General features: G+C 30.2%; 62 protein-coding genes (2 of these 62 only partly in view). 1 reads left to right on the top strand and 61 read right to left on the bottom strand.

Annotated elements, in window-relative coordinates; genetic code table 11:
• From MUN68_RS09210 to MUN68_RS08950, 53 genes are all read right to left on the bottom strand, one after another.
• Positions 1–1,002, bottom strand: partial view of a TlpA family protein disulfide reductase gene (locus MUN68_RS09210; protein WP_249997334.1) — the 5' portion only. It extends 105 nt beyond the left edge of the window; 1,002 of the gene's 1,107 nt are visible here — the first part of the coding sequence; the start codon lies at positions 1,000–1,002; the stop codon falls past the left edge of the window.
• Positions 1,003–1,155: 153 nt separating this feature from the next.
• Positions 1,156–1,935: a hypothetical protein gene (locus MUN68_RS09205; protein ID WP_249997335.1), complete on the bottom strand. Its 780-nt coding sequence runs from the start codon at positions 1,933–1,935 to the stop codon at positions 1,156–1,158.
• A gap of 706 nt (positions 1,936–2,641) precedes the next feature.
• Positions 2,642–3,085 (bottom strand): hypothetical protein, encoded by a 444-nt coding sequence (locus MUN68_RS09200; RefSeq protein WP_249997336.1) that lies wholly within the window; start codon positions 3,083–3,085, stop codon positions 2,642–2,644.
• A gap of 166 nt (positions 3,086–3,251) precedes the next feature.
• Complete coding sequence (locus MUN68_RS09195) at positions 3,252–3,770, bottom strand: hypothetical protein (RefSeq protein ID WP_249997337.1); 519 nt, start codon at positions 3,768–3,770, stop codon at positions 3,252–3,254.
• Positions 3,771–3,925: 155 nt separating this feature from the next.
• Positions 3,926–4,243: a type II toxin-antitoxin system RelE/ParE family toxin gene (locus tag MUN68_RS09190; protein WP_249997338.1), complete on the bottom strand. Its 318-nt coding sequence runs from the start codon at positions 4,241–4,243 to the stop codon at positions 3,926–3,928.
• Complete coding sequence (locus tag MUN68_RS09185) at positions 4,234–4,476, bottom strand: hypothetical protein (protein ID WP_249997339.1); 243 nt, start codon at positions 4,474–4,476, stop codon at positions 4,234–4,236. Before MUN68_RS09185 ends, MUN68_RS09190 begins: the two co-directional genes overlap by 10 nt.
• Before the next feature lie 225 nt (positions 4,477–4,701).
• Positions 4,702–5,148 carry a hypothetical protein gene (locus tag MUN68_RS09180; protein ID WP_272792356.1) on the bottom strand — a complete coding sequence of 149 codons (447 nt, stop codon included), beginning with the start codon at positions 5,146–5,148 and terminating at the stop codon, positions 4,702–4,704.
• A gap of 200 nt (positions 5,149–5,348) precedes the next feature.
• Positions 5,349–5,801, bottom strand: a complete 453-nt coding sequence (locus MUN68_RS09175; RefSeq protein WP_249997340.1) for a hypothetical protein — start codon at positions 5,799–5,801, stop codon at positions 5,349–5,351.
• A 157-nt stretch (positions 5,802–5,958) separates the two neighbouring features.
• Positions 5,959–6,360 (bottom strand): hypothetical protein, encoded by a 402-nt coding sequence (locus tag MUN68_RS09170; RefSeq protein ID WP_249997341.1) that lies wholly within the window; start codon positions 6,358–6,360, stop codon positions 5,959–5,961.
• 81 nt (positions 6,361–6,441) lie between these two features.
• A complete protein-coding gene (locus tag MUN68_RS09165) occupies positions 6,442–7,092 on the bottom strand; it encodes a hypothetical protein (protein ID WP_249997342.1) in 651 nt (216 codons plus the stop codon).
• Positions 7,093–7,208: 116 nt separating this feature from the next.
• Complete coding sequence (locus tag MUN68_RS09160; protein ID WP_249997590.1) at positions 7,209–8,057, bottom strand: IS3 family transposase; 849 nt, start codon at positions 8,055–8,057, stop codon at positions 7,209–7,211.
• A complete protein-coding gene (locus MUN68_RS09155) occupies positions 8,003–8,461 on the bottom strand; it encodes a helix-turn-helix domain-containing protein (protein WP_249997589.1) in 459 nt (152 codons plus the stop codon). The genes MUN68_RS09160 and MUN68_RS09155 overlap by 55 nt, the downstream gene beginning before the upstream one ends.
• A gap of 209 nt (positions 8,462–8,670) precedes the next feature.
• Positions 8,671–9,588: a hypothetical protein gene (locus tag MUN68_RS09150; protein WP_249997544.1), complete on the bottom strand. Its 918-nt coding sequence runs from the start codon at positions 9,586–9,588 to the stop codon at positions 8,671–8,673.
• A gap of 146 nt (positions 9,589–9,734) precedes the next feature.
• Positions 9,735–10,232 (bottom strand): endonuclease V, encoded by a 498-nt coding sequence (locus MUN68_RS09145; protein WP_249997546.1) that lies wholly within the window; start codon positions 10,230–10,232, stop codon positions 9,735–9,737.
• A 13-nt stretch (positions 10,233–10,245) separates the two neighbouring features.
• Complete coding sequence (locus tag MUN68_RS09140) at positions 10,246–11,052, bottom strand: hypothetical protein (RefSeq protein WP_249997548.1); 807 nt, start codon at positions 11,050–11,052, stop codon at positions 10,246–10,248.
• A gap of 1,936 nt (positions 11,053–12,988) precedes the next feature.
• Positions 12,989–13,492, bottom strand: a complete 504-nt coding sequence (locus MUN68_RS09135) for a hypothetical protein (protein ID WP_249997489.1) — start codon at positions 13,490–13,492, stop codon at positions 12,989–12,991.
• 259 nt (positions 13,493–13,751) lie between these two features.
• Positions 13,752–14,366, bottom strand: coding sequence for a tetratricopeptide repeat protein (locus MUN68_RS09130; RefSeq protein WP_249997491.1), 615 nt, complete (start codon positions 14,364–14,366; stop codon positions 13,752–13,754).
• Positions 14,367–14,531: 165 nt separating this feature from the next.
• Complete coding sequence (locus tag MUN68_RS09125; RefSeq protein WP_249997494.1) at positions 14,532–15,068, bottom strand: hypothetical protein; 537 nt, start codon at positions 15,066–15,068, stop codon at positions 14,532–14,534.
• 150 nt (positions 15,069–15,218) lie between these two features.
• Positions 15,219–16,100, bottom strand: a complete 882-nt coding sequence (locus tag MUN68_RS09120) for an energy transducer TonB (RefSeq protein WP_249997495.1) — start codon at positions 16,098–16,100, stop codon at positions 15,219–15,221.
• 195 nt (positions 16,101–16,295) lie between these two features.
• Positions 16,296–16,895, bottom strand: a complete 600-nt coding sequence (locus MUN68_RS09115; RefSeq protein WP_249997497.1) for an outer membrane beta-barrel protein — start codon at positions 16,893–16,895, stop codon at positions 16,296–16,298.
• Positions 16,896–18,221: 1,326 nt separating this feature from the next.
• Entirely contained in the window at positions 18,222–18,689 is a 468-nt protein-coding gene (locus tag MUN68_RS09110) for an RDD family protein (protein ID WP_249997568.1), read from the bottom strand.
• A 146-nt stretch (positions 18,690–18,835) separates the two neighbouring features.
• Positions 18,836–19,681 (bottom strand): hypothetical protein, encoded by an 846-nt coding sequence (locus MUN68_RS09105; RefSeq protein ID WP_249997570.1) that lies wholly within the window; start codon positions 19,679–19,681, stop codon positions 18,836–18,838.
• 752 nt (positions 19,682–20,433) lie between these two features.
• On the bottom strand, positions 20,434–20,805 hold the full coding sequence (locus MUN68_RS09100; protein WP_249997536.1) for a hypothetical protein: 372 nt from the start codon (positions 20,803–20,805) through the stop codon (positions 20,434–20,436).
• Positions 20,806–20,833: 28 nt separating this feature from the next.
• Positions 20,834–21,271, bottom strand: a complete 438-nt coding sequence (locus tag MUN68_RS09095) for an OmpA family protein (RefSeq protein ID WP_249997533.1) — start codon at positions 21,269–21,271, stop codon at positions 20,834–20,836.
• Between the two features lie 144 nt (positions 21,272–21,415).
• Entirely contained in the window at positions 21,416–21,730 is a 315-nt protein-coding gene (locus MUN68_RS09090; protein ID WP_249997530.1) for a type II toxin-antitoxin system RelE/ParE family toxin, read from the bottom strand.
• Complete coding sequence (locus tag MUN68_RS09085; RefSeq protein WP_249997528.1) at positions 21,712–21,954, bottom strand: hypothetical protein; 243 nt, start codon at positions 21,952–21,954, stop codon at positions 21,712–21,714. Before MUN68_RS09085 ends, MUN68_RS09090 begins: the two co-directional genes overlap by 19 nt.
• Before the next feature lie 735 nt (positions 21,955–22,689).
• On the bottom strand, positions 22,690–23,070 hold the full coding sequence (locus tag MUN68_RS09080) for a hypothetical protein (RefSeq protein ID WP_249997526.1): 381 nt from the start codon (positions 23,068–23,070) through the stop codon (positions 22,690–22,692).
• Entirely contained in the window at positions 23,057–23,416 is a 360-nt protein-coding gene (locus tag MUN68_RS09075; protein WP_249997524.1) for an FYVE zinc finger domain-containing protein, read from the bottom strand. Before MUN68_RS09075 ends, MUN68_RS09080 begins: the two co-directional genes overlap by 14 nt.
• 129 nt (positions 23,417–23,545) lie before the next feature.
• Positions 23,546–24,451: a hypothetical protein gene (locus MUN68_RS09070; protein WP_272792355.1), complete on the bottom strand. Its 906-nt coding sequence runs from the start codon at positions 24,449–24,451 to the stop codon at positions 23,546–23,548.
• Positions 24,452–24,590: 139 nt separating this feature from the next.
• Positions 24,591–25,109 carry a hypothetical protein gene (locus MUN68_RS09065; RefSeq protein WP_272792354.1) on the bottom strand — a complete coding sequence of 173 codons (519 nt, stop codon included), beginning with the start codon at positions 25,107–25,109 and terminating at the stop codon, positions 24,591–24,593.
• Positions 25,110–25,869: 760 nt separating this feature from the next.
• Positions 25,870–26,700 carry a DUF4435 domain-containing protein gene (locus MUN68_RS09060; protein WP_249997314.1) on the bottom strand — a complete coding sequence of 277 codons (831 nt, stop codon included), beginning with the start codon at positions 26,698–26,700 and terminating at the stop codon, positions 25,870–25,872.
• The gene (locus tag MUN68_RS09055) at positions 26,693–27,976 is read right to left on the bottom strand and encodes an AAA family ATPase (RefSeq protein ID WP_249997315.1); all 1,284 of its coding nucleotides are present in this window, start codon (positions 27,974–27,976) and stop codon (positions 26,693–26,695) included. The genes MUN68_RS09060 and MUN68_RS09055 overlap by 8 nt, the downstream gene beginning before the upstream one ends.
• Before the next feature lie 156 nt (positions 27,977–28,132).
• On the bottom strand, positions 28,133–29,113 hold the full coding sequence (locus MUN68_RS09050; protein WP_249997316.1) for a toll/interleukin-1 receptor domain-containing protein: 981 nt from the start codon (positions 29,111–29,113) through the stop codon (positions 28,133–28,135).
• A 159-nt stretch (positions 29,114–29,272) separates the two neighbouring features.
• Entirely contained in the window at positions 29,273–30,757 is a 1,485-nt protein-coding gene (locus MUN68_RS09045; RefSeq protein WP_249997317.1) for a T9SS type A sorting domain-containing protein, read from the bottom strand.
• 200 nt (positions 30,758–30,957) lie between these two features.
• Positions 30,958–31,905 (bottom strand): Kelch repeat-containing protein, encoded by a 948-nt coding sequence (locus tag MUN68_RS09040; protein ID WP_249997318.1) that lies wholly within the window; start codon positions 31,903–31,905, stop codon positions 30,958–30,960.
• 245 nt (positions 31,906–32,150) lie between these two features.
• On the bottom strand, positions 32,151–32,714 hold the full coding sequence (locus MUN68_RS09035) for a hypothetical protein (RefSeq protein ID WP_249997319.1): 564 nt from the start codon (positions 32,712–32,714) through the stop codon (positions 32,151–32,153).
• 808 nt (positions 32,715–33,522) lie between these two features.
• Positions 33,523–34,131 carry a hypothetical protein gene (locus MUN68_RS09030; RefSeq protein WP_272792460.1) on the bottom strand — a complete coding sequence of 203 codons (609 nt, stop codon included), beginning with the start codon at positions 34,129–34,131 and terminating at the stop codon, positions 33,523–33,525.
• Between the two features lie 292 nt (positions 34,132–34,423).
• A complete protein-coding gene (locus tag MUN68_RS09025) occupies positions 34,424–34,729 on the bottom strand; it encodes a hypothetical protein (RefSeq protein WP_249997321.1) in 306 nt (101 codons plus the stop codon).
• Between the two features lie 245 nt (positions 34,730–34,974).
• Positions 34,975–35,613, bottom strand: coding sequence for a hypothetical protein (locus MUN68_RS09020; protein ID WP_249997322.1), 639 nt, complete (start codon positions 35,611–35,613; stop codon positions 34,975–34,977).
• A 152-nt stretch (positions 35,614–35,765) separates the two neighbouring features.
• Positions 35,766–36,677 (bottom strand): hypothetical protein, encoded by a 912-nt coding sequence (locus MUN68_RS09015; RefSeq protein WP_249997323.1) that lies wholly within the window; start codon positions 36,675–36,677, stop codon positions 35,766–35,768.
• Between the two features lie 232 nt (positions 36,678–36,909).
• Positions 36,910–38,043, bottom strand: coding sequence for an alpha-L-fucosidase (locus tag MUN68_RS09010; RefSeq protein ID WP_249997324.1), 1,134 nt, complete (start codon positions 38,041–38,043; stop codon positions 36,910–36,912).
• Between the two features lie 211 nt (positions 38,044–38,254).
• Positions 38,255–38,824, bottom strand: coding sequence for a hypothetical protein (locus MUN68_RS09005; protein WP_249997325.1), 570 nt, complete (start codon positions 38,822–38,824; stop codon positions 38,255–38,257).
• Positions 38,825–38,975: 151 nt separating this feature from the next.
• Positions 38,976–39,530 (bottom strand): CPCC family cysteine-rich protein, encoded by a 555-nt coding sequence (locus MUN68_RS09000; protein WP_249997326.1) that lies wholly within the window; start codon positions 39,528–39,530, stop codon positions 38,976–38,978.
• 205 nt (positions 39,531–39,735) lie between these two features.
• Entirely contained in the window at positions 39,736–40,395 is a 660-nt protein-coding gene (locus MUN68_RS08995; protein WP_249997327.1) for a hypothetical protein, read from the bottom strand.
• Between the two features lie 754 nt (positions 40,396–41,149).
• The gene (locus tag MUN68_RS08990) at positions 41,150–41,731 is read right to left on the bottom strand and encodes a pentapeptide repeat-containing protein (protein WP_272792458.1); all 582 of its coding nucleotides are present in this window, start codon (positions 41,729–41,731) and stop codon (positions 41,150–41,152) included.
• A gap of 1,894 nt (positions 41,732–43,625) precedes the next feature.
• Entirely contained in the window at positions 43,626–44,279 is a 654-nt protein-coding gene (locus MUN68_RS08985) for a hypothetical protein (protein ID WP_249997367.1), read from the bottom strand.
• Positions 44,280–44,432: 153 nt separating this feature from the next.
• Positions 44,433–45,521: a hypothetical protein gene (locus MUN68_RS08980; RefSeq protein ID WP_249997368.1), complete on the bottom strand. Its 1,089-nt coding sequence runs from the start codon at positions 45,519–45,521 to the stop codon at positions 44,433–44,435.
• Between the two features lie 154 nt (positions 45,522–45,675).
• Entirely contained in the window at positions 45,676–45,978 is a 303-nt protein-coding gene (locus MUN68_RS08975) for a type II toxin-antitoxin system RelE/ParE family toxin (RefSeq protein ID WP_249997369.1), read from the bottom strand.
• On the bottom strand, positions 45,975–46,217 hold the full coding sequence (locus tag MUN68_RS08970) for a type II toxin-antitoxin system ParD family antitoxin (protein ID WP_249997370.1): 243 nt from the start codon (positions 46,215–46,217) through the stop codon (positions 45,975–45,977). The genes MUN68_RS08975 and MUN68_RS08970 overlap by 4 nt, the downstream gene beginning before the upstream one ends.
• A gap of 200 nt (positions 46,218–46,417) precedes the next feature.
• On the bottom strand, positions 46,418–46,828 hold the full coding sequence (locus MUN68_RS08965) for a lysozyme inhibitor LprI family protein (RefSeq protein WP_249997371.1): 411 nt from the start codon (positions 46,826–46,828) through the stop codon (positions 46,418–46,420).
• A 162-nt stretch (positions 46,829–46,990) separates the two neighbouring features.
• Complete coding sequence (locus tag MUN68_RS08960; protein WP_249997372.1) at positions 46,991–47,488, bottom strand: hypothetical protein; 498 nt, start codon at positions 47,486–47,488, stop codon at positions 46,991–46,993.
• Between the two features lie 287 nt (positions 47,489–47,775).
• Complete coding sequence (locus tag MUN68_RS08955) at positions 47,776–48,189, bottom strand: hypothetical protein (RefSeq protein WP_249997373.1); 414 nt, start codon at positions 48,187–48,189, stop codon at positions 47,776–47,778.
• Between the two features lie 825 nt (positions 48,190–49,014).
• A complete protein-coding gene (locus MUN68_RS08950) occupies positions 49,015–49,818 on the bottom strand; it encodes a hypothetical protein (protein WP_249997374.1) in 804 nt (267 codons plus the stop codon).
• 205 nt (positions 49,819–50,023) lie between these two features.
• On the opposite strand from MUN68_RS08950, the gene MUN68_RS08945 reads away from it, so the two are divergent.
• Positions 50,024–51,046 carry a YaaC family protein gene (locus MUN68_RS08945; protein ID WP_249997375.1) on the top strand — a complete coding sequence of 341 codons (1,023 nt, stop codon included), beginning with the start codon at positions 50,024–50,026 and terminating at the stop codon, positions 51,044–51,046.
• 48 nt (positions 51,047–51,094) lie between these two features.
• On the opposite strand, the gene MUN68_RS08940 is transcribed toward MUN68_RS08945, so the two are convergent.
• The 8 genes from MUN68_RS08940 to MUN68_RS08905 all read right to left on the bottom strand — a co-directional run.
• On the bottom strand, positions 51,095–52,069 hold the full coding sequence (locus tag MUN68_RS08940) for an HNH endonuclease signature motif containing protein (protein WP_249997376.1): 975 nt from the start codon (positions 52,067–52,069) through the stop codon (positions 51,095–51,097).
• A gap of 171 nt (positions 52,070–52,240) precedes the next feature.
• Positions 52,241–52,675 (bottom strand): hypothetical protein, encoded by a 435-nt coding sequence (locus tag MUN68_RS08935; RefSeq protein ID WP_249997377.1) that lies wholly within the window; start codon positions 52,673–52,675, stop codon positions 52,241–52,243.
• Positions 52,672–53,247 (bottom strand): hypothetical protein, encoded by a 576-nt coding sequence (locus MUN68_RS08930; protein WP_249997378.1) that lies wholly within the window; start codon positions 53,245–53,247, stop codon positions 52,672–52,674. The genes MUN68_RS08935 and MUN68_RS08930 overlap by 4 nt, the downstream gene beginning before the upstream one ends.
• Positions 53,248–53,400: 153 nt before the next feature.
• A complete protein-coding gene (locus tag MUN68_RS08925; protein WP_272792450.1) occupies positions 53,401–53,958 on the bottom strand; it encodes a hypothetical protein in 558 nt (185 codons plus the stop codon).
• 185 nt (positions 53,959–54,143) lie between these two features.
• Positions 54,144–55,151 carry a DUF6438 domain-containing protein gene (locus MUN68_RS08920; protein WP_249997587.1) on the bottom strand — a complete coding sequence of 336 codons (1,008 nt, stop codon included), beginning with the start codon at positions 55,149–55,151 and terminating at the stop codon, positions 54,144–54,146.
• Positions 55,152–55,981: 830 nt separating this feature from the next.
• Positions 55,982–56,701: a hypothetical protein gene (locus MUN68_RS08915; RefSeq protein WP_249997414.1), complete on the bottom strand. Its 720-nt coding sequence runs from the start codon at positions 56,699–56,701 to the stop codon at positions 55,982–55,984.
• A gap of 161 nt (positions 56,702–56,862) precedes the next feature.
• Entirely contained in the window at positions 56,863–57,504 is a 642-nt protein-coding gene (locus MUN68_RS08910; protein ID WP_249997416.1) for a Shedu anti-phage system protein SduA domain-containing protein, read from the bottom strand.
• A gap of 3 nt (positions 57,505–57,507) precedes the next feature.
• A protein-coding gene (locus MUN68_RS08905) for a hypothetical protein (RefSeq protein ID WP_249997419.1) crosses the window boundary here: on the bottom strand, positions 57,508–57,671 show its end. 175 nt of this gene lie beyond the right edge of the window; the window shows 164 of its 339 coding nt (coding positions 176–339); its start codon lies beyond the right edge, outside the window — the gene reads right to left on this strand; the stop codon is at positions 57,508–57,510.

Raw genomic sequence — 57,671 nt, 5'->3', positions numbered from 1 at the left:
ACTATTTACACTAAAGGTTTGATTTAGTTCTTTGTTCCCAATTAAATTTAAAAAAGTAGTCTCTTTTTTCTCTACTAATTTTCTTGCATTTTCGATATCCTGTGAAACAATTCCGATTACATTTAAATCGTTTTCATATTTGTTTTTAATTTCCTCTACCTTTGGAAATGACTTGATACACCAACCACACCAAACTTCCCAAAAATCAATTAGCGTTAATTTATCGGTCTCAATATTTACTTTGTTTTTCTCATCAAATAAGTCGGTTAATATGAATTTTGGTAATGATTTTTTTAATAGAGGATTTGGTTTAGGTTCTTTCTCTATTATTTGTTCATATTCATTTAATTCCTCAATGTACGAATTAACACTTTTATCAATGTTTTCATTTATTTTGAAATTATCAAATATAAATTCAACAGTTTGCTTATTTCCGAAATCAGGTTGAAGTGAATTAACCACTTTTTTAGGTAAGAAGTTGTTTTTACTTAATTCAATAGTTTTAGTTTTATCTGTGATTTTGTTTTTTAAATCATCTTCAAATGTATATGTGAGAAGATAAGTGCTGTCTGTTTCCGAAAACACAACGTTTTTATATACAGAATCCAATTTAAAAAAGTCACGATAAATCATTTGTCCTCCTGGATTTCCTAAAAAGTGTAATCCGCCTTTTTCTTGTTCAAATTTTCTTTTACTATTTGAAATTTGAAATCCAATTCCGTCTTTATAAATGGATGACTTGTTAATGTTGTTTCTTATTCCATAAAATGAAAATCCGAAAACCGTATCAGAGGTTTCTTTTTCAAGAACTGCAAAACCTTTGTTATTCCAAACATTACCATCAGAAAATGTCATCACATTTTGCGCATCATATTGAACTTTATCAATATTTTCAATTGTTTCGTTAAACTTGTTAGTTATATATTGAACGTTAATCTCCTTTTTTTTTTTACAACTTGTTACGATAACTGAAATTAAAAAAATGATTGTGATTTTTTTCATAGGAGTTTTTTCAAATGTTGCCTAACGTGTTTGTGTATGGCTTGTTGCGTTGGCAAGAACTAAGTTAGTAAAAGAAACCGAACCAGTAGGAAATTCCGTTAGGAATTTCCGAGTACACATAAACCAAGCAATTGGTTATACACGTTGTTACCATTAGTTTTTTTCGTTCGCTAGACATTTTTCATATCCGCTTTTTGCTTTTATAAATTCTGGCAAATACCTTTCTTTAAAGCTCATTTTTGGATATCGTTTGTCAACTTCTATTTTAAAATCCTCAAATTCAGACAATTCATATTCATAGAAAAATCCATCATTAAATTTGGGCATATTTTCAACGTATTTTTTCGCACGAAAACAATTGTCAGGAAAGCGAGTGGAAGAATATGAACTTACTTGTCCTCCAATGTGACGCATAGCACATAAAATAAGAATTCCTTTTTCCGTGTCATTATTTAGATTAAGGTTTTTCAAATCAATATTGGTCGAGGCCAAATCCATTGGCTTTTGCTTATTCAGAACATCTGAAAAAATTGACAAATAGTAATGTGCTAATAATTCATTATTACCTGGTAAATTTTTTAGTTCATTTTTAATAACCTTACTATTCTTCAGTTTTTTAATTCCAACGTGAGGTCCATTAAAGGAATTCCATTTTAGTTTTTTATGTAAATAGTGAGCAACAAGAGTATTGGTAGTTGGCTTTGTCAGAAATTCATTTGATGTTATTTTATTTTTTCTCTTTCCTAGTTCTGTTAAAAAAGATTTGATTTGTTCAAGTTCAGTTATTTTGAATTTAGCTTTGTCAGATGTCCCATCATTTTCCCAAACTGCTAGAATATACTCTGGAATAATTTCGTGAAATGTTACTTCTTTATCTTGTCCGAAAACGGAATTTATTGAAAGAAATAATATTGTCAAAAGTGTAATTTTCATTGTTTGGTTCAAATTAATGGTAACGGTTTTGTGTATGGCTTGTTGCGTTGGCAAGAACTAAGTTAACAAAAGAAAACGAACCAATAGGAAATTCCGTTAGGAATTTCCGAGTATGCACAAACAAAGCAATTGGTTATACACGTTGTTATGTGCTGTTGCGACACACAAAGCAAAGCACATAAAGTTGGCAGGCAACGAGTTCAAATTATTAAATCACTTGCTAATTGCCATTATTAGCAAAATCTATCTAAACTCAGATTAGAGTGAGTATAATTTTTATATTAGTGTTAGGGAAGGAGTAAGCACGAAAAAACTATAAGATTTAGATTAGACGTTTGAGTGAAAAACTCTGAATGTTCCATTTTAAGACTTAAGTATCTCCAAAAAGAAAAACCTTTCATGTATGTTTTTAAATTAGACCTTGTAGGTTTAGTGAGTGTGATTTATTTGAGAAAAACTAAGTATAAATTTTAGTGGAATTTACCTAAAGAAGACAAATTTCGGAGCAATTGCATTTAACGGTTTTGTGTATGGCTAGTTGCGTTGGCGAGAACTAAGTTAACAAAAGAAAACGAACCAGAGGAAATTCTGTTAGGAATTTCCAAGTAGGCTAGAACCAAGCAATTGGTTATACACGTTGTTGGCATTAGTTTTTTATTTATTTCAGTTTATTCATAAATCGACTTTTTTCCTTTTTAACTTTTTTTCAAAATAAGCTTTTAATTTCGGCTTGACTTATTTTGTCTTGAGTAATGAAAATTTTTGAATCGTTATTTAACATAATTTTTGAGTATCCTAAGTCAGAAGAGAAAGGGTTTGTGTTCCAAGAATAATATAATTCAATAGCTTTTACATTATCGTTATTAATTACTTCTGATTTTCCGTTTCCAGTATTTTTTATAACTAGCTGTTTATCCTCATTGTTGATTTTAATATTAATTCCTTTTTCGGATTTTCTGTATTCCATTCTGATTAATGACGTTGCAATAAATAAATAACTTAACGAATAGAAAATTATTAAAGAAATAATCGCTAAGGTCAAATTTCCAGAAGTGTTTTGTGCAATTTTTATCGTAAGAAAAACAGAGAATGAGATTATTAATATCCCAATTCCAAAAGTCAATATATTTCTAAAGTTTTTAATATTCACTCGGTTTTGTTCAAATTAATGCCAACGGTTTTGTGTATGGCTAGTTGCGTTGGCTATGACTAAGTTAGCAAAAGAAAACGAACCAATAGGAAATTCCGTTAGGAATTTCCGAGTATGCGATAACCAAGCAATTGGTTATACACGTTGTTGTATGCAGTTTAATCAATTACTCCATAGTTCCAATTACTTTTGTTGGATTGGTTGGGTCTTTTGTTGTATCGTATTCAAAAGTATCAAAACTGAACGGATAGTCGTAATATCTTAACTCAACAAAATCTTTAGAATTAAAGTGAATTTTATATTCTATTTGACGACTATATCTTACTTCCCAATTAACTTTTAGAACTCCATTTTCACAATTACATTTTCCACGATCAGCAATTTCACCATTAGGAGCAAAATAAGTTATAGAGTCTTTTTTGATTTCAAGCCATCTACTTGACATTCCTCCTCCAAAAATTCCTTTTTCCATTAAATTTTTATGCAGTCTTGATTTAACATTAAGTTTACCAATAATTTTATTACACGAATCATTAGAATTGTAAAATGAGATGGAATCAATTTCATTATTGTCTCTCCATTCTGAAAAACTCTCATTTTTGCCATCATTCGCTTCTTTTTCATTTTTGCAAGCAGCAAATAAAAATAGTCCACAAATTATTATAAAAATATCTATTTTTTTCATCGTTTCAAGAATTGCATACAACGTGTTTGTGTATGCTTAGTTGCGTGATTTAGCAACTAATTTAGTAAATAAAAAACGAATAGAATATTCCGCAGGAATATTCGTAAGTAGGCTAGGACTAGCAATTAAATATACACGGTGTTGGCAATTGGCTTTTATTTTGTCCGTTCCATTTTTATCGGATTTTGCCTAGTGTCAAAAACATCATTTATTTCAACTCTGTTTTCTTTATCATTAATCCAATAAACAATTTTATAATTTTTAAAAACTAAATACCTAAATTCTTGTTTTCTATTCTTTAAAAGGTCTTCAGTTTGTCCAATTTTCGGTTGACTTTTGAGTTTTAAAGTTTCACTATGAATTCCGTTAATGAGCTTTTTAGCAATTCGAGTTCCTGCTTTATCTCGATAGTATTCATAAATTTTTTCTAGTTCTCTTTGAGAAAAATTAGTCCAAAATAATTTTAATTCCATTTATCAATCTTAGCTTTTAATTCACTAGATTCTATTAATCGACCTTTTTTAGAATCTTCCATAGATCTGTCAATCCGAGAATTAAATTCCTCAATTGTCATTGGTTTAAAATTTCCGTTATCTGAATTTTTATTTTCTTTTCTTAGGATTTTTTCAAGTCGTGAAATAACATCTTCACTTTGAATTTTTAAAAACTCTTGAATAAGTTCCAGTTTTCTTGTTTGTAAATCCATTTTATTTGCTTTTTATCAAAGATACAAAAATATCATTTTCAGTTCTCAATTTTATTGATTTACTGAATTTCGTAGCTTGTTGCCAACGTGTTTGTGTATGGCTTGTTGCGTTGGCAAGAACTAAGTTAACAAAAGAAACCGAACCAGAGGAAATTCCGTTAGGAATTTCCATGTAGGCTATAACCTAGCAATTGGTTATACACGTTGTTGGCAATAGTTTCTTAATCAATCTTCAACATATTTCTCCAATCTTATTGTTGCTCGATGAAAAATAAATTGTGTTTCTGTTTCAGTAAACTCAATTTCATCAAAGTAAATTGTATAAATATTATCGTTAATTCCACCATTAACTAATCCTGAAAATGAATTGCCGTTCATTTCAGAATCTTCATAAATTGTATGAAGAAATTCCCAAGTAAAGTCATCTATAAATATGCTTACGAATATTTCAGCGTGAGGTATATTATTGAAATCAGTTTTAGTGAAAGGGTTAATTCTAACAAATATAAAAGTCATAACAGGATCATCAAGAAAGATAAAACAGTCATTGGGTTCGGCAATAAAAGATTCAAGAAACATTTTTTCCTGGCATTCAGGTATGCCTTCCTTACTGTCATCACTTTTTGAACAACTAATTGATAGAATTAAAAATAAAAAAAACAATCTTTTCATAATTTGAGTCAATAATTATTGCCAACGTGTTTGTGTATGATTTCGTTGCGTGTTTAAGCACTAAAGTTAGCAAATAAATCATAGATAGAAAGTCCGCTAGGACTTTCGCAAGAAGACACTTACTAGCAATGAATTATACACGGTGTTGTGTGTAGTTTTTTTATCTGAACTGTATTAAATCAAGAAAAAGCTAAATCAATTTATGATTCAGATATAAACCTTATTTTACTTTTTCCAAATTCATTTGGAATAATCGAGACTAAAACAGTCGATTTTTCCTTTTTGAAAGTAACAAATTTAAAATCTATGAGTGATTGCTTCTTATAGCCACGTTTTATTAACTCCTTTTTAATCGTCTGAATGTCAAAATTTTTAGCTATTAATAATTCTAGCGTATTCGGTTTGTCATCTTTGAACGAAATGGAAATCATGATGGAATTATCTAAATCGTGATTATAATATCTACCATAAGTCATTACATTGGTTTCGCTTTTGCTTTCAATTTTTTCATAACCATAATAATTAATCATATAATCATCTACTTCATCAATAGATATTTTTGTCAGCTTATTTAAAAAAGGAAAATCTAATTGCTGAGAAAAAGTGTTTTCAGCAATAGAAATAAGGATAATGCAAATAATTATTTTTTTCATGTTACTTGTTTTTAATTACACACAACGTGTTTGTGTTATGGCTAGTTGCGTTGGCAAGAACTAAGTTAACAAAATAAACCGAACCATTAGGGAAATCCGCAGGATTTTCCGAGTAAACACAACACTAGCAATTAGTTATACACGTTGTTGTGCAACGTTATTTAAGATTTGTAGACTGTACTATTTCCAGGCAATCATATATTCCAGTTTCTAAAGCTCCTCTTTTGACCATCTTTTCCCGAAAACTATCTGTCATTTGCACAAGAGCTAATCCAAAGTTTAATTTTTGTGCTATTTCATAAATAAATGCAATTAATCCTAATCCAATACCTTTTTTTCTGTCCTCTTTAGGTATAAAAATATTAGGAATTAGAAACTCTCTGTGTTCTTCACTTATGCCTAATCTTAAAAGATTAAATTCACTGATGTCATCTTCTTTTCTCTTGCCACTAACAGTAATAATATTGTCCATTGTATAAATAGAATAGTGATGCAATGTGAATAAATAATCTTTTAAATGTTGTTCAATTAACTTTTCTAAGGCGTTTATTAATTCCATTATTTTTCTGTTTTTAAAATGAATCGTTCTGCTTTTTTGTTCATTTGTTTTGATATACAATTTATTCTTTGCCTTCGAATTTTATTTTAGTTTTACTTTTTTCGTTACTAAGGTTAATCTAAGTGCAAATGCAAAAATTAACATAACAACTCCAATTGAATATTGAAAGCCTAACCAATAATTCGACCTTATTTCATTTATTAAGTTATCTCTTACTAAAATATCCTCATTGATTTCCTTAATATCACGTGTAATTCTGTCAGGCGTATAGTTGCCTTTTAATTCCTCAAGTTCTAATTTTTTATATTCTCCGATTTTTTCAAAACCATTCTCTTTTGATTTTTCCAAAATTGGAAGGATTTCTTCTTTAACCCAATTACATATTCTATCAGATTCAGCCTGTCGTTTGTTGAATTCTTCTTCTGGCATCCAATCACTTTTATTGAATTTAAAGCAAACAGTTTCTCTCTCAGCAAAACTCAGCAATGATTCAAATTGATTTTCTATCCAATTTTCAGTAAATGTTAAATCTCCTTTTTTATAGTTTCTATTATTTTCAATAATAATCGAGATAACACCCATAAAACCGATGATAATCCAAATATATTCTAATCTTGCCCAAGTTTTTTCAGTTAATTTTGAGTTACCAATAAGGATTAGATTCAAAATTTGCCAAATGGCTAAAACTCCAATTATTGCATAAAATGGATTTGTTAATATTTCTTTCAGCATGAGGTTGTTTGTATTATACTGAAATAGGTTGACCTTTTTTATTTATTATTTCGACGTTCAAAAGATTTTTTTCAGCCGTTTATAAGGCAAAAAAATAGTTTGAACTAGGTCTGTTTTTAAATCGTTAGTTCAGGTAAATTTACATTATTTTTTCGATAGGATTTGTATTTGATGTTTGGATTTAAATGGACTTCGGCAGGTTTTCTTAGATCCAGGCTAAAATGCGTTCTCAGATTGTTATAAATATATACAGCTTGCTCGGTCATTTTTTGAGCTAGGTCAGTGTTTTTAATGGTTTGTTTTAATCCGTATTCATATTTAAGAGTTCTATTAATGCGTTCGGCAATAGCATTTTCATAAGGGTCGTATTGCTCGGTCATACTCAAGGTAATTCCATTGTTTTCAGCAAACTCGGTGTATTTTGGGTTACAGTATTGAAACCCTCTGTCAGAATGATGAATAAGTTTATGACTGGGATACTTTCTATTTTTAATAGCCATAGCGAGGGCATCTGTGCAAAGTGATGTTCTCATATGATTATCTATTTTGTAGCCCATAATTTGCTTAGAATACGCATCAGTTACGATTGCTAAATAATTATGACCGTCTTGGGTTTTAATGTATGTTATATCACTTACCCATAGTTGTTCTGGTCGAGTAGGAACGTGGTCTTTTACGATATTTTTGTATTTTCTGTACATGTGATTAGAGTTTGTGGTTGTGATGTAGTTTTTGCGTTTAGGAACCAGTAAATTATAATACCTTAAAAAGCGATAGAATTTGTCTCTACCAATTTTAATATCATCGTTAATAAAGTCTTGTTTAAGTTCAGTATGTAGTTTTATTCCACCAGTTTTGGAGCCTACTTTTTTACGGTAGTCTTTAACCATTTTAATAAGTTTTTGATGGTCTATTTCTTGTTTTTGTTGGGCTTTGAGTCTTTTGTAGAAGGCTTGTTTAGATATCCCAAAACATCCATAGAGCCATTTTCTTTTATACGCTGTTTTTTCTTTAGCTCTATCTCTTTTGCTAATGTTTTGGGTAATGACTTTTTTGACATATCGACTCCTGTAATGAGTTCCATATCAGCAATGATATCTTGCTGAAAGTCTTTTTGAAACTCTAGTTCTTCAATCTTTTCCTTAAGTTTTTTAATTTCCTTGTCTTTACTCATACCATTGTTTTGTTGTACTAAGGTACTGTATTTTCTCAACCAATAGGTAATGGTAGTTCTCGGAACATCATACTTTTTAGATGCGAAGTTGGTAGATACTTGACCGTTTAAGATTTGGTCAACAACTAAAAGTTTGGTTTCTAAAGTTACTTTTTGATAGCTTTTTTTTCGCCAGTGTTCATTTTGTGTTTTCATAAGTGACTATAATTAAGTGATTAATTTTTAGTCAACCTATTTCAGGAAAGTTCAGTTCTTTAATGTTGCACAACGTGTTTGTGTATGGTTAGTTGCGTGTTTCAGCAACTAATTTAGTAAACAAAAACGAACGCGAGAAAATTCCGAAGGAATTTTCCAAATAAGCACTTACCAAAGCAATTAATTATACACGTTGTTGGCATTAGTTTTTATTTTTTTATATGTTTTTCAAATACTAAATTATATCTTACTGTGTTTTCATTCAGAGATTTAGCAATTTCACTTAATTCAATTAAGTTAGGATAGTCCTTGTAAATCAATTGACTAATAAAAAAGTATGTAGATATAAGTAAATAATATGAATGAGCATAAGTCTTTATTTTTGTCATACTACTTTTAAAAGGTGAAAAAGCATCTCCGTGGAAACGTTCATTCCTATAAGTATATAAAATTCCGTTTATGAGTAATTTTATAATCTGTAATTGAGATAATTGATATTTTTTTTCTTCTAACTCAATTTCTCTCCCAGAAAGAAGAATTTGCAATAACATACCAGCTCTTCTTTGTGTATCCGCATTTAAATCTCCGTATTTCTTTTCAATTGCATCAAATAATTCATTTCCTATACAATCTTTGACTCTGTCGGTTATCTGCCTTTGTTGCGATTTTATAGCAGAAGATTCTTCTTCAAATAACTTTTTAATCAAGTATTCAGTTGCTTGTAAAGGAACAGCTTTTGTCAATTCCTTAAAAGCACTATTTAATTCTGAATTATTATTGTATTGGTTTATAAAAAAATCTTCTGAAATTTTGTTAGTTATTTTCCAAGTTTTGGAAACTGACCAATTTGATTTTTTAGCAATGTAAGTTGAGTATGCCTCAAAAGTTCTCCAAGCTAAATCAAATCCAATGTCTGGTCTGTTAGGAAGTTGTTCGTATATATCAATTTTAAAAGATAAAAGTCTTTGGAATTCATAATTTTCAATTAAAGGAAGCTTAATTGGACGTAAAATATTTATAATTCCTTTGTCATTTAATAATTCTAAAAATGCTTTTTGTGCAGAAAAAATTATGACTTCATTTGGCCATTTATTATTATACTCTATTCGTTTCTTACTGTAGCTCATAAATTAATGCCAACGGTTTTGTGTATGATTTCGTTGCGTGTTTAAGCACTAAAGTTAGCAAATAAATCACAGATAGAAAGTCCGCGAGGACTTTCGTAAGTAGGCGAGTACTAGCAATGAATTATACACGGTGTTAGCCACAGTTTTTATTTTTCTCTAGTGAGTTTGTCAAGTTCTTTTAATAAAGTTGGGATTCTATATTTTCCTTTCATTTTTTTAATTTTTTCCGATGCTATATTTAATTCAATTCCAATTGAAGTTATGAATAACGGGTTTTGACTTTCTCCTCTATATACTTTGGATTTATTTTTATTAATGGTAGCGAAGTCTCGCTTTGCAACTCCAATTATTGGAATTTCTTTATTCAATGCGTTATACAGATGAGCTCCTAAACCATATTTGTTATTATCGTCCAAATAAACAAAGCCATCTACAATTATTAATTCAATATTCTCTAAAGCATTTTTATTTAATAAGCTCAATATACAAGGTAGCTCTCTTTTGTAAAATTCTCCGGACACATATTCAGGGATGTTTTCAATTGTCTCTGTAAGAACTACTAAATTATCTTCCTTTAACCAACTATTGAAGCCAACGCAAACAGTTTTTGCTTTATTTTTAAAATAGTATGTATCAAATGCCAAAAATCATAATTTATTAAAAAATAATTCTAGATAATGTGTTTTCGTTTTCTGGGTCATTTCGTTTATCAAGCTCTTCTTGTTTTAGTATCTTTATTAAAATTGGTAAGTTGTGAATTTTATTTTTTTCTGTACTTTTATTTTTAAAATCAGGTTTTTTATTCAAGATTTCTTTACTATCAGAAACTATGGTCTCGATTAATGTAATTGACTCTTTCTTAAAGCCAAGATGATATAATTTTCTTATCCAACCTATAACATAGTGATATGCAATATCCCTAAAACTACAATTGTATTGTGCATCTAAATAAATGTGTTCTAAAAAGTCTTTGTAAGATTCTATTAGTACATTGTGATAGTAAGTAATGCTATTTATGTTGTAAGGCTTATCATTTGAAGAAATGACCTTGAATGCTAACTTTCCTTTAGATGAGTAATACATCCTTTTACCATTAGAATTATTACTATATCTTACTTTTCCATTTTTGTAATACCATGAGTGATTATTCCTTGTAACAACACCATCTTTATCCCATTTTGTATCTGTTTTAGAATTATATTTTATTTGACCATCTGAATACCAGTTTTTCCCGTTAATAAGGCTACCATTCTTCATTAGGTAATCTTCTGCTATTTGTCCATTGTCATAGTAATCCACTGAACGACCATCTTGATTTCCATTAGTATATTCAATATAGGATTTTCCGTTCTCTAAAATAACTGTACCTGTAAAAAGTTTCCCTTTATATTTTAAAAAAATTGAAGGCTCATACATATTGTATTCAAAATCCAATTCATTGTCTAATATTATAGGCTCTTTCATAATTGTGGCTAACGGTTTTGTGTATGATTAGTTACGGAAAAGGACGTAAGTCATTTTCCGATTAGCAGCTAAGTTAATTAATTATTGTGAATTTCCGATTGGAAATTCCGCAGTAATTAATTATACACGTTGTTAGCAACTGTAGTGCAGCACAAGTCATTGGTAAATCACAGAACTAGCTATATACTTCACAGCAACCGAAAGAGAATGCTATAACTAACATTAGCTGATACTCCCAAGAAACCGTTGATTTGGAAAAAGAGAAAAGTCCATAATAGCATTTAGGTTGCACCACAGGAATACTAACGAACACCTTTTTTGGATTTTAGAACGATACAGAACGCTAGTGATAATTTGGCTGACTTACGAAAAAACAATTTTAAATGAACGAAGATATTATCTTAAAAATAAATTGTTTACCATTGAAGTAAGAAATTATCTTGAGAGTTTCCTAGCTATAAGTTAATAAACAAAAACAGACTATAAAAGCGTTTAGTTCTCCAAAAAATGATAAACGAAAATCTTAAATGAGAAATTTGAGATTTTTGTATTAATAACAATAGTTCAAATAGAGTAGTACTGTTGAATTTTTGCACTATTGTTGTTAACGATTTTGTGTATGATTAGTTACGGAAAAGGACGTAAGTCATTTTCCGATTATTAGCTAATATAATTAATTATTGTGAATTTCCGATTGGAAATTCCGCAGTAATTAATTATACACGTTGTTAGCAACTGTAGTGCAGCACAAGTCATTGGTAAATCACAGAACTAGCTATATACTTCACAGCAACCGAAAGAGAATGCTATAACTAACATTAGCTGATACTTCCAAGAAACCGTTGATTTGGCAAAAGAGAAAAGTCCATAATAGCATTTAGGTTGTACCACAGGAATACTAACGAACACCTTTTTTGGATTTAAGAACGATACAGAACGCTAGCGATAATTTGGCTGACTTACGAAAAAACAATTTTAAATGAACGAACATATTATCTTAAAAAGAAACTGTTTACCATTGAAGTAAGAAATTATCTTGAGAGTTTTCTAGCTATAAGTTAATAAACAAAAACAGACCATAAAAGCGTTTAGTTCTCCAAAAAATGATAAACGAAAATCTTAAATGAGAAATTAGAGATTTTTGTATTTACAATAATAGTTCAAATAGAGTAGTGCTGTTGAATTTTTGCACTATTGTTGTTAACGGTTTTGTGTATGATTAGTTAAGGAAAAGGACGTAAGTCATTTTCCGATTAGCAGCTAAGTTAATTAATTATTGTGAATTTCCGATTGGAAATTCCGCAGTAATTAATTATACACGTTGTTAGCAACTGTAGTGCGGCACAAGTCATTGGTAAATCACAGAACTAGCTATTTACTTCACAGCAACCGAAAGAGAATGCTATAACTAACATTAGCTGATATTCCCAAGAAACCGTTGATTTGGCAAAAGAGAAAAGTCCATAATAGCATTTAGGTTGCACCACAGGAATAATAACGAACACCTTTTTTGGATTTTAGAACGATACAGAACGCTATCGATAATTCGGCTGACTTACGAAAAAACAATTTTAAATGATAAAACATATTATTCTAAAAATAAATTGTTTGCCATTTAAGTGATCAATTTTCTTGAGAGTTTCCTTGCAATAACTTAATAAATAAAACCAGACCATAAAAGCGTTTAGTTCTCCAAAAAATGATAAAGCGAAAATCTTAAATGAGAAATTTGAGATTTTTGTATTAATAACAATAGTTCAAATAGAGTAGTACTGTTGAATTTTTGCACTATTGTTGTTAACGGTTTTGTGTATGGCTTGTTGCGTTGGCGAGAACTAAGTTAGCAAAAGAAACCGAACCAATAGGAAATTCCGATAGGAATTTCCGAGTACACACAAACTAAGCAATTGGTTATACACGTTGTTAGCCATTGTACTTATTCTAAAAACCTTTTAGGTATGAATCCTTGAAATTCATTCGAATATATTGCTACCTTGTTTTTCTGAAATAGAACTAGTCTAAATTTTGTTTTTATGTTTCCTTCTAAACAAGGTACAGCAAAAATTAGGGAGCTTTTGCGTTTAATTGTTCTTTTTGACCTATAACTATTTCCACAAAAACGTTTTGGAGTGTTTTTATAGGACTTAATGTTTCGCCATCTATTATTATAGAATACTTGTCTAACAATTATAATTTTTCCATCATTATTCATTAAACTTACTTCATATGGAGTTGAGTTAGTAAGTATTGCTACAGATTTAACTGACAGACTATTTTTATCATTTTGTGACTTATTAGATAATTGAACAGAAGCATCTTGAAAAACAGTCAAAGTAAGGGAGTTGGATTCAGAGTTCGTTTTATCAAATATTGAATCGTTTGAAATTCTATTAGTAATCTCGCTTAAATCCGAGTTAGCGTGATAAAGTTTGTTATTCAAACATTTTGAACTTTGAGGTTGAACTTTCGTAAAACTAAAAAACAATAAAAGAAGAATTAGAATCTGATTTTTCATAAAATTCGTTTAAAGAAAGTAATCAAAATTCGTTCCGTTTTTTGAATTCGGAGTATGAGTTGTATTATGGCTAACGGTTTTGTGTATGGCTGGTTGCGTTGGCGAGAACTAAGTTAGCAAAAGAAACCGAACCAGTAGGAAATTCCGATAGGAATTTCCAAGTAGGCTTTAACCAAGCAATTGGTTATACACGTTGTTGTACACAGTTTTTCATTTTTTTAGCTAAATCTTTTAAGTGATATTCTATATTTTTTACGGCTCGATAATTTTTATAGATGTAAATTATATCAGTTTTAGCCTTTTCACAATTATTATTTCCAATGTGGTTAAATGCTCTATTAACATAAGCAGAAGATAAGATAACTTTATCATCAGTATGATTAATAACATAGTTTGCTATTTTAATTCCTTTATCATACTCTTCATTATAGAAGTAGGACATTGCTAAATTTGCCGCAGCCATGTGATATGTTGAATCAGATACTTTGTAGGATTCTTGAAAATATTTTATTGAATTATCATAGTCGTCCTCAAAATAGTTATTTAAACCTAAATTACTTAATGTAGTTGGATTGTTTGGCTCTAATTCTAATGCTCTCAAAAACATTACATTTCCTTCTTTATAGTTACCATTTCGGCTTAACTCTATTCCTTTTTCATTAAGGTCTCTTGCTTTATCGTTCTCATAAAATGTGCCATTGATTATATTATCTCGCTTATTATCATGTGTCGATTTTTCGTTGTTCGCACAGCTATTTAGAGTGATAATAAAAAGTAGAAATATTAGATGTTTTGTCATTTGAAAACGATTGGTTTAAATTGTGTACAACGTGTTTGTGTATGGCTAGTTGCGTTGGCGAGAACTAAGTTAGCAAAAAGAAACGAACCAGTAGGAAAATCCGCAGGATTTTCCGAGTATGCACAAACCAAGCAATTGGTTATACACGTTGTTAGCAAACGTTTTCTATTCTTTTTTAAAATCAAATAATCTTATTCCATTTAATAAATAGTCTTCTTTGTTTTTAATAGTATCATTATAGGATTCATTTGTCTCAGAATTCCATCCAAAAGACCCTTCACTAAAATCCAGATAGACTCCACTTTTAAATCGAATAATTTCAGGTTCAATTTCACTTCCTGGTTCTATTTTATAATCTATATCTTCTTTTTTTAACAATTGAATTACTTGACTATATGTATAATCTTGATTTACTTTTAAAAACCAAATATCGATTTCAAAAAGATCATTCTTATACAAAATCATTTCATTGTGATTTTCACAATTGGCTTGTAAATGGTCGTTTTGTATTGCAAAGAGTTTTTCGGTGTCACTCCAAAAAAAGAATTCATACCAACCATATTTTATAATTTGAGTTTCTCCGCAATCTCCAAAATCATAATCAGTTCCAAGAAGTTTTATAACGTCTTTTTTCAGAGTACCGATTCCAATTTCTCCAAATTTTCCTGTTTTGGCAAATGATTTTATGGATATTGTTTTCATCAAATGTTTGCTAACGTGTTTGTGTATGGCTTGTTGCGTTGGCGAGAACTAAGTTAGCAAAAGAAACCGAACCAATAGGAAATTCCGATAGGAATTTCCAAGTATGCACAAACTGAGCAATTGGTTATACACGTTGTTACCCAACGTTTTTTAATCTTGAACTTGAAATATCAGAGGCATTTTATAAGAAACATTAATTGGTTCTCCATCTTTCATTCCAGGTTTCATATCTGGTAAAAGTCCAATGACATCGATTGCATTTTGGTTCATAATTTCTGGTCCTCCAGTAGCATTAATGTTTATTGGTTTTCCATTTGTGTCAATAATAAATTCTATCATTATTTTTATTCTTCCTGTAAGTCCAACATCACCTGCAAGTTCAGTATTGAATTTTCTCATTACGTGTCGTTGAATAAATTTGTTTGTACATTCTTTTTGTTTTTCTACTTTCCATTTTGATTTACAGTCAGGTGCTAATGGTGGGTTTTCAATTTCTTTGAAATCTATAATTTTAAACTTGTCTATGTCTTTAGTTATTATTTCTGCTTTTGAGTAATCAACACTTTCTGTTTTTTCTGATTTTGACTCAATAATTTTAGGTTTTGAAGGTTTGTCATCGCTTAACTTTTCCATTTCCAATTGAATCATTGGAAGTATAAAATATGTTTTATCCTTTATTTTTTGGACAGTAATATGCATTGAAGAAAATCCGTCATTTTCTGTTCCAATTTGTATTTGGTTGTCTTTAATTCTCCAATTTTGATTATCCAGAAAAAAGAGTTCTTTCATTCTTTCATCAGCGAGTTTTCCAAATTTTATCCTAAAGACTTTATTTCCCTTAAAGTTAAATTTTGAGTTTAAAAAAGCATCCTCAACCATTTTTAAGGCTTCTTTTTGTGGTACTTCATCAGAATTAGGAATATTAACATTAATTGCTTTCCATTCTCCCATTAAATTTTCATCATTTAGGTTTTGAGCCTTTGCTGAAAAGCTAAATATTATTGCAGTAACTAATAGTAATTTTAATTTCATAATGTTATGTCGAAATGTTGGGTAACGGTTTTGTGTATGGCTGGTTGCGTTGGCAAGGACTAAGTTAGCAAAATAAACCGAACCATTAGGGAAATCCGATAGGATTTTCCGAGTACACACAAACTAAGCAATTGGTTATACACGTTGTTGTGTGTAGTTTTTTAATATATAATTTACAAACTCAATAAATTTTGATTATAAATAAATAGTAAAGCCTACTCCAAAAATAAAACCATTATTAGTTGATTCAAAAGTAGATTCATTGCTGGAATTTTTATTATGTTGGTAACTAATTAACGGTTCAATAGATGTATGTTGATTTAAAAAAATTGCATACCCTAAGCCTAATTTATATCTAAAGACATCAGTTGAACTTTTAAAACCATCACTATTACTTTTGGAAGTCCCAAATCCAAAAGAGGCTTGACCAAATAGACCATTTGACAAGTAATATCTAAAGAAAGGACCAACAAACACACTTTTGCTATTACTTGTATATTTATTATTATCAGAATTTGTTGATTCATTTTCTGTATAATTAAAAGATGTTTCTAAACCTACAGCTAACCTATCGATTACGAAGTATGCGGCTTTTGGGCTAATTCCAAAACCAAATGATTTATTCTTGGATTCAAATCCGCTTTCTCTTGACTTTGAATGGTTAGTAGAAAAATAAACGGAACCATCGACAATAAAGTGTCCTTTGTCTGTTGGATTGATTGTCTTTTCTTCATCCTGAGCTAAGACATTAATTGCTGAACAAAACAAAATACTCATTAATAATATTTTTTTCATATCGTATGGTTTAAATTTATTTTTTACTCACAACAAATATGCCAAGAACACATAGAGAATTATTTCAAAAACTGAATGTTTCTAATTCTGCTTTATTATGATTATTATTTAGGAGAAGAGTGTTTCTTGAATTACACACAACGGTTTTGTGTATGATTAGTTACGGAAAAGGGCGTAAGTCATTTTCCGATTTGTAGCTAAGATAATTAATTATTGTGAATTTCCGATTGGAAATTCCGCAGTAATTAATTATACACGTTGTTAGCAACTGTAGTGCAGCACAAGTCATTGGTGAATCACTGAACTAGCTATATACCTCATAGCAACCGAAAGAGAATGCTATAACTAACATTAGCTGATACTCCCAAGAAACCGTTGATTTGGCAAAAGAGAAAAGTCCATAATAGCATTTAGGTTGCACCACAAGAATAATAACGAACACCTTTTTTGGATTTTAGAACGATACAGAACGCTAGCGATAATTTGGCTGACTTACGAAAAAACAATTTTAAATGAACGAAGATATTATCTTAAAAATAAATTGTTTACCATTGAAGTAAGAAATTATCTTGAGAGTTTCCTAGCTATAAGTTAATAAACAAAAACAGACTATAAAAGCGTTTAGTTCTCCAAAAAATGATAAACGAAAATCTTAAATGAGAAATTTGAGATTTTTGTATTAATAACAATAGTTCAAATAGAGTAGTACTGTTGAATTTTTGCACTATTGTTGTTAACGGTTTTGTGTATGATTAGTTACGGAAAAGGGCGTAAGTCATTTTCCGATTAGCAGCTAAGTTAATTAATTATTGTGAATTTCCGTTTTGGAAATTCCGCAGTAATTAATTATACACGTTGTTAGCAACTGTAGCGACAGATAAGAGTAAGCACGTTTTGCTTAGAGCGTTGAAGCAAGAGTAATCACATTTAGCGAGAAGAGTAAGAAAACCTTAAGGTAATGAGTGAAAAGTTCCGCAAACTAGCTTAAAAACGTTTTCAAAAAAATAAATTTTTCATCAAGAGAGTTTTTTAGTGAATGTGTCTTAACCTCAAAAAAAAATCGCGAAAAGAAAACCAGGCTTTTTTTCGCTACAATGATTTTTAGAGTTAGAGTAAGCTTTCAACTTTAAGAGCAAGAGTGGTAATAGTTCTGAAGTTGCAATTTTAGTAAACCAATTTGAATAAGAGTTACAATTTCGGAGCTATTGTTGTTAACGTGTTCGTGTATGGCTTGTTGCGTTGGCGAGAACTAAGTTAGCAAAAAAGAAACTAACCAATAGGAAAATCCGCTAGGATTTTCCGAGTACACATAAACTAAGCAATTGGTTATACACGTTGTTGTATGTTGGCATTCTTCGTTTTTATGACTATAGTGTTTGCTACCAAATCTCCAATTCGTTTATTCTGTTTATTTGTTGCTGCAATTATTAATCCAATTAGAAACATATAATCTATAAATGCGAGAAAAAATCTAACGAACGCTTGTCCGATTCCAATAGGTTTTAAATTTCCATTAACAACTTTTATATTTAAAAGCCGTTTACCAATTGTCTGTCCAAATACTCCTTCACTTATTGGCCATAAAAATAATCCAAGAAGCATCATTAAAAATGCTGGAAACCCGTTAAGACTATATCCTATTCCTTCCTCATGTGGAGTTCCGAAAAACATTCCTACCACCATCATAATTATCCAGAAAATGGCAAAGTCAATAAGAAATGCTAAAATTCGATATCCAATACTTGCTACTGGGAATTTATTTTCAAATTTGCCTGGTGATTTTATTTCGTTCATGGTTTTTAGCTTACATACAACGTGTTCGTGTATGGCTTGTTGCGTTGGTAAGAACTAAGTTAACAAAAGAAACCGAACCAATAGGAAAATCCGCTATGATTTTCCGAGTACACACAAACTAGCAATTGGTTATACACGTTGTTAGCTCACGTTTTATAGTTATTTGTATTTGCTACTGCGAGATAACTCAGATTTACAATTTCGTATAGTTCAGAAGTTAACCTTTCGTAAGTTTTATGTTTGTCTTTTTCATTAAACCCGTTATCATTCCAAGAACCCATTCCTCCAAAACACCAAGCTTTACCAGCACCTGCTAGTAGTTGTAAAGATTCAAGTTCCATTTTTTCAGTTGGTACTATTAATTTGTCGTGTTCATTGGTGTATGGATAGTTTTTATTTAAAATGTCAATCGCCTCATTAAACCAATTAGCCCAAAAGTCCAATTTTTCTTTTTTTGCGAATGAGCCAATCTCAATTAATTTTTGGTTAAGTTCATTTTTTATATATTCTAAGTCGTACTCAGTTTTAGATTGGGTTGGCTGATTTATAATTAAGCGTCCATAACTGATTTTCCAAATCTTCTTATCCTTAGCATTTTGGTTTGTTACTTCTTCTCTTGATTGCCAAAAATCAGAATGTTTATCAAAAACTGTTTCAATGTAACGTTTACCTCCACCACCAACAAAGCCAGCGAGTTTATAATCTGGAATATTTTCACCATTTAGACTTGTCGTGTTGTCTGTTTCGAAAACCATTCTAATCTCCTTACATCCTGTTTGTTTTAATTTTATCAACCAGTCAATAGGAGAATTAGCATATAAATCCCAAGTTGGTTTTCTGAAAAAATGCTTTTTGAAAATGAGGAATTCAATTGTATTTGTAAAAGTAAATGAAGGATGATCTAAAGTTAATTTACTTATATCAAAATTGCCTTTTAGATAGGCATTCCCATAAGTTGTCAATGTTATTGCTTTGCTTATACTTCCTGTCATTCTTTTAATGTGTGCTAACGATTTTGTGTATGATTAGTTACGGAAAAGGACGTAAGTCATTTTCCGATTATTAGCTAATATAATTAATTATTGTGAATTTCCGATTGGAAATTCCGCAGTAATTAATTATACACGTTGTTAGCAACTGTAGTGCAGCACAAGTCATTGGTAAATCACAGAACTAGCTATATACTTCACAGCAACCGAAAGAGAATGCTATAACTAACATTAGCTGATACTTCCAAGAAACCGTTGATTTGGCAAAAGAGAAAAGTCCATAATAGCATTTAGGTTGTACCACAGGAATACTAACGAACACCTTTTTTGGATTTAAGAACGATACAGAACGCAAGCGATAATTTGGCTGACTTACGAAAAAACAATTTTAAATGAACGAACATATTATCTTAAAAAGAAACTGTTTACCATTGAAGTAAGAAATTATCTTGAGAGTTTCCTAGCTATAAGTTAATAAACAAAAACAGACTATAAAAGCGTTTAGTTCTCCAAAAAATGATAAACGAAAATCTTAAATGAGAAATTTGAGATTTTTGTATTAATAACAATAGTTCAAATAGAGTAGTACTGTTGAATTTTTGCACTATTGTTGTTAACGTGTTTGTGTATGGCTTGTTGCGTTGGCAGGAACTAAGTTAGCAAAATAAACCGAACCAATAGGAAAATCCGTTAGGAATTTCCGAGTACACACAAACCAAGCAATTGGTTATACACGTTGTTGTATACTGTATGTTTTATTTACAATAACTGTCAAATCTAGTAAAAGTAGACATTTCACTTATCGAACAACATATCAAATAATTGTTTGGCCATCCGTTGGTATAATAACCGAAAGATTCGTTCATTAAATTTCCATCTGGATAAGTAAATTTAATAGTGTAAGATCCATCTGTTCTTTGTATTTCATTCATATCCAAATATTTTGTGACAATTTGATTTGAAGAGATGCTATCAAATTTTACTATACAGACTGGACTTGCAGAAACAGAAACGTTATACAATGTATATTCTGTATTATTTTCTATTGAAACATCAATTCCTTTGTTGCCGAATCCACAAGAATTTAGAAGAAGAAATAATAGAATCGTGAGTAAAGATTGTTTCATATTTGTACTATTTGTTGTTTACTGTTTTCTATGTTTCCTGAATTATTATTTCTACTCTTTGATTTATTTCGTTATTTCCTGTCGAATCTTTTGGTTGCTCTTTGCTATGGTCTATAATTTCGATTATATCTTTTTTAATTCCGTATTCTATCATTAGGTTTTTAACTTTTTCCGCACGAAGCTTTGAAAGCTTTGAATTCAGATTAAACTCACTATTTGAGCAATGTCCAGTTAGTAAAATTTTTTTCACTTTCCATTTGATAAAACCATTACAAATATTTTTCAAACGATTAATTTCATTGAATTCTATTGAGTTAAATTCAAACAGGATAGGAGGAATATAATTATCAATTATTATTTCAGTTATAAGTTCATCCTTTGATAAATCCAATTCGTTTTCTTTTGATTGAGCTATGCTATGCATATTCAAAAGGAAAAAAAAGATTAATATTATGTTAGTTTGCATATTGTATACAACGTGTTCGTGTTATGGCTAGTTGCGTTGGCTAGGACTAAGTTAGCAAAAAAGAAACTAACCATTAGGAAAATCCGTAGGATTTTCCGAGTACACACAGAACCAGCAATTAGTTATACACGTTGTTAGGCAACGTTATTTTCTTTCCATTAAAGCTTTTAGTAGTTTTTTCGGATTTTGTCTATTATCCCAAAATGCTGAAATAATTATTTCTTTTTCAGTCGCTTTATAATAAATACTATAATTTCCCAATGAAGCTACATGTACATTTTTAAAATCAGTTCTTTTGTATAATTTAGGGTTTTTTGCGATTTGATTTGTTCTTTCTGTAACTAATTTCAAAAGTTTTATTGAATATTTATTTGACTTATTTCTGTTAACCCAATATTCTAGAATACCTACAAATTGAATATCAGCAGTTTTAGTCCAAATTACATTGCGTTTAGCCATTCAAGATTTCGTTTATTCATTGCGTCTTGTGATATCAATTTTCCATTTTGAATATCTTTTTCACTCATTTCTAACATTAATTTTTGTTCATCAGTCAATTCTATAATTTCTGATTCAGATTCACTTGATGAAATTAATTTATCAAGAGCTACAAGAAAATCCTTGTTTCTTATAGAAAGGATTTTATCTATCAATCCATTACGTATTTTATCTACTGTTGCCATTAAATTCGATTTATAGTTTAAATGTCCGAAATTTAGTTGAGTTTTCCTAATGTTGCCTAACGGTTTTGTGTATGGCTTGTTGCGTTGGCGAGAACTAAGTTAGCAAAAGAAACCGAACCAATAGGAAATTCCGTTAGGAATTTCCGAGTACACACAAACCAAGCAATTGGTTATACACGTTGTTGGCAACTGTAGCGACACATCTGAGTAATCACATTCAGATTAGAGTGTTGGAGCAGGAGTGAGTTTTCATACATGTATGATAGATTTTTCTAATAAAAGAAAATTGTACCAAATTTGATTAAAGCTCCTCTCGAAAAATAAAGAATTTGAGTGATCATCTTTTTACGTTTGAGTGATTATTTCCGCAAGCTTTCTCAAACTCAAATAAAAATTTTCTCAGAATAGTTTTTTAGTGAATGTGTCTTAACCTCAAAAAAAAATCGCGAAAATAAAACCAGGCTTTTTTTCGCCACAATGAGTTTTAGAGTTTGAGTAAACTTTCAACTTTAAGAGCAAGAGTAGACAATAGTTCCGAAGTTGTAATTATAGTATGACTGTATCACTTGGAGTTACAATTTCGGAGCTATTGTTACCAACGTGTTTGTGTATGGCTTGTTGCGTTGGCGAGAACTAAGTTAGCAAAAGAAACCGAACCAGTAGGAAAATCCGATAGGATTTTCCGAGTAAGCTATAACCAAGCAATTGGTTATACACGGTGTTACCTGCTGGCTTTTAATTCAGTTCTATTTTTATTATTTTATTCTCAATATCAATTTCAATCCATTCAGCTTGAGATTCCAAATTAGGAATGCACTCTGTCAAATCCATTTCTTTGGCATATTTACTCAATGCTTTTTTCCCGAAATTAATTATTGCTTTAAATTCCGTTTGTCCAGTTTTTCCAATCCACGCTTTAGTTTCTATCTGACGCTTGTCATTTACGTGTTTTTTGGTCAACTGATTTTCAGTCGGAAGCCACGAAATTCCGTCGCACCAAAATCCTTTTAATTCTGGGTCTGTCGATTTTTCCAATTCGTGACAAATTTGATACTCTAATTGAATACAGAATTTCTCATTAAAAGTTGTTTTTATATTGTTTTCAGACGTTTTCATTATTAAACCACTTGTTTCCACAATGTCTACATTGCCTTGCTTTAGGCGTTCTTGCTAATTTTTGGCAATTCGGACAATTGTTTAGAAATATTTCGTCATTATGTTCTTTTAATATTCGGTTAGCTGTATTAATAAAGAATTCCGTTTCTCCATTTTTAATTAATTCAAGAGCTTCTTTATCAGATGTTATTTTTCCTGTGCGTTTATAGATTTTAAATCTTGGTGAGCTTTCTGATTCGCCATTAAGTTTAATTAAAGAATTTATATGGCGATGTGCAATATTTTCCTTTTCGTTGAAAAAGTGATGATAGTAATTTGAAATGTATTTTGCTGTTTCTATGTTCATCGGTTTTCTCAGCTTGCAGGTAACGTGTTTGTGTATGGCTAGTTGCGTTGGCGAGAACTAAGATAGCAAAAAAGAAACTAACCATTAGGAAAATCCGTAGGATTTTCCGAGTACGCACAGAACCAGCAATTAGTTATACACGTTGTTGGCAATAGTATTTTTATTTAATTCATAATAATATTCATCGAAGTAAAAATATTCTTCCATTAAGGTGTATCTTATTCGAAGTAATAATTTTTGTTCCTTCTCAAACCAATAATAATCTTCAATTTTCTCTGTATAAAAAAGCTTATTTTTTGGTTTAATAATAAATATTGATTCTTCAGCGCTCAAAGAGTAAATGTTTACCTTGTTGTCATTTATGCAAGCAATTAAGTCTGTCCCATTTAACCAAATAGGTTTATTGCCTTTTGCGTTTAATTTATTTAATTTGAAGTCAGTCAGATTATAAGTGTAAATTTCATTTTCCTCATTGCTTAATACTATTTCATTTTTCAAATCAGACCAACATTGTTGCTCAATTATAAATTTTTTTTTCAAATCAGTTATTGATTTTAACTGTTTGTTCTCAAATATTCTAATGACAGTCTTTTTGTCACGGTTTTCTAAAGTCAGTATTTGAGTTTTATCAGGACTTAAAAAGGCTCTGTTAACATTAATAGAATCAAATCCAATAGAATCGTAAACTTTGTAATTCAGAGATTTTTTGAGTTTCAATATGCTTAAATCTCTTTTGCCATTTCGCTGGTTATAATGATTGTGAAATTTTTCTACATAGATAGTATCGTTGTTTATCCAATTATCATTTATCCTATATGCATCTTTTATTGTCCAGTCATATTCGTCTGTGTCAGGTAATTTTAGATAAGCACTATCGTTAATTTTTACATTAAAAATTCGAGAGTTTTGAGGACTCGGAATAAAGTTCGTTTTGTCAATAGAATTAGAAAGGTAGAAAGTATCAGTTCCAACTTTTTCATTTGAACAAGAAATAAAGAATATAAATAAGAAGATTATTGTAATTTCTCTGGTCATTTCAATATTATTGCCAACGTGTTCGTGTAATGGCTAGTTGCGTTGGTTTGCTTAAAGATACTAAACTATCACGAACCAGAGGAAAATCCACTAGGATTTTCCGAGTACACAATGCACCAGCAATTAGTTATACACGTTGTTAGCAGCTGTTTTTTCTTGTTTTCACTTCTAATTCGCAATGAATGCCAACATTATTCAAATTATTAGCAATTTCTTCTAATTCGGTGTAATTGTCACACCAAGCTTTTGATTCAGTCAAGATTATTTTTTCATTATTATTCACCATTTTTAGTAATTCAGGCGTTGAACGATTAAGTATTGATTTCAGCTTTGAAATATTACCTTTTGAATAAGGAATTTCTAAACTCCAATAATCCTCAAGATTTTGCAATTTAAGTTCAAAATGATGAACCCAATCAACTCCTGGTGAAGAACCCTCAAATTCTGCTGTGTTTCCATCCTTACTAATCAATATTCGCCCAATTCCAACCCAAGAGGTTTTTTGTTCCCAGTTCAGTTCCTTTTCAGATTTTTTACACCAACTCAGCAAAAAACAATGATTATGTTTTTCAATTCCTTCTTCCAAGACAATCATTTCTTGTTCAAAATTTTGATTGTTAATCCAATGACTTGCTTTTTCAATTATTTCAGTAATCATTAATGTTTTGCCTAAATTGCTGCTAACGGTTTTGTGTATGATTAGTTACGGAAAATGGCGTAAGTCATTTTCCGATTAGCAGCTAAGTTAATTAATTATTGTGAATTTCCGATTGGAAATTCCGCAGTAATTAATTATACACGTTGTTAGCAACTGTAGTGCAGCACAAGTCATTGGTGAATCACAGAACTAGCTATATACTTCACAGCAACCGAAAGAGAATGCTATAACTAACATTAGCTGATACTCCCAAGAAACCGTTGATTTGGCAAAAGAGAAAAGTCCATAATAGCATTTAGGTTGCACCACAGGAATACTAACGAACACCTTTTTTGGATTTTAGAACGATACAGAACGCTATCGATAATTTGGCTGACTTACGAAAAAACAATTTTAAATGATAAAACATATTATTCTAAAAATAAATTGTTTGCCATTTAAGTGATCAATTTTCTTGAGAGTTTTCTAGCTATAACTTAATAAGCAAAAACAAACCAAAAAGCGTTTAGTTCTCCAAAAAATGATAAAGCGAAAATCTTAAATGAGAAATTTGAGATTTTTGTATTAATAACAATAGTTCAAATAGAGTAGTACTGTTGAATTTTTGCACTATTGTTGTTAACGTGTTCGTGTATGGTTAGTTGTGTTGGCTAGGTCTAAATTAGTAAAAGAAAACGAACCGGAGGAAAATCCGCAGGATTTTCCGAGTACACACAGAACCAACAATTAATTATACACGTTGTTAGGCACAGTTATTTCACTAATTGTTTATTTTCTTAATTTCGTCAATAACTGTTTTTAAATCAATTCGATTTTCCCAATCTTCTTTACATTCAATTGTCAAGGTATATAGGAAGTCATTTGTTAGACTAATATTTTGTCCTGAATTTTTGCGAACTAGTTTTTTTATTAAATTAATTATTGCATGTGTTATAAAGTGGCCTTTAATATGGAACCAAAGTTCTTTTTCTGTCTGATTAACCAAATCTTCAACTATTTCAATTTCTTCTGTTGAAAAACTTGGTCGAACACTCTCAATAAATTTTTCTGTTTTCAAATTACAAATCTCAAATGATTTTTGCCCTTTTAAAAACTTATAACAGTTGTCTCCGAAAATACTAATTCCTTTTTGAAATTTATGATTAGCAATGTCTAATATTATTAAGTCGCGAACTGATGTTGAAAAATCTGCTAACCATTTATTATAATCGACTGAAATGTCAACTTTCTTTCTACAAAATTTTGAAATAGTATTTTCAATTTCATTATAGCTACGATACATTGAATTTTCAATTGAATAACCGTAAGTTCTTATGATTCTTGGATGTGTAACAATATTTTCTAAAAAATCATTATGGTCATTATCTGTTGCTACATAAAATTCCGCATTCGAATCGACTATGTTAGTTATATATTTTTCTAATTCTAAACTTCCTCCTACCTCTTCTATATGCGCTTCGACTTCTGCTAAATTGAATAAGTTGTCCCAAAAAAGAGGATCATCCTTACCTTCAACATAAACCGTGATTTTTTTGTTATAAAAAAGACCTTTAACTTCAAGGGCTTCTTTTGAATATTCTAAATCAGCCATTTATAATTTTTTCCATGTTAATTACGTTTTCTTTGAATTTACCAACTATTTCTGGAGAATGAGTCGCAACAATTACTTGAGAATTTGGATTAAGTTTTCTTATAGATGAAATTACTTTTCGTTGCCATTCAATATGAAGCGATAATTCTGGTTCATCTGCAATGAATAAAGTTTCTTGCCCTTTTTGTAACAAAGCCTCAGTTAATAATATAATAAGTTGCTTTTCACCAGAAGAAAGTTGTGAAATAGGAATATTCATATCATCTTTTATGACCGAAATGCCACCATTCTGACTATCTTGAAGTGAAAAATACTTTGTATCATGAAATTCGTTTAGCAGGTTTATAAAGTCATCAAGTCTTTTGAAAATCTTTTTTTTGCTTTCTTCTAATTCCTCAGATAATTGATTTATCCTTCTTGTTCTTCTAAGCAAGGTTAAAGGTGTTACATCATTAGGATAAATTGATTTTTCATTATCTTTTTGATATTCATTAATTGCTGTTGCTGCTTTTTTTATTGCATTTAAATGACTTTCAATTACTCCTTCTATATCATCATCTAAAATACCTAAGCCTCTAAAGGCGAGTCTCAAACCAATACCAATTTCCCTTAAATTTAATTTAATCGGTATATTCGTATTAACATAATCAAATTCTTCATTGAATAACATTGAACGTAAAACATCCTCTTGAAATTTTTTAGACAGTTTGCTATGCTCTGTCTCAAGTTGTAATTGATAAGTAGTTAAGTCACCAATTAATTCTTCCAACCTTGCGTCAATGATATTTGATATATCTTCACGTCTATTCTCTTTGAATTCATCTGATATGTCTCTATTTACAGATAAATAGGAAATATTTATTAATTTTTTTAAAGTATCTTTTATTTCTTGAATCTCTCTATAGAATTTTGGGTGTAAACGACCACTATTTCTTTTGTATAGATATTTTAATTCGCGATTTGCTATGATTGGAAGTGTGTATTTTTGAGTTCCAATTTTATATCGTATTTCTTTGAATTGTAAATTATCTGCAATTTTTAGAACTTCAATTTTTCTATTTTTATTTTTATTTTTTAGATTAATCGTAATTTTTTCAAATTGAAGAGAATGTAACATTTCTAAATCTACAGTTATTACTGCTTGAAGTAAATTTATAAACGTTGTTTTTCCAGTACCATTTCTCCCAATAAAAATATTTACATCTTCATGGAAATCTGATTTAATTGAGTGTTGTCCCCAAAAATTTTCTATTTCTACATCTTTAAGTTTAAACATAGTTTTTATTTTAATTGTGCCTAACGTGTTCGTGTTATGGCTAGTTGCGTTGGCTAGCTTAAAGATACTAAACTATCACAAACCAGAGGAAAATCCGTAGGATTTTCCGAGTACACACAGAACAAGCAATTGGTTATACACGTTGTTGTGCGCAGTTTATTCAGTTTTAATTTTATCAGTTAATGACTTAATAATATCAATTAAATTTTCAGAAAATTTTGGATCGTAAGTATCCGTATTTAATTCATAAAACGAAGACGACTTGTCAATATTCCAATTTTGAAAGATTTCATTTATCTCATTATAAGATGAAATTTTATCTCCATATGCTTTGATAAAAAATTCTCCGAAAGAAATAGCGTGTAATCTGTCAGCATTTCTAAGAGCTTCATGCATAAAAGATTTTCCTAGCGTAAATGTGTATTTAGAACAAGCTAATAATAATCCTATTATTATAATACTTTTTAAAAGTAACGTTACAATAGATATCCAAACTATATTAGGCGTAACCTCAATAGTATCTGTGATTTCTGAAACAGATTTCAATCCGTCTATTGCGAAAAATACTCCTGCAATTAAAGTTAAAAATCCAATAGTATAACATGAGTATGCTACAATTTTATTTTGGCTTTCTCTCTTTTTTAAAGCATCTGTAGCTATATTTATATAATCGGCAGCTTTCCTCTCTATAAACTCTCTTTTTTCCGTTTCTTTTTCTTCAACAGCTTCTTTTTTACCTATAAAACTCGAAATAGAAGTGTCTATTTTATCTATTGCTTCATCATAATTTTCGTCAGTAAGTCTAATACAATATAAATCCCTAATAAAATCTGGAATATCTATGTCTCCATAAATTACAGGAATTAGAAACTTTTTGTTTTCATTTTCATCGATGAAAGCTCTGGTTGTTCCAATTTCGCTTATAACATATTTTGAGTTTAGACTATTGTTTGTTATCAAAACAAGTAGTCCATCAGAACTTTTTAATTCACTTAATAATTCCTTCCTCCAATCCGAACCAACTTTCATAATGGTTTCATCCATTATTGTAGCATGACCTCTACTTTTCAGGTCTTCACCAATTTTCTTGATTAATTCAATATCTTGGTGTTGGTATGATAAATATATTTTGGCCATAATTTTATTTTAATTGCGCACAACGTTGTTGTGTATGGTTAGTTGCGTGGTTAAGCAACTAATTTAGTAAACAAATACGAACCAGAGAAAATTCCGAAGGAATTTTCCAAATAAGCACTTGCCAAAGCAATTAATTATACACGTTGTTGTGTGTAGTTTTTAATACAGAATTAATTTTTGAATTTTCTGCTTATTATTTTTTCCGATCACCTTAATTAAATAAACTCCTTTGTCAATACTAGATAAATTTAATGAAGGGCTAATACTATAATTAATATTTGCATAAACTAATTTTCCATTTAAATCATAGATTTCAAGTTTAACTTGTGATTCTGTTTTGATTTGGACTATTCCTTTAGAAGGGTTTGGGAAAAAGCTTATTTTTTCATTTAGTTCTTCGTCAGATAGACTTAATGCTTGTGTAGTTTCTAAAACATTTTTTAATTCTAATAAATACCCAAAATTTTCAACATATAATTTGCTGTAAACTTGTATGTCATTTGAGTAAACTTCTATACCAGCATAAGTTGGTTGGGGAGCATTGCCTTGATAATTTTTCCAACCAAGTCCATTTGAGTCTCTAAGATTTATGCTATAGCAGTCATCTACATTAGGTAATTGAATTTCATGTTCGATTGTTGTGTTTGCGTTTGGACCTCCACAATTATTGTTATTTGATGGACTTTCGTAAGGACCTCCATTGGCAACGATTTCTCCAGAACTGTTTACAATTTCCCATGACATATTTTGTGGACATATATAGGTTTGAACTTTTAATAGTAAATCGTTTGAGATTTCATTTGAAATATCAAAAGGTAAAGAAGCAGTTGAATAAATAGGATTAAAATTTGGTGTTCCATTAATACTTTCTATTTCTACAGTATATTCTGAAGTAGGGTTTAATTCTATTTCATTAAATTCTATAGTTTCTGTATGGAATTGAAAAATAAAACCTGAATAATTTTTTGTACTCACAATTTCTCCATTTTCTTTTAAATTTAGAACTGCTGATGTAATCATATTAGAACCATAATTTTTCAATTCGCTTTTGAACTCTCCAATGATGTCACAAAATCCGTTATTTGTATCAAGAACTCTTCCGAAATTTTCAACTCCAGATAGAGAATTGCAGTTATTGCTTAAAGTATTTAAATAACTTTGTGAACTCGCCATACCAATAGTGTTAATTGTTCCATCAGGACATATATATCTTATAGTAGGCGCAAAATTAATCTCATATAAATCATGTAAGTTATCATCAAGAACAATTGGAAATGGTGTTCCTTGAGTCCAATCTCCAAATGCAGGTGGATTTGAGACACCTTGCAAATCCGACAAGCTTGCCCAATTACTGTCTTCTATAAATAGTACTACAATTTCATTGGAACCAGGTAATCCGTAAGCATTATAAAAATCTTTTAAAGCTTCAGTTTCGTGATATTTCCAAGAAGGACCACAACCTACACTAGAAAACTCTATAATTACTGACTTACCATCGTTTAAATAATCAGACAAACTATGATCTATTCCATTAATATCTGTTATTGAAAAATCAGGAGCAATACTTCCGTTTGGAATTTGAGACCATATACTATTTGATGAAATCAATAAAGCATATAATAAGACGAATACAATTTTTTTCATAACATCAATTTCTTTAAAGATACAAAAAAAGCTAAATGGTTGCGTCAAAATTACACACAACGTGTTCGTGTATGGCTTGTTGCGTTGACAGGAACTAAGTTAACAAAAGAAACTGAACCATAGGAAATTCCGAAAGGAATTTCCTAGTACACACTACACTAGCAATTGGTTATACACGTTGTTGTGCATAGTACTTTTAATTAGAGTAGAGATGCCTTAACGACTCTAATTGTTACAATACTTGGCAGAGGAGTAGGTAAGTCGGCATAAGCTATATAAACATCATCATTAAGAATTGTTATTCCTCTTATTGTAATATTTGACATGTCTAAATTAGAAACGATGTCCGAAAAAGAATTAGTTAATGGGTCATATTCAGCGAGAAATGAGTTTGTCTGGTTTGAATTTTTATTTCCTGAAACTATTATTTTATCATTGTATAAATCAGTAAAGGATTCGTGTATTTGATATGGTGTTGTTTCTTGAGTCCAAATGTTAGTTACAAAGTCGTATATATTTATTTCGTTGAAACTATTACATTCTTGAATAATGAAATCTTCAAACGAATCACATTCTCTACCTCCAAATATGTGAATTTTATTGTTGTAAATTTCTCCGTCATTTTGATCTCTATAACCATATGGCATTGATGAAACATCGAAATCAAATGTATCTAAACTAGTGTCATAACTTATAATTTTATCATTTCCAGCAAAAATTAGTAATTCATCATTGAATGAAGTAGTTCTTAGGTATCTCAATTGAGTAAAGCCGTTTTCTACTGTAGTTATGTTATTTAAATTCAAATCATATTTATAAATATCATTCGATGAAACAGAATAAATTGAACCATTGAATATTTCAATTTGTCTACTTTCAGCAACATCAGGATGAGTTAAATCGTTTTGAGTTAATGTTGTCAAATTATATTTCAAAACATTTTCATTTAATCCATTGTCAGCTGAATAAGTAATAAAAAAAGAGTTTTCACTTGGACTACTTGTCAAATCTAATTCCAAAGTATCAACTTGGAATGTCATAACTTCTATAAAGTCTAAAGATGTTGTATTAAAATTCGACGGTTCATTATCGGAAGAACAAGAACTCAGAGAAATTATAAATAATAAAACTGCGAATAAGTTTTTCATACTATCTGGTTGATTTAGAATTCTTATTATAAACTACATAAATACCTTTTTATTATTTGCTTTTCAGTTAATTAATGTTAAATGTTTTATGGTTCGCGGTATTATGCACAACGTGTTTGTGTATGGCTTGTTGCGTTGGCGAGAACTAAGTTAGTAAAAGAAACCGAACCAATAGGAAATTCCGATAGGAATTTCCAAGTAGGCTATAACCAAGCAATTGGTTATACACGTTGTTGTGTTTTGTTTTATAATTCTATTAGTTTGTTGAATATATCGAAATGATGTTTTTCCGTTCTTAATTCAACCGTTAACTTATCATTATTAAACTCAATTGCAAATATCTCCTTTGATAAAAACAGGCTTTTCAATACATTATTAATTTCTGCAAAAAGCTTTATTGAGTGACCGTTTGAGTAAATAATATAATCATTCGATAGCTCAAGTTTGGATAAGTTTTTATTGAACAAGAGTTTTATAAAATCAAGTCTTTCTCTCTTTCTGATTTTAAATTTTGAGTTATGATTTCCAGGAATTTTTGTTGACCATTCAGCTAAGACAAGTAAACATTGCTTTTTTGAAGAAATAAATAAATTTCCAGTGGAAGAGAATGTCGACTTTTTATACAATAAATCCCAATTTTTAGGATTAGAGATTTTGCCATAAATGATATACGACCAAGCATTGTATTTCCCTTTTACTTTGCCGTTTTTGGTACTGATGAAACTTTCAAATTCTGAACAAAAGTCTTGATTAGCCTTATAAAAAGGAGAAGTTAATTCTTCTGGATCAGCATCTGATTTGATTTTCATTAAATTGGATTGATTAATTATAGGTAATGAGAATCAATAAATTGTTACAAAAGTTTCTTTTTAAAATTGAACACAACGGTTTTGTGTATGATTAGTTACGGAAAAGGACGTAAGTCATTTTCCGATTAGCAGCTAAGTTAATTAATTATTGTGAATTTCCGATTGGAAATTCCGCAGTAATTAATTATACACGTTGTTAGCAACTGTAGTGCAGAACAAATCATTGGTGAATCACTGAACTAACTATATAGCTCACAGCAACCGAAAGAGAATGCTATAACTAACATTAGCTGATACTCCCAAGAAACCGTTGATTTGGCAAAAGAGAAAAGTCCATAATAGCATTTAGGTTGCACCACAGGAATACTAACGAACACCTTTTTTGGATTTTAGAACGATACAGAACGCAAGCGATAATTCGGCTGACTTACGAAAAAACAATTTTAAATGATAAAGCATATTATTCTAAAAATAAATTGTTTGCCATTTAAGTGATCAATTTTCATGAGAGTTTCCTTGCAATAACTTAATAAATAAAACCAGACCATAAAAGCGTTTAGTTCTCCAAAAAATGATAAAGCGAAAATCTTAAATGAGAAATTTGAGATTTTTGTATTAATAACAATAGTTCAAATAGAGTAGTACTGTTGAATTTTTGCACTATTGTTGTTAACGGTTTTGTGTATGGTTAGTTGCGTGTTTAAGCAACTAATTTAGCAAATAAAACACAGATAGAATATTCCGCAGGAATATTCGTAAGTAGGCTAGAACTAGCAATTAATTATACACGTTGTTGTACCACGTATTTTTAATTCTTATTATTCTTTCTTAATTCAGCCATTTTCTCTAAATAAGCTTCCCATTTTTTATTAAAATCTTCCATTCCGTTTGGTTTAAGGAAAATAACTGCATTTAATGTTTGTTCAGAAATTGTTTTTTCCATAATCCTAATTGGCCACTTGGTTTTTATGTCATTTGGTAGTTTAAATTGATTTTCACTTATTTTTCCAATAATTGAGTTCGAATAGTAGACTTTATTTTCATTGAGTAGCTTAAATCTTATTTCAGTTTCAAAATTCCCATTATAGGCAATTGATTCCGTTTTTATAATTCCGTTTGGTTCAAGCTTATTTGATAAATAACTATTTCCACAAGAAGCGTATTGCCAGTATTCAACTGGTTTCCATTTTTCACTTGTGTCTTTAGCTTCCTGTATTAAATATAAGCTCCAATCTTGTTTAGAAATTTTTATCGAATCAGAAGATTTGTTTAATATATAAATCGAATATTGATTTTCTTTTACTTTTTCTAATATGAGATTGATTTCATTTTCGCTTTTGACTTGATTTTCTATTTTAGTCTTAAATTCAGTGGATGGAACAAAATCTTGTTCAATTTTGTTTTTGTTAGACTTCATTTCAAATGTCTGAGCATTTACCTCAAAAGTAAGAAGTATGATTAAAATTCCAATTATCAATGTCAGATTGCGGTTTTTCATATATGTGGTACAACGTGTTTGTGTTATGGCTAGTTGCGTTGGCAGGAACTAAGTTAACAAAATAAACCGAACCATTAGGAAAATCCGTAGGATTTTCCGAGTAAACACAAGACCAGCAATTAGTTATACACGTTGTTGTGTGTAGTTTTATTAATTCAGTCATTTCGATTTTTTTAATAGAAGTAATCTTTTCTAAATATAAAACCAGCATCTATCTATTGTAATTTACTAAAATATAATCGTAATAATCATTTGTAACCATCAAACTATCTTTAGTTAGTTTGACTAATTTATATTCATAACCATTTAATTTAATCTTATTTTTTGATAAAACTTCATAAGAGTTCGAATATAATTCATCTCCGTTTTTTGATAAATTTAAATTTCCATCCTCCAATCGATAATCAGTATATTTTCCATTAATTTCAAATTTCCAAATAATTCTAGTTTTTGCTATTTCGACATTTCGATCATTTATTGAATTTATTATCCAATATTTAGAAGATTTATTTGTCAATAAATCCTTTATTGTATAATTACTATTTGATTGACAACAATTGGTCAAAAAAAATAATATTGCAATTAGTATAAGAATTAATTTTCTCACGTTTTTTTTAATTACACACAACGTGTTTGTGTATGGCTTGTTGCGTTGGCGAGAACTAAGTTAACAAAAGAAACCGAACCAGAGGAAATTCCGTAGGAATTTCCAAGTAGGCTAGAACCAAGCAATTGGTTATACACGTTGTTGTAGTGCGTTTTTTATTTCCAAAATTCCCACCAATTTCCTTTTTCAACAGCTTTGTTTTTCTCTTTGTAATTATTCTTTTCTAAATCACTTCTGTTGTCTATATATTCTAATTTTCCGAACTCATTCGTTTCTCCGATTAGCTTTATTTTTCCGTTTTCGATCCAGTTTAAAACTTTCTCAATTTCTACAATAATATCTGGATAGCATTTGTTTATTAAAGTTTGTTTTTGTTTTTCAGTCAGTTCGTCAAAAGTTTCAGCTTTGTAATAACTATATGGACATTCTAAAGTCAAACCATAATCGAATGCTAAATTGTCCATAAAATCATAACCTTTACAATAAAGAGAATAAAAATTCCGTATTGATTTTGAGTGATTTTCAGTTCGGTTTTTTGCGTTTAATAAATCTTTCGTGATTTTCCACTTTTCAACGTCGCTTTGACTTATTTGATTTTCAATAAGTTTTTTTAATTCAGGATGTGCATTTTTTTGCTTGTAGTTGAAAGAAAGAAGTTCGTAATAGAAATTCGTATTTAAATTTTCTTTTAGTTCAGTTGATTCATAAACCCACTTTTCAAAATTCGGCAGAAGTTCTTTTTCTAACCAAACTTTAAATAATTCTTCTTGTATGTTTATTGAAATTTCGTTCATTCCTCAAATGCACTACAACGGTTTTGTGTATGGCTGGTTGCGTTGGCTGGAACTAAGTTAACAAAAGAAAACGAACCAGAGGAAATTCCGTTAGGAATTTCCAAGTAGGCTAGAACCAAGCAATTGGTTATACACGTTGTTGTAAAACGTTATTATTTCAGACCTTTAATTGTTTCTTTCAAATCTTTAATTTCAGACCTTTCTTCATTAATTTTCTTGATTACAAATTCAAGTAATTTTAATATTTTCTCTGCTTTTTCTAAACACTCTTTTTCGGTCAAAGAATGAAGTCCTTCTGATGTTTGATTATATAATAGTTTAATAGGATTATCTCCAAGAACTTTCAATGAGTTTGGAAGGTGTTGAAAAATGTTATCGTAAATTGTACTTACTTTCGGATTTTCATTGTGCTTATCCAATAGTATTTGAATTTCAGCAGTATGTGAGTCAGGTAATAATTTTATGCTCTCAACTATATGTATTAATTCTTTTTCGATTATTCTTCTAAAATAAGCAAACGAACCAATTCCGAAATTTTTGTCGATAGCGTTTATTCCTTTAAAATACCATTGGTTAGTTTCTCGGTCAAAGTAATTAGTTATTACTTTATTCGGGATTCTTTTAATTTCTGGAAATGCACCAACTTTTTGAGCGTAGATATTAGTATTTGGATGTTGCTCTGTATTCTGTTTATGGAATGCAATGTTGTCTACATTATCGATAATATTTGAAATAGGTTTATCTGAAAAAACATTCAAGTCTAAATAAATGTGATAATTATTGCAGGATTTGCATTTTCCAATTGCGGTAAACGTAAAGTTTAGTTTTCCATCAATGAAATGGTCATCGTGTATTAAATCGGCTCTTTGACTTCCAAAATAATCCTTTCTTGCCTCATCTAAATCTAATTCAAATGTTTTTTTTGCTTGTTCATTCTCACACCAATATTCAAATGTTCTACCAACAAAATCAATTGGGTCAGTGAAATCTTGATTACCAATATAGTAGTCTTCTAAAAGCGTGTAAACTTTATAAAGTCCGTAGTTAGTTAGAAATTTCTCCATTCAGTTTTAATGTTTTACAACGGTTTTGTGTATGATTTCGTTGCGTGTTTCAGCAACTAATTTAGCAAATACAAACCGAATAGAAAATCCGAGAGGATTTTCGTAAGTAGGCGAGTACTAGCAATGAATTATACACGGTGTTGTGTGGCGTTATTTTCATGTTTTTGTTATTCCGTCAATATCTATAATTTTATTTTTTCATTAAAAGGTAGAATAATTTTCTTGTAATCTTCTACCCTTTTTGTAAACGCTTTCCAACTTCCTTGAGTGTTTTTATATCATCTGCATGTACTGAGCCGTCAGGGAGTAGTCCTGTGTTTAATAAAAGGTTTGCATTCTTTTGTTCAGCGTCTTTTAAAATTTTCATTACGTTATCAGGGGTTTTGTGTCCTTTATCATCACTCTTTGCATAACCCCAAGAATATGGCTGTAATGTATCACATAATTCAAGAGGTACATTTGATACTCCCTTAAAATGACGCTCTGGAGCTTTAAAATCTTCCGTACCTAATAAACCTTGCTTATATGATACTAATACTTGAGGTTGTAAGGAATGTATATGATCGTATAGTTCTTGACACTTAAACATTTCTTTATTATTATTCCCTTTTCCTTTATTAGGTACTCCAATTCCATCAAGCCAGATTCCAGCTATAGGTCCGTAATTTGTTAAGAGTTCCGTAATTTGATTTTTCATGAAGTCAACATATATTTGAAGATTATGTTCTTCTCCATATTTATATGATTTTTCTTTGATTTCATATTTTGGACGTGCTGCTCCTCCCCAACCTTCATTGTTCGGAGCGTGTGGATGTCTCCAATCTCTTCCGTGAGAATAATAAAGAAACAAAGCCAATCCTTTTTTCTGACATTGTTCTGAAAGTTCTGCAACCAAGTCTCGTTTTGCTGGGCTATTTACACTATTAAACTCTGTGTATAATGTATCAAAAAGGCAAAAGCTATCATGGTGTCGTGTAGTAAGATTAATGTATTTCATTCCAGCCTCCAGTGCCATATCTGTAATAAAGTCTGCATCAAAATTTTCAGCTGTAAATTTTGACGTCAATTTCTCATATTCTTTTACGTGTATTTTTCCACGATGTTGTATCCATTCTGAAGGTTTAGAATTTTTCCCTTGCCAAACACCTTCTAATAGACTATACAATCCATAATGTATGAACAATCCAAATTTTGCGTTTTTAAAAAACTCTAATGCTGCTTTTCGAGGATTTTCTAAATACAATTGCTCATAGCCTTTTAGATACGAAGGGACATTCTGATTGCTACTTGAAGCGAATAATAAAGGGGAAACAAAAGCTGATGATAAACCTAAGCCCATTAATTTAATAAAGTCTCTTTTTTCCATATTTAATATGTTTCCTTGTCTGTTTTTTGAATTAAATTATTGATTACAGTTTACATTTTTTTTTAATGACACACAACGTGTTTGTGTATGGCTTGTTGCGTTGGCAGGAACTAAGTTAGCAAAAAGAAACGAACTAGTAGGAAAATCCGCAGGATTTTCCGAGTACACACAAACCAAGCAATTGGTTATACACGTTGTTAGCCACCGTTTTTTATTCAAAATAAAGTTCTCCTTCGAAGAATTCTTTTGCGAAATCTAAATCAATTAGTTCAATTTGTTCAATTTCGAAATCAGGCAGTTCAATTCCTCTTGAAGCACAGTCCCAACATTTCGTTTGCAATTTCTGTGGAACGTGGATTATTAAACCATCGAAAGGTGTTCTGTCAATCCAATCAGTATCCAAGTTATATCCTAAACTATTGTCCTTTTTTAATGCGTCTTTAACTGAACTTCCAATTCCAACTCCAATATCTAATTTACCTTTGTATCCTTTACCACAAATTATAGAGCTTAATTTTCCACTAAACAAATCTATATCAAATTGAATTTCGTTATTTTTTGTATTAATACTTAAGTAAAAGTAGTTTTCGTCAAGTTTAAAATTCAATCCGTTTTTTATTTCTTTTTCAAAATATGAGTAAGTCCAATTCTGTTCAAAGTCCTTAATATTTTGATTAAAGTTAAAACCTCCAAGTCCAAAATTTGGTTTTATTTCTGCCAATAAATCAGGTTTTAAAAACTCAATATTTTCGATATTTTCAATTCTTTTTCGGGCTTTCATTTAAATGGTGGCTAACGGTTTTGTGTATGGTTAGTTGCGTGTTTCAGCAACTAATTTAGTAAACAAAAACGAACGCGAGAAAATTCCGAAGGAATTTTCCAAATAAGTAACGACCAAAGCAATTAATTATACACGTTGTTGCCACACGTTTTTATTCCACTTTATATTTCGGATTTCTAACGTCGGCTTTATGTACTTTATTCACGTTTTTAATCATATCTCTTTCGCAAGCTCCAAATTCCGAAAAATTCCGTTTGGCTTGGTTTAATGAAACTCTATTTGCTCCACCTTCATAATCTGGTTCAGACGATTGAATTGGGTCATCTTTCCAATAACAAGTCGTACATATTAGATATGTTCCGTTTAGTTTGTCATTCAGCGTGTTATATCCGCAACATTCACAATAGAATTTTCCGTTCGATTGTGACCTTTGAAATTCAACAATTTCAATTAATTCCTTATCCGAGTATTTTTTCAGAACACCTGCGATTTGGTTTTCAGTATAATTGTCGGAAAAGAAAAGCCGGTAACTTTCATAATGCGTTTGTGACTTTTCAGGATTTATATCTTGATAATATTCGTAATCGATATCACATTCCTCACGCAAATAATCTTCAATAATATCTTTCAATTCCCACGTGTCAATATCAAGTACAAGCTGTCCTTTAATTTTATGTAATTTAATATGTGGTTTGTTGATTTTCAATGTTTTTCTCAAATGTGTGGCAACGGTTTTGTGTATGGCTGGTTGCGTTGGTGAGAACTAAGTTAGCAAAAGAAACCGAACCAGAGGAAATTCCGTAGGAATTTCCAAGTAAACACAGACCAAGCAATTGGTTATACACGTTGTTAGCAAACGTTTTATTTAACTTTGGTTTATATTATTATTTTAATTAGGCTGTAGAAAATAATTATTCTAAACAATAATCATTATAATAGTATACCATTTCTTTCGCTGTGGATTTTCTAAATTCTCCGTTGTCTATTTTGCTTACTAAAACTTCACAATCTGAAAAGTAATCTTTAGCTTTTTTTCTAAAATTACCAGTCAATGCAAAAGGGAATTCATCTTGAGCTTTTTGTACATATATCTTTGAAGTTTTGTATTCACCGTAAGCAATATTCATATACTCATTATCGAAAATTTCATTAATAGGATGAGGGTTGTATTTAGGATTATTAAGATTATTAGAGTAATAATTAGGATTAGGATTAGGATTAGGATTTGGGTTTTGTGTTACATAGTGAGTTTTAGTGTCAGAAAACAATTTTGTTTCTTCGTCAACTATAACTTCTAACAAAAGAGGAGGTCTATTGGGTTTTAATTTTACATATTGAAATTCTATACTCATTTCAAAACCATAAAAAATAATTTTTTTGACCATTAGTTCGGTCCAAACATCAGGTTTATCATCTAAAGATACTCTAAACATGATTCTGTCAAAATCGCCTATCATTCCGTAGCCAATGATTGAAGTACCATCATTAAAAAATAATTCAGCGTCTGTGTTTTGTGAAATTACTTTCACTGAAGAAAAAAACATCAAAATTAGTAGAATTAATATTTTCATTTTTGTAATGTTTGCTAACGGTTTTGTGTATGATTAGTTACGGAAAAGGACGTAAGTCATTTTCCGATTAGCAGCTAAGTTAATTAATTATTGTGAATTTCCGATTGGAAATTCCGCAGTAATTAATTATACACGTTGTTGGCAACTGTAGCGACACATTAGAGTAATCACATTCAGATTAGAGTGTTGGATCAGGAGTAAGTTTTCATACATGTATGATAGATTTTTCTAATAAAAGAAAATTGTACCAAATTAGATTAAAGCTCCTCTTAAAATAAAGAATTTGAGTGATCATCTTTTTACATTTGAGTGATTATTTCCGCAAGCTTTCTCAAACTCAAATAAAAATTTTCTCAGAATAGTTTTTTAGTGAATGTGCCTTAACCTCAAAAAAAAAATCGCGAAAAGAAAACCAGGCTTTTTTTCGCTACAATGAGTTTTAGATTTTGAGTAAGCTTTCAACTTTAAGAGTAAGAGTGGCAATAGTTCCGAAGTTGTAATTATAGTAACTCTGTATCACTTGGAGTTACAATTTCGGAGCTATTGTTACCAACGGTTTTGTGTATGATTAGTTACGGAAAAGGGCGTAAGTCATTTTCCGATTAGCAGCTAAGTTAATTAATTACTGCGGAATTTCCAATCGGAAATTCACAATAATTAATTATACACGTTGTTATGTGCTGGCATTATTTTATCAGAGTTCAAATTGTCCGTTTCTATATTTTCAGTAATTAGCACTATTCTCGATTGTATTCTAAAAGCTGGGTTCTATTTTGATATTATATTTTGTTAAAAGGCCAACTACCGTTTCTAAAGTAAATTTAGCTCCTTTAATTTGGTTATTTTCTGGGTCAATTGAAAAGTTGTAAGAACTTCTAAAATCAGCATTTTGCAAGTTTGTGTTTTTGAATATTGCATTTTGTAAGTCACAATCATCAAAAACGGATAAACTCAAATCACACTCCGTAAAATCAACTTCCTGAAGTTTGGTTTTCTGAAATGAAAATTTTGAAAGTTTCCGTTTGAAAAATGACGAATGATTTAATTGGCATTTGTCAACTTTTATTAAAAATCCAAAGTCGTTACATTTATCGAATTGTAAACCTAACATTTTACAATCTTTAAAAAGTACATTTTGAAATCCTGTTTGTAAAATATGAGCTGAACTTAAATTACAGTCATAAAATTCGCAGTCTATAAACCTAATTTTCGACAAATCAGAATTCGAGAAATTACAATTTAAAAAAGAACATAATTCATATTCGCCTTTTTCAAGTCCATTTTCCGAAAAGTCCTTTTTTTTAAATGTTTTTTCTTCTATAAACTGTTCATTCATTTAATCTCGATGTTTCTTTCCGCTTGCACATAACGGTTTTGTGTATGATTAGTTACGGAAAATGGCGTAAGTCATTTTCCGATTAGCAGCTAAGTTAATTAATTATTGTGAATTTCCGATTGGAAATTCCGCAGTAATTAATTATACACGTTGTTAGCAACTGTAGTGCAGAACAAGTCATTGGTGAATCACTGAACTAGCTATATAGCTCACAGCAACCGAAAGAGAATGCTATAACTAACATTAGCTGATACTCCCAAGAAACCGTTGATTTGGCAAAAGTGAAACGTCCATAATAGCATTTAGGTTGCACCACAGGAATAATAACGAACACCTTTTTTGGATTTTAGAACGATACAGAACGCTAGCGATAATTTGGCTGACTTACGAAAAAAACAATTTTAAATGAACGAAGATATTATCTTAAAAATAAATTGTTTACCATTGAAGTAAGAAATTATCTTGAGAGTTTTCTAGCTATAACTTAATAAACAAAAACAAACCAAAAAGCGTTTAGTTCTCCAAAAAATGATAAACGAAAATCTTGAAAGAGAAATTTTGAGATTTTTGTATTAATAACAATAGTTCAAATAGAGTAGTGCTGTTGAATTTTTGCACTATTGTTGTTAACGGTTTTGTGTATGGCTTGTTGCGTTGGCGAGAACTAAGTTAGCAAAAGAAACCGAACCATTAGGAAATTCCGATAGGAATTTCCGAGTACACACAAACTAAGCAATTGGTTATACACGTTGTTGGCAACTGTAGCGACACATCTGAGTAATCACATTCAGATTAGAGTGTTGAAGCAGGAGTAAGTTTTCATAGATGTATGATAGATTTTTCTAATAAAAGAAAATTGTACCAAATTAGATTAAAGCTCCTCTTTAAAATAAAGAATTTGAGAGCTCATCTTTTTACGTTTGAGTGATTATTTCCGCAAGCTTTCTCAAACTCAAATAAAAATTTTCTCAGAATAGTTTTTTAGTTAATGTGTCTTAACTTCAAAAAAAAATCGCGAAAAGAAAACCAGGCTTTTTTTCGCTACAATGAGTTTTAGAGTTTGAGTAAGCTTTCAACTTTAAGAGTAAGAGTGGCAATAGTTCCGAAGTTGTAATTATAGTAACTCTGTATCACTTGGAGTTACAATTTCGAAGCTATTGTTACCAACGGTTTTGTGTATGATTAGTTACGGAAAAGGACGTAAGTCATTTTCCGATTATTAGCTAATATAATTAATTATTGTGAATTTCCGATTGGAAATTCCGCAGTAATTAATTATACACGTTGTTAGCAACTGTAGTGCAGAACAAATCATTGGTGAATCACAGAACTAGCTATATATCTCACAACAACCGAAAGAGAATGCTATAACTAACATTAGCTGATACTCCCAAGAAACCGTTGATTTGGCAAAAGAGAAAAGTCCATAATAGCATTTAGGTTGCACCACAGGAATAATAACGAACACCTTTTTTGGATTTTAGAACGATACAGAACGCAAGCGATAATTCGACTGACTTACAAAAAAACAATTTTAAATGATCGAAGATATTATCTTAAAAATAAATTTTTTACCATTGAAGTAAGAAATTATCTTGAGAGTTTTCTAGCTATAACTTAATAAACAAAAACAAACCAAAAAGCGTTTAGTTCTCCAAAAAATGATAAACGAAAATCTTAAATGAGAAATTAGAGATTTTTGTATTTACAACAATAGTTCAAATAGAGTAGTGCTGTTGAATTTTTGCACTATTGTTGTTAACGTGTTCGTGTATGGCTTGTTGCGTTGGCAAGAACTAAGTTAGTAAAAGAAAACGAACCAGTAGGAAATTCCGATAGGAATTTCCAAGTAGGCTAGAACCAAGCAATTGGTTATACACGTTGTTGCCTCCAGTTATTTTATTTCGACAACTTTTTCAATCGGTTCATTTTCATAATCAAATTCGACAGTTTTCATTTGGTGAATTGGACTGTCAATTCCTAAAATTAAATTACCACTAAATGACCTTAAATCTAAAACTCGAAATTTTTTCTTGTATTTAGTCAGCGTTTGCTTTTTTAAATCTACAATTCCAATTCTTTGAAATGTTCCACCAAAAAAGGATTTGTTCCAAATCGGAATTGCAGTTTTCTGTCCACTTCTTGTCCAAATTGCTGGTCCACCACAATTGTTGTCTATTAAAATACTTTTATGCTCATTTATTTTTATTCGACAAATTCCACGTAAAGGTGCTCCCATTCCGATTTCGTTCAGGTCAGAGTATTCCAAAACTGCTTTTTCTTCATTATTCAGACCATTTGAGTTTTCATTCGGAAAATCCCAAGCGTTTGGATATTTCAATGAATCTATTGAATAGCCAATTATTCGGCTTATTGAAAGTTCGTCAAATTTTAAAGCTTGTAAAATTGTTCTTGCTAAATATTTGTCTTTCTTTTTTGCTTTGTCAAATGTGTGCATTAATCCACTTGCAAAAAGACGTTCATTTCCCGTCATTCCGCCAATTCCAATAACGCTGTTTGCTTTTTCGTAAATTTCTTCTTTCGTCATTTCTCTAATTGGTGGCAACGTGTTCGTGTATGGCTTGTTGCGTTGGCAGGAACTAAGTTAGCAAAAGAAAACGAACCAGTAGGAAAATCCGCAGGATTTTCCGAGTACACACAAACTAGCAATTGGTTATACACGTTGTTGCCAGTAGTACTTTTAATCGCGATTAAACTCATTAAATTCAACAATAGAGCTGATTGCTAGAATAACATCATCTTGATCAGATTTTTTATTCCATCCTTTTTGAGCTAACTCAGCTCTTACTTCACTTTCATTTTTGTCTTTTTGAAAAAGAAAAATTGTGTATTCTATAACTTGCTCAGGGATTTTTTTTATCGAGTATTTCATCAAACTTGTTGAGATTATAAAAATTGAAATGAAATAGGGAATTACTAATTGTAAAACCCAAATAATAAGAAATCCAATCCAACTTGTATTAAATGTACTAATTATAAAACCTTTGTTAAGTAAATATTTATGGAACTCTATAAAACTTAAATCCGATATGTTGTTTTTTGAAATTATTAAATAATATTGAAAATAATGATTTACTAAAAAAATAATAAAGATAAAAGTAATAGCCATAATTCTTACCTTGTTATAATCCATAATATTTGATTTCTTCAAAATTTCGCTTAATAAATAACCAAAAAGAAAACCAATTCCAACTTCAGTCAAAAAAATATAATAAGTAAATTCAAGGGATAAGAAACCAACCAATGATCCAATTGCTATAGCTATTATTAAACCTCCAATTATTGCAATTTGAATATTAGGCTTTGCACTTATTTTGGGTTTAGGCAGTTCATTAGGAATTTCGTAATCGTCCCAGTTATTTTGCTTTCTATATTCATTTTCTAATTCTACTAGCTTCCCATTTGCTTGATAATCTTGTTCTAATTTTTTGAACAGAGCAATAAAAAGTCCTGTTCGCTTAGAGTTTTTACCAAAATCCCAAAAACCACCTTCTAAAGATTTACTATTAATTTCTATACGATTAGAATTAATTTTATTAATAGTAAGTTTTCCAACTAATTTGCTAAAATCACCTTTACATTTGGCTTCAACAGACTTTTCGTCATGATACACAATTGACCATTCTAGCTTTTCGAGAACTTCAATTATCAATGGAATTATTTGAGTTTCATTAATTCCTGTTTTAAAAGATTCCGAATATTCTGGAATATATTTGAAGCTATGTTTTCTTTTAATAGTATTTCGTAGATTTTCGTATTCTATATCCATTTCGGTATTACTGGCAACGTGTTTGTGTATGGCTTGTTGCGTTGGCTAGAACTAAGTTAGTAAAAGAAATCGAACCAATAGGAAAATCCGATAGGATTTTCCGAATACACACAAACCAAGCAATTGGTTATACACGTTGTTGTGTGTTGTTTTTTTATTTAAACCTCTTTTTTATATCCATTCTCTGATTTAGAATTCTTACGATTTCAACAATTTCATTGTCAACTTTTCTATAGAAAATAAGATGAGATTTTATTTTAGTAACTCGATAGTTTTTTCGAGTTTGTTCTGCTGATTTTCCAATCAAATAATTGTCTGTTATAAATTCAATTTCTCCGATTATTAAATCGTAATATCTATCAGCTTGTTTTTTAGACCACTTATGAAAAGTATAAAGCCAAATATCATTTAAATCATCTATCGCTTGTTTACTTATTCGGTATTTATTTTTACTCATAAGTGTTGGCGATGTAATTCAGTCAGATTTTGTTTTGGGTCAAAGTTTTCTACAAATCCATTTTTTTCTCCAATTTTTAAAGCTTTAATTAGTTCTCTTTCTTTTTTTTCTTCTCTTTCTAATAGTCGTAGAGCTGAACGTATTACTTCACTAACAGAACCATATCTGCCAGACTTTACTTCATCTTTGATGAAATCTTCAAAGTGATTTCCGAGTGATATTGATGTGTTTTTTCCCATTTTGAAATATATTTATTCAAATATACCAAATCTTGGTAACGTAGACAAATTCTCAAATTACACACAACGGTTTTGTGTATGGCTTGTTGCGTTGGCTATGACTAAGTTAGCAAAAAGAAACGATCCAGTAGGAAATTCCGCTAGGAATTTCCGAGTACACACAAACCAAGCAATTGGTTATACACGTTGTTGTGCACTGGCTAATATTTATAAATAGCAATTAATCCCTCTAATTCAAACAGTCTAATTTTCGTCAGTTCAAATTTTATTAATCTTCTTTCTACTGGCCATTTATCAGGATTTTTATTTAGGAACGATTCCATTAGTTTTATTTGAGCGTCTCTATATCTTTTCCATTCGTTTTGTGAGTCAACCACAATTTTATTATCATCAACTATTTTTAATAATTGCTCATATTTTTTTTTCATAACAAGCTCACATTCTGTAGTAGCTTTTTGAATGCAAGGAATAGCTTTTTCAATATCAAATGGTTGTATTGAATCCATACAATCATATAATTCTTGTTCAAACGGCATTGGTGCATCTTGCGAGTGAGATATTCCAAAAATAAGCATACAAAAAATAGTCAGTTTTATAATTTTATTTTTCATATCAAAATATTATAGATTTCATTTTTAGATGAGCTAGCTCAGGCTTGTGTACAACGTGTTCGTGTATGGCTTGTTGCGTTGGCGAGAACTAAGTTAACAAAAGAAAACGAACCAGAGGAAATTCCGTAGGAATTTCCAAGTCGGCTAGAACCAAGCAATTGGTTATACACGTTGTTGTGCCTCGTTTTTATTCAGTTTAGTAATTCCAATTATTTCAGTTAACTTATTCAATCCATTTTTTGATATTAATCTAAATGCTAATTCCGTGAAAATAAATCGAAAAACAATTATGAACATTAAAGTCGGGATTATTAGTGATAATATTGCTTTTGTTTCCTCTGTAAATAACGCAATTGAAAATCCAATTAAAGGGAATAAATATATAATAGATAGCATTATCCGAAATGCTTTATGAATTCTTATTTCGAGAGATCCATTTTGTGATTTTATTTTTCCCTCCAAAACACAAAATGCTCCTCGTCCAGGTTTAGATGAGATTATTTTAAATCCTTTTTCATTTACTTGTCCGATAAACGCTTTTTTAGTCCATTCGGAAGTTAGCGAGTCAGAAATCAGAGTGTTGTTTTTTAGTTCCGACATTGCACTTAAACTATCTTTAGTAAGTTCAAATTCATAATTTTTGGTCGGAAATATTTTCATTTAGTGTTCAGTTTGGAAATGTGGCACAACGTGTTTGTGTATGGCTTGTTGCGTTGGCGAGAACTAAGTTAGCAAAAGAAACCGAACCAATAGGAAATTCCGATAGGAATTTCCGAGTATACACATACCAAGCAATTGGTTATACACGTTGTTACCTGTAGTTGTTTCACTTTTTTATTTTCCTTTTGGATTTTATTCCGACTACTTTTTGTTCTAAATTTTTTTTATTCCGATTGAGTAAGCAAATCAATCAGATGATTAGTTTTTCTAAAACCTAGTGAATTTACTTATAACAAGTTCCGTTTATTTTTTAATTCATACTTTTTATATGTTTCAAAATATTCATTTTCCTCGAAAAAATAATTTACGATATGTTTGTATACTTCTTTTTCAGTTGAGACAAGTATTTCAAAATCACCAGGTCCAGGTCCAGGAACCCATTGCCAAACTTCTAACTTAAATCCAGTTTGTTCTATAAAAACTCCTAAAACAGGTGCGTCAGTCTCAAACTGTTCTTTTTTTGGAACTAATTCATTTTCAGTGTTTTCAAATTCAGCAAAAGGCTTCGTTATTTTCCACTCAATACAATTACCAATTGTAGATAATGGTTTACACACCATAACAAGATCTCTTTTCTTTCCAAAGAGTACTAATCCTTTTGACTCTAATTTATCGATTGTTTTTTGAGTTAATGTTTTCATTATAATTTTAGCGTTTCGTATATCTTATATTTCGCTATTTTCAGTTTAGATGTTTTTAGATTTGAGTGAGTTCCATAATTACAGGTAACGGTTTTGTGTATGATTAGTTACGGAAAAGGACGTAAGTCATTTTCCGATTTGTAGCTAAGTTAATTAATTATTGTGAATTTCCGATTGGAAATTCCGCAGTAATTAATTATACACGTTGTTAGCAACTGTAGTGCAGCACAAGTCATTGGTAAATCACAGAACTAGCGATATACTTCACAGCAACCGAAAGAGAATGCTATAACTAACATTAGCTGATACTCCCAAGAAACCGTTGATTTGGCAAAAGAGAAAAGTCCATAATAGCATTTAGGTTGTACCACAGGAATACTAACGAACACCTTTTTTGGATTTAAGAACGATACAGAACGCTAGTGATAATTCGGCTGACAAGCGAAAAAACAATTTTAAATGATAAAACATATTATTCTAAAAATAAATTGTTTGCCATTTAAGTAATCAATTTTCTTGAGAGTTTCTTTGCAATAACTTAATAAACAAAACCAAACCAAAAAGCGTTTAGTTCTCCAAAAAATGATAAACGAAAATCTTAAATGAGAAATTTTGAGATTTTTGTATTTAAAACAATAGTTCAAATAGAGTGGTGCTGTTGAATTTTTGCACTATTGTTGTTAACGTGTTTGTGTATGGTTAGTTGCGTGTTAAAGCAACTAATTTAGTAAACAAAAACGAACGCGAGAAAATTCCGAAGGAATTTTCCAAATAAGCACTTGCCAAAGCAATGAATTATACACGGTGTTGGCAAATCGTTGTTTTTCAATTTGGCATTTCTTTAAAAAAATTATCAAATTTCAAAATAATTATTTCATTCCCATTGTTTTTATTTGACTCAATAAAAATGAATTTGTCGTTGAAGTATTTAATTTCAAAATCATTGATTGAATATTCTTTTTTAACACTTTTTTCTAAATTCTGAATGTTTTTTAAATTAGTTGGTAGTGTAGAATTATTAACATAATTAAGAAATTTAGCCATAGTTCCAATTCCTAAAATTCCAAATGAAAGTATTAATGAAAAATGTGAAATGTATGCAAATACTATATATTTCCGAACATATTCAGTTACATATTTATGATAATTCAAACTGTGTTTGTTGTAAAAATAAAAAACTGAAATTGAAATTATAGCTAACGCACAAGCTGTCAAATCGAAAGCGTTAAATTCAATATTTGAGAAGTTCTTTTTAATTAGAAATATATATACAATACTGAAAATAGCTGAAATTATTCCTGTAAAAAAGAATATTCTTACAGGTGCTAAATCCTTTTCAGGTCTATAATTAGAATCCAAAATTAGTGATATAAACCAATATAAAAATGCAGAAATAAATATAAAAATAAAAGCAGAAGATAAAACCAATAATCCGTCAGAAACTAACTGAGTTATAGAAAAAAACCGGATAAAACTTATGTCAATATTTGCTAATTCAATTAATTGCCAAATTCCACCAATAAGTGTTGGAAATACCAAAAGCAGGATATGATGCTTTTTCAAAAAATTATAGACTTCAATATAAGTCTTTTTGATATTGCTAATATTCTCTGATTTACGATTTCTCATTTAGTGTTGCATTCAATGTTTGCCAACGGTCTTGTGTATGGTTAGTTGCGTGTTTAAGCAACTAATTTAGTAAACAAAAACGAACGCGAGAAAATTCCGAAGGAATTTTCCAAATAAGCACTTGCCAAAGCAATGAATTATACACGTTGTTGTACCTAGTTTTGTTCTTAATCGCCAACAAACTACCTTTACCAAAACTAATAACATGAACAAAGAAGTATGGCAAAGTCTTCTTTCTTTAGAAAGTCAAGAGTATGTTAAAAATATATATAAGAAAATTTTTGATAATACTTTAAACACAAGACGAGCTAAAGAGATTAATTCCTCAGCGAAACAAGCTCGAGAATATTTCCGAAATGCGAATAATGCAAGTTTTTCAGTAAGACCATTATTAGTTTTTTACGGTGTATCAAGTTTAAGTCGTGCTTTAACTTTATTTATGAAGCAAAGAGGTGGGGAAGAAGGTCTAACAGCTGGTCATGGTTTAACAACGGAAAGTTGGTCGAATGAATTATCTGGGGATTTAAATCTGACCCTTAAAAAAATAGGTGATTTAAAAGTTAAAACTACTGCAGGCCTGTTTACAGATTTTATTAATACTACCGAAAATATTATGTCTTTCCATATTAGTTCTTCAGGTGTTGACTGGATAACAACATATCCAATTCCTCCCCAAGACCAAACAATTACATTTGGACAAATTCTTTCAAGATTACCGGATTTAGCTCAAGATTTTAAGCAATTAAAAGATAAAGCACTTTATTCGACAGTTAATGAATTTAAATTATCAGAAGATGTTGGTTTTAAGTGTAAAGTTCGTCAGAAGGAATTGGAACCATTCAAAAAATGGTTTTCAGATAATGGATATAAAATGTCAGAGGTTTCAGGTTGGACAACTATAACATCTGATATTGATAACTTTAATTCTCATAAACCACAATTTATCCATTCTTATGTTCAAAAAACATTTGGTTCTATTCCAGGTCTTTATGTTAGCAAACCGTTTGACAATAATGTACGTTATTCACAACTCGGAATGACCTTTTTGGCATCTTACTTTTTGGGAATGTTAGTTAGATACTATCCAACACATTGGACTCAATTGATAAATGGTGGTGTTGGCGATAATTATTGGCCAGTCATTAACAGACTTCAAGGGTATGTTGAAGAATCTTTTCCAGAATTAGTTATAGAATTAATTTTAGAAATGAGCAAAATAGAAAGATAATATTAGGTATTCAGAAATTATTAACGTTGCTGAATCTTGTTTTTTGTGTCAACAATAGTCATCTATCGAATCTTCTCCATGCCATTCAAGTCCTAATGCTAGGTTGAAATATTTTTGTGCTCCAATTAAGGTAAAAAATGTGCCTAAACTTTCGTGAATAAACTTTTCATTTTGAATATAAACTTTTGCTAGCGCAAATGGTTTCATACTATCACTAGTCGTTAATACAACTAATTCGCTTTTGTTTTCTGATAATTCAGAGTGTTCAACCGAAGATTTGCCATATTGATTTATGGAAAAGGTAGTTCCTTTAGTCAGACTTTTCTTGTAACTCTCGATTGAACTATCATTTGTTTTAGCTGGACAATTTGGAAACTCGCTTTGGGTTTTCCAATTTTTTTGAATTGCATTATATGTTAGAGAATCAGTTAGTGGATTTTCCTCAACATAAATTTCAGTTTGTTTATTAAGATTTGTGAATATCCATTCTCCTAATTGACCTCCTTTTGGTATTTTACCCTCTTTAGCCCAATTTTCTAAATTCTTTCTAGTATAGTCCGATTCTTCCTTGGTAACCGTTCTCATCCAGTCAAAATTTTGTTCAAGTTTTCCGTCAATTGGTTTGGATGGATTTACCAGGAAATTGTCAATACTTCCGTATTTTAAAATTATTCTTGATAGAGTTATGGGATTGAGCAAAATGTTTTCTAATCTCGTTATCCATCTTAAGTTGTCAGGTCTATTATTTTTCCTGTTAGTGTCAATATGGTCAACGACGTGTTTTTCTGAAGGTTGTTTCCCATGATAAGCAGTCGCTACAATTCTATGAACTTTTTCCGATGCAAAATTCCAATAACCATACTGTTTATCAGGTGTACCGAAAGTCCATTTTTCATCTAATGGTCTTTTTCTTTTGTTTCTTCTTTGTAATCTGAAAATAGAACCGTTTTCTCTTACACGATAAGTTTCACCACGATATTCGCAGATTTTTTCAGGTTCATTTATGTCAAATAGATTGTACAAACTTTTCTATTATAACTTGGCTCTAAAATTAGGTACAACGTGTTTGTGTATGGCTAGTTGCGTTGGCGAGAACTAAGTTAGTAAAATAAACCGAACCAGTAGGAAAATCCGAAAGGATTTTCCTAGTACACACAAACCAAGCAATTGGTTATACACGTTGTTGTGGCACGTTTATTTCGATATTCTAATGAGTTTATTAGTAGTTGGATTTACATAAAAAGTCATTTGTCTTGAATATGGAAGTTTAACAAATTGTCCATACCATTTGCCCCAAACGTCACCATTTTCTTTAATTTCTACATCTTCGCTCTTTGCTACATACCAGAATATACAATCACGATATTCATCCAAATATTTTGGCTGAATTCTTGTTAAAAACTCAGAATATATAGAATCAAAATCTTGACCTAACTTAGAATTTAACCATCGTTTTACTAAAGTTGTGTCTAAATATGTTTTATGATAATTTTTATTACGCATAGATTCCTTTAGAGGAAGATTATCAAAATCAACGTTTTCGCTAGAATTTCGATTATCTGAAAAATCGCCATTTGACTTATATTTTGCCCTTGAACCTGATGCTTTTCTCAATAACCACTTGCTCATATGTTATTTATTCTATTTTTTATTTCGTTTAGTAATTTATTCTGTTCAAGATTTTTATCATATTCTGCTTCTTGGTCAAATATATTATCCTTTCCAAAAAAGAGCTGACTTTCATGATAGTAATATAATGCCCAATTCAGACTTCCGTCAAATATTGTCAGGTCAGTATCCCAAAACATTCCTTCCCAATATTTAATTACCATTTTCCAAGTTAGCATTATTGCTTGTCCAGAATTATCAGAATCTACAAACACATATTTGTCAAATGGGATTCCAAGATTGTAAAGCCATTTTTTAATTTCAGAATCACAGTTTTCGTAGACTTGAAATTTATTTTCGGTTTTGAAATAATCTTTAGTAAATGGACTCCAATCAGTACCAGTTGAGTAACCCAACATTTTAGAAGAATTCAAATATTCCTTTACAATTTCAGTTCCTTTTTTATTCAGAAAATAGATTTGGTCTTTATGTTCTTCAGAAATTTTTTCGGCATCTTCTGGTGACCAAAGAAAAGACCAACTTTTTGGAAAGTCAGTTTTAAATTCCGCTATATTTTCTTCTAAAACGTTCATTTCTCTAATGTGCTACAACGTGTTTGTGTATGGCTTGTTGCGTTGGCAAGAACTAAGTTAACAAAAGAAACCGAACCAGAGGAAATTCCGTTAGGAATTTCCAAGTAGGCTATAACCAAGCAATTGGTTATACACGTTGTTGCCTCACGTTTTTTATTCTTTTTCCATTTTCGATGGTTTTGGTGGTGGCGGAATTTGTCGAAAATAATCAAAGAAAACTCTTAATTCTAATGTGTCATGAGTTTCCTCTTTTATTTCGTCAAATGTGCGTGTCAATTTAATTAATATTTCTTTCAGTTCTTTTCCGTTTTTACTCGTATCTATCGTGATTTCTACAAGTGCTTTTTTAGGTGACTGAGCATATCTAAAGTTTTCATCTTTATTCAGATAATGTTTTTTTAAAATCCGTTTCAATTCTGATATTGAATATCCTCCGTCTTTTAATATCGAGTCAGATGTTATTGGGATTACATTTCTATATTTTATTAGTCCTCCATCGTAAAAGTAAGGTGTAATTCTTTTTTTTAATTTTCCATCATCAAATTCCACAATTAATTTTTTATTATTCTCGCTGTAACTTCTAACTATATTGGTTATTTCTCTAAAATTTAAAGTGGTTGTGTCAAGTCCAACTAGTTCAAAAGTTTCTTTTTGTAATTCTCTGTCAGTTGGGTAATTTCTTATTTCAGTTGTTTTGTTTTTACAACTCAAAATCAGAAAGATTGACAATATGTAGATGATTTTCCTCAAATGTGTGGCAACGGTTTTGTGTATGGCTAGTTGCGTTGGCGAGAACTAAGTTAGCAAAAGAAACCGAACCAATAGGAAATTCCGATAGGAATTTCCGAGTACACACAGACCAGCAATTGGTTATACACGTTGTTGGCTGTAGTATTTTATTTCCATTCCTGATTAAACCTTAATTCATATAACATTTCATAAACTCTTTTTAATCCAAAAGATCCAATCATTCCGTCGTCTTTTATAATTTTTGTTTTTCCGTTATCATACGTGACTCTAAGTGTACAGTAGCTCGAATGCATTGCTCCAGAAGAATATTCTTCATCTAATTTTGTGAAATCTAAATAATTAATAATATCAAATATTTCTGAAACGTGTTTTTCTGAAATTATAGATTCGTATTTTCCGTTTATATCACTTGGTTCCAAATTATATGAGTAGTTTTTATCTATCCAATTATAATTAGTAGCATCAAGTTTTCCGCGTCTATTTTTATTAATGGATAAATTGAATTCAGGACAGCCTGCACCACAACCATGAGCAGTAAATTCTACATTTTCGATGTCATAACTTTTGATATTATCATTATACTCAATAAAACTTTCAAATTTATGAACTACTGATGTAATTTTCTTTATAGTTACTTTTTCTCCATGAACAATTTTGTAACTAATTGGTCTATGTAATTCTATTCGAGAACCATTTTCGTCGTTTAAGATTTTTGGAACTAATGATTCCGACATTGTTATAAAATTTAGATCAATTGAATTTATTGAATCATTGCCATAATTCATTAAGGAATACACACTAAAATCACAAGATATATATCCATCACAATCAGCCATTGCCATGCAATTGTGTCTGTCTCCAATTATTAATAAGTCTGTGAATCCATTGTTGTCAAAATCTGATTTATAAAAACTCTTATTAATTTTTAATGAATCGGCAACTTTTTTAGTTAAACTATCAACATCAAATCTACAATCTCGATTAAATTCATTTATTTTTTTAAGTTCAAACTCTTCAAATTTCCTATAAATTCTAACAGAATCTTCGGATATTTTCCGTTCAAAAAATGGATAATTTAGTTTGTTGACAAATGCTTGAACTTCATCTTGAGAATTTAAACTGTCAATTCTTGACGATATTATTTCTGCTTTCACAAAATGAGGTTTAAAATCTTGTTTAGTTTTTTTTTTTTGACAATTACTAAACAATAAAAAGAGAAAAAAACATATTAAATATCTCATAGTTTGATGTGAGGTCATATTACAGCCAACGTGTTTGTGTATGATTTGTGCGACTGAGAATCCGCAGGATTTTCCGTCGTAGCGAATCATATTGTTAAAGATATAAATTTAAAAATGAAACACAATTGGAGCATTGATTATACACGTTGTTATAAACTGGTAGGACAGATTCGAGTAATCACGACAAGACAAGAGCGTTGGAGCATGAGTAGGCTTTTAAGTTTAGCTATAAATTTCCTAATAGATAAAAAAACATCCAAGATTAGTTTTCTTTACCTTTCGAAAATATAGAGTTTGAGTGATCAACTTTCCCATTTGAGTGAATAATTCCGCAAACTTTCAAAACCATTTACAAAAAAAAACAAATTTAGCCTAGAATAGTTTTTTGGTCAATACTTCTTTAAAATTCAAAAAAAAATCGCGAAAAAAAACCAGGCTTTTTTTCGCTACAATTAGTTGTCATTAAAAGCAGAGAATTTTAAACTTTTTAACTTCAGAGTTCGAGTAAGCTTTCCATTTAAGAGTTTGAGTAAGCAGAAGTTCGAATGATTAAATTTTAGTAATCCAATTTTCTTAGGAGTTACGATTTAGGAGTACTTGTTTATAACGGTTTTGTGTATGGCTAGTTGCGTTGGCGAGAACTAAGTTAACAAAAGAAAACGAACCAGTAGGAAATTCCGATAGGAATTTCCGAGTACACACAGACCAAGCAATTGGTTATACGCGTTGTTGGCTGTAGTTTTTTATTCTTTTTCGCAAGTTTCTTTTTCAAGGATAACTTTATACCTATTCATATCTGATTTACTAACTGTCATAAAAGTCAATATTGTTATGCCGTTTTTGTCTTTCATTCCGTTAGCAAATAATATGTTCTTACTTGCCGTTTTTTTGGTGTCTACACACTTTTTTAAAATTTCTAAACCTTTTTCCTTTTCCTTTTGTGAAGGTTTGAAAGGTTTGAATTTTTCTCCAGATATGATTATGGTTGAATTTTCTAATTCTTCTTTTGTTGGTTGAAAATCTGGAAGCTTAGGTGCTAACTGGTTAATAGGAAGCATTAAATATCTTTTGTCAGTTTTTAGAGTTTCCACCGTAAAACTTGATTTGTTTTCATTGTTGGTAATAAAAACATTCAGTTTGTTTTCAACTAATTGACAATTATTGAATTCCGTTTTATTCAAATCGAATCCTTTGCCTAGTAGTTCAAGTCGTAATTGTTTTACACTTAGAGTTAGTTCTTTTTTTAATGAATCTTTTATTGTCAAAAGCATTTTGTCTGCTTCTTCAGATTTTGGCCAATGCATTATTTTCCTCTGTTGTTCTATAGGCATAATCAGATTTTCAAATCTTTCATATTTCTCTGTCTTTATGATATTTAAAACCTCTTTCGAGATTGAGTCACATTGACCTTGAAGGTTCATTGTAATTAAACAAAAAAGTATGATAAAAGTAATTCGTTTCATTTTTGGATAAATTACTGCCAACGGTTTTGTGTATGATTAGTGGCGTGTTTAAACACCTAATTTAGCAAATAAAAACTGAATAGAAAATCCGCGAGGATTTTCGTAAGTAAGCGAGGACTAGCCATTAATTATACACGGTGTTGGCATTTCGTTTTTTTATTTCAGAGTGCTTTTCTCCAAAAATCCATATATCCATATTCAGTCCAAAATTTTTCTAATTCAGAATGTTTTAGAGATTTAGGATTTTCTTCAAAGCTCCATAATTCTCCAAATTTTTCTTTAGCAACTTTTAATGGTCGTAGAAAAACATCTGAACTTCTAACTTCAATTGTGCTTGTGTCATTGTGATAAGCTCTCCATTTTACAGCACTTTCGGTTTGCCAATCTTCTTTTGTTCCACCAACCAGAATATATCTGAATTTTGATACAGCACCAAAAATTCGTTTTTTTTCAAGCGGATTTTCTTTGAAATATCTGTCCCAAGATTTTACTTGTTCAATTGAATGATTAAGTTCAGAAGTCGGTTCGTTCTTTTTTGTAAATAATTTCATTTTGGGTTTCTCAACTTCAACTAAAACCCATTCTGGACCACTTGAATTGTCATTTAGCCAAGCAAAGTCGCATCTGAATTTTCCGCCAAAAGATATTTCAGAAAAATTTGGTGAAATTCCGTATTTTCTTGAATATAACTCATAAAATAAAAATGAATTATTTTTTAATATTTTAAGAAGTTGAGTTTCTGAATCTTCGTTAAAAGCCTTTATTAAGTCTTTCTCAACATTTTGTAAATCCCAAGTACTCATAATTTATAAATTATTAAAAGCTGAAATAATTTCTTGGTATGTTGTTGAATTATCGAAAGTATGTAAAACTCCTCCTTTATGTGTTCTTTCTTTAAGTTCAATTTGTTCTGTTGAATGATTATAAGACATTGCATATCTGTTGTCTTTAACCCAAAACCAAATCATAT

It is taken from the genome of Psychroserpens ponticola (assembly GCF_023556315.2).
Classification (GTDB): domain Bacteria; phylum Bacteroidota; class Bacteroidia; order Flavobacteriales; family Flavobacteriaceae; genus Psychroserpens; species Psychroserpens ponticola.
This window is presented reverse-complemented; position numbering and strand designations above follow the sequence as displayed.

Excerpts from the sequence above, each read along its gene's own strand:
- MUN68_RS08995 (WP_249997327.1), bottom strand. The coding sequence starts at position 40,395 with ATGAAAATATTAATTCTACTAATTTTGATGTTTTTTTCTTCAGTGAAA.
- MUN68_RS09075 (WP_249997524.1), bottom strand. The coding sequence starts at position 23,416 with ATGAACATAGAAACAGCAAAATACATTTCAAATTACTATCATCACTTT.
- MUN68_RS08955 (WP_249997373.1), bottom strand. The coding sequence starts at position 48,189 with ATGAAAACATTAACTCAAAAAACAATCGATAAATTAGAGTCAAAAGGA.
- MUN68_RS08970 (WP_249997370.1), bottom strand. The coding sequence starts at position 46,217 with ATGGGAAAAAACACATCAATATCACTCGGAAATCACTTTGAAGATTTC.
- MUN68_RS09095 (WP_249997533.1), bottom strand. The coding sequence starts at position 21,271 with ATGCAAACTAACATAATATTAATCTTTTTTTTCCTTTTGAATATGCAT.
- MUN68_RS08945 (WP_249997375.1), top strand. The coding sequence starts at position 50,024 with ATGAACAAAGAAGTATGGCAAAGTCTTCTTTCTTTAGAAAGTCAAGAG.
- MUN68_RS09105 (WP_249997570.1), bottom strand. The coding sequence starts at position 19,681 with ATGACAGGAAGTATAAGCAAAGCAATAACATTGACAACTTATGGGAAT.
- MUN68_RS09170 (WP_249997341.1), bottom strand. The coding sequence starts at position 6,360 with ATGGAATTAATAAACGCCTTAGAAAAGTTAATTGAACAACATTTAAAA.
- MUN68_RS08990 (WP_272792458.1), bottom strand. The coding sequence starts at position 41,731 with ATGAATGAACAGTTTATAGAAGAAAAAACATTTAAAAAAAAGGACTTT.
- MUN68_RS09180 (WP_272792356.1), bottom strand. The coding sequence starts at position 5,148 with ATGAAAAGATTGTTTTTTTTATTTTTAATTCTATCAATTAGTTGTTCA.
- MUN68_RS09080 (WP_249997526.1), bottom strand. The coding sequence starts at position 23,070 with ATGAAAACGTCTGAAAACAATATAAAAACAACTTTTAATGAGAAATTC.
- MUN68_RS09035 (WP_249997319.1), bottom strand. The coding sequence starts at position 32,714 with ATGAAAATCAAATCAGATGCTGATCCAGAAGAATTAACTTCTCCTTTT.
- MUN68_RS08965 (WP_249997371.1), bottom strand. The coding sequence starts at position 46,828 with ATGAAAAATAAAATTATAAAACTGACTATTTTTTGTATGCTTATTTTT.
- MUN68_RS09130 (WP_249997491.1), bottom strand. The coding sequence starts at position 14,366 with ATGACAAAACATCTAATATTTCTACTTTTTATTATCACTCTAAATAGC.
- MUN68_RS08915 (WP_249997414.1), bottom strand. The coding sequence starts at position 56,701 with ATGAAACGAATTACTTTTATCATACTTTTTTGTTTAATTACAATGAAC.
- MUN68_RS08985 (WP_249997367.1), bottom strand. The coding sequence starts at position 44,279 with ATGACGAAAGAAGAAATTTACGAAAAAGCAAACAGCGTTATTGGAATT.
- MUN68_RS08935 (WP_249997377.1), bottom strand. The coding sequence starts at position 52,675 with ATGAGCAAGTGGTTATTGAGAAAAGCATCAGGTTCAAGGGCAAAATAT.
- MUN68_RS09155 (WP_249997589.1), bottom strand. The coding sequence starts at position 8,461 with ATGAAAACACAAAATGAACACTGGCGAAAAAAAAGCTATCAAAAAGTA.
- MUN68_RS09085 (WP_249997528.1), bottom strand. The coding sequence starts at position 21,954 with ATGGCAACAGTAGATAAAATACGTAATGGATTGATAGATAAAATCCTT.
- MUN68_RS09185 (WP_249997339.1), bottom strand. The coding sequence starts at position 4,476 with ATGGATTTACAAACAAGAAAACTGGAACTTATTCAAGAGTTTTTAAAA.
- MUN68_RS09165 (WP_249997342.1), bottom strand. The coding sequence starts at position 7,092 with ATGCTGAAAGAAATATTAACAAATCCATTTTATGCAATAATTGGAGTT.
- MUN68_RS09010 (WP_249997324.1), bottom strand. The coding sequence starts at position 38,043 with ATGGAAAAAAGAGACTTTATTAAATTAATGGGCTTAGGTTTATCATCA.
- MUN68_RS08975 (WP_249997369.1), bottom strand. The coding sequence starts at position 45,978 with ATGAGTAAAAATAAATACCGAATAAGTAAACAAGCGATAGATGATTTA.
- MUN68_RS08980 (WP_249997368.1), bottom strand. The coding sequence starts at position 45,521 with ATGGATATAGAATACGAAAATCTACGAAATACTATTAAAAGAAAACAT.
- MUN68_RS09055 (WP_249997315.1), bottom strand. The coding sequence starts at position 27,976 with ATGTTTAAACTTAAAGATGTAGAAATAGAAAATTTTTGGGGACAACAC.
- MUN68_RS09120 (WP_249997495.1), bottom strand. The coding sequence starts at position 16,100 with ATGAAATTAAAATTACTATTAGTTACTGCAATAATATTTAGCTTTTCA.
- MUN68_RS09205 (WP_249997335.1), bottom strand. The coding sequence starts at position 1,935 with ATGAAAATTACACTTTTGACAATATTATTTCTTTCAATAAATTCCGTT.
- MUN68_RS09045 (WP_249997317.1), bottom strand. The coding sequence starts at position 30,757 with ATGAAAAAAATTGTATTCGTCTTATTATATGCTTTATTGATTTCATCA.
- MUN68_RS09190 (WP_249997338.1), bottom strand. The coding sequence starts at position 4,243 with ATGGAATTAAAATTATTTTGGACTAATTTTTCTCAAAGAGAACTAGAA.
- MUN68_RS09020 (WP_249997322.1), bottom strand. The coding sequence starts at position 35,613 with ATGAACGAAATTTCAATAAACATACAAGAAGAATTATTTAAAGTTTGG.
- MUN68_RS09050 (WP_249997316.1), bottom strand. The coding sequence starts at position 29,113 with ATGGCCAAAATATATTTATCATACCAACACCAAGATATTGAATTAATC.
- MUN68_RS09115 (WP_249997497.1), bottom strand. The coding sequence starts at position 16,895 with ATGAAAAAAATATTATTAATGAGTATTTTGTTTTGTTCAGCAATTAAT.
- MUN68_RS09015 (WP_249997323.1), bottom strand. The coding sequence starts at position 36,677 with ATGGAGAAATTTCTAACTAACTACGGACTTTATAAAGTTTACACGCTT.
- MUN68_RS09110 (WP_249997568.1), bottom strand. The coding sequence starts at position 18,689 with ATGAACGAAATAAAATCACCAGGCAAATTTGAAAATAAATTCCCAGTA.
- MUN68_RS09040 (WP_249997318.1), bottom strand. The coding sequence starts at position 31,905 with ATGAAAAACTTATTCGCAGTTTTATTATTTATAATTTCTCTGAGTTCT.
- MUN68_RS09065 (WP_272792354.1), bottom strand. The coding sequence starts at position 25,109 with ATGATTACTGAAATAATTGAAAAAGCAAGTCATTGGATTAACAATCAA.
- MUN68_RS09005 (WP_249997325.1), bottom strand. The coding sequence starts at position 38,824 with ATGAAAGCCCGAAAAAGAATTGAAAATATCGAAAATATTGAGTTTTTA.
- MUN68_RS09195 (WP_249997337.1), bottom strand. The coding sequence starts at position 3,770 with ATGAAAAAAATAGATATTTTTATAATAATTTGTGGACTATTTTTATTT.
- MUN68_RS08960 (WP_249997372.1), bottom strand. The coding sequence starts at position 47,488 with ATGAAAATATTTCCGACCAAAAATTATGAATTTGAACTTACTAAAGAT.
- MUN68_RS09150 (WP_249997544.1), bottom strand. The coding sequence starts at position 9,588 with ATGAGCTACAGTAAGAAACGAATAGAGTATAATAATAAATGGCCAAAT.
- MUN68_RS09090 (WP_249997530.1), bottom strand. The coding sequence starts at position 21,730 with ATGGCTAAACGCAATGTAATTTGGACTAAAACTGCTGATATTCAATTT.
- MUN68_RS08910 (WP_249997416.1), bottom strand. The coding sequence starts at position 57,504 with ATGAGTACTTGGGATTTACAAAATGTTGAGAAAGACTTAATAAAGGCT.
- MUN68_RS09030 (WP_272792460.1), bottom strand. The coding sequence starts at position 34,131 with ATGAAGTCTAACAAAAACAAAATTGAACAAGATTTTGTTCCATCCACT.
- MUN68_RS09060 (WP_249997314.1), bottom strand. The coding sequence starts at position 26,700 with ATGGCTGATTTAGAATATTCAAAAGAAGCCCTTGAAGTTAAAGGTCTT.
- MUN68_RS08950 (WP_249997374.1), bottom strand. The coding sequence starts at position 49,818 with ATGAGAAATCGTAAATCAGAGAATATTAGCAATATCAAAAAGACTTAT.
- MUN68_RS09140 (WP_249997548.1), bottom strand. The coding sequence starts at position 11,052 with ATGAAAGAGCCTATAATATTAGACAATGAATTGGATTTTGAATACAAT.
- MUN68_RS09100 (WP_249997536.1), bottom strand. The coding sequence starts at position 20,805 with ATGAAACAATCTTTACTCACGATTCTATTATTTCTTCTTCTAAATTCT.
- MUN68_RS09175 (WP_249997340.1), bottom strand. The coding sequence starts at position 5,801 with ATGAAAAAAATAATTATTTGCATTATCCTTATTTCTATTGCTGAAAAC.
- MUN68_RS09070 (WP_272792355.1), bottom strand. The coding sequence starts at position 24,451 with ATGACCAGAGAAATTACAATAATCTTCTTATTTATATTCTTTATTTCT.
- MUN68_RS09125 (WP_249997494.1), bottom strand. The coding sequence starts at position 15,068 with ATGAAAACAATATCCATAAAATCATTTGCCAAAACAGGAAAATTTGGA.
- MUN68_RS08930 (WP_249997378.1), bottom strand. The coding sequence starts at position 53,247 with ATGAACGTTTTAGAAGAAAATATAGCGGAATTTAAAACTGACTTTCCA.